We start from the raw sequence: 57671 nt of genomic DNA, 5'->3' as shown, positions 1-57671 counted from the left end.
CCCCGGAAACGTCTCAACTGAGCGTTAACTAGATAACCTTTTTGATGTAATGCGATATTAACTCATTTCAGACTTTTGGAAAACACGCATTTAATAACTCGTGCCGGCTCATGATCTAGGAGAGCTCAATTTGCCTATTCCTTGAAAACTCCGAGAGCTCCAGTTCCTTTTTCTTGTTAATAGGGAAAAACAAAAGCGGGATGATGCCCAGAAGCACGAATGCGAACGGCAGTACGCCCGCGCCGATTCTGATTCCAAGCAAAACATTGGCGCTCTGCGAATCGGAGCCTGCCTGGAAACCGAAATAGCTGATGATGCCCATGAAGAGCGAAGCCTGAATGCCGGACATAGGGATCGTCAAAAGCGCGTTCAACCCGGTGTACATGCCCGCTTTTCGCAGACCGGTGCGCTGTTCGTCCTCGTCAATAATAGCACCGAGCATGGGACTATTCGCAATGCTAACGGCTTGGGTAAACACATACATGATAATATAGGCCGCAATGGCCTGGTAGTAATTATGAACAAAAACCAAAAGCAAAAAACCGCACGCGCTTGGAACCAACGCCAAGAGCATGGCATTTTTCATACCCCGTTTTTTAATAAACTTGCCCAAAAACGGTGCCGCCGCAAACAAGGAAAGTCCCATAAGCACATCCATAAGGGTCGCCTGTATGCCCTGCAGCTTTAAAACGTAATCCGACATATACAGAAAGGGCGTAAAGTAGAAGGCGCTTGGACCGCCGACCAGGATCTGTACTAAAACGAAGGTCACGAATGCTCTTGATTTAGCAGCCTCTCTTACATTGTCAAAAACGTCTCCGAAGATGCCCTTTCTTTCCGAAATCTGGACGTTTTCCTTTAAATACATTTCCTCCGTGTCTTTCAAAGGCTTGAGCGCAACAAAATATAGGATGGAATTCAGTGTCAGAACGGCGCAGAACAGAATGGTCGTTAAGGTTTTATCGCTATCGCCTACCAAAAGCAATGTCGGTATCACCGTACCCAAAAAGCCTCCGATGTTTGCGATATAGCTGGTGAATACGGACACATCCACTCGCTCCTCGCTGGTCTTGGCAGCAAGCAGCTTGTAGTTCGCGTGCGCGATATTGAAGGTGGTCATTGTCGTATCGTAAAAGAAAAGCAAGATAAGCATAAAGGCAAAGATAATCCATTGGCTCCAGGAGGGCTGAGCGAAGATCATCGAAAAGGACGCAACTAGCGTAACAGGCGCGCTTAGCCGCATCACATAAACGTATTTGCCCCTTTTTTTATTGTACTTAAATCTGTCTAGCCACACTCCAATGGCCGGGTCATTGATTGCGTTCCAGATCCCGAAAATCGCATACAGGATACCGATATACTTCGGGTTCAGACCGACAATGTCCGTATAGTACTTCAAAAACGCGTTGTGAATCAGTACCGTGCTCAAATTGCCGGGCATCGTAGGGAAGGAAATCAGAAATTTCTGCCATCCCGTCAATCCGTGTGAGATCTTGTTTTCGATTGCACCCATAGAATGCCTCCTATACTTGCTTTCCATCTCGCACAAGCTTTGATAGACATTATTATATATTTTACGATATGTCATTGAAAGCGTTTTCTTATGGGTGTTATAATAAACTACCAATCCTGTTTAGAAAAGCGGTGCGCGTATGTTTACTCAATTTAAAAAGGACTTTATATTCGGAACATCCACGGCTGCTTATCAGATTGAAGGAGGCTGGAACGAGGACGGCAAAGGACTGTCTATATGGGATGTATTTTCCCATGCCAAAGGGAAGATTCGCGACGGCAGCAATGGAGATGTGACCTGCGATACGTATCACGATTTTCAGACCGATATCGACTTGATGAGCAGCCTGAAGATGGATGCGTACAGGTTTTCCGTCAGCTGGTCGCGAGTTCTGCCGGAAGGAAAGGGATCGGTCAACCAAAAGGGATTGGATTATTACGATCGCTTAGTGGACGCCCTGCTTGAAAAGGGCATCCGGCCCTTTGTCACGCTCTTCCATTGGGACACGCCCTATGCGCTATTTCAACAATACAAAGGGTTCGCCAGCAGGGAGACCGCGAAGTATTTTGCGGAATATTCAAGGCTTGTCGTCGAAAATCTCGGAGACCGCGTTAAAGACTGGATCACGCTGAACGAGCCCTGGGAGCACGCGATGTTCGGGCACTTCCTAGGCGAGCACGCACCGGGCATCAAAAATCCGTGGACTTACTTCAAGGTGGCGCATCACCAACTTCTGGGTCATGGCCTAGCGGTGCAGGCGATGCGGAGCGAACGAAGCGATTTGAATATCGGCATCACGCTAAGTCAATTTCCAGTCTACCCGGCGAGCTTTAATCCGAATGAAAAGGAAATGGATTCGGTCGAAATGGCGGATATGTTCGTGAATCGGTTCTATCTGCACGGCGTGTACAAAGGAAACTACCCCGAGAAACTGTTTTCGCGACTGTGGCCGATCGTACCGAAGATTGAGCCGGGAGATATGCAAACCATCCGTCAGCCCATTGATTTTCTCGGCGTCAATTATTATAGTCGATTGTTCGCGACAAGAAAGTGGTATATCCCCTTCTTAAAAACCTGGGTCGACCGGAATCCATCCGACGAGCGGTATATTCATCCCGTACTCGGTGCGCAGGGGTATCCTGACGGGTTTAAAGAGCTGGCAAGGCGTTACCGGGAAGAATACGGAAACCCCGTGATCTACATCACCGAGAACGGCACGACCGAACCAGGCAATAGCTTGGAGGAAACGAGTCGAACCGACGACGAATACCGCATCAAATATATGTCCTATTATTTAAAAGCACTGAAAGAAGCGATTGACGAGGGTTCAGATATCCGGGGCTATTTCCATTGGGCCACGATAGACAACTTTGAGTGGAGTTCCGGCTTATCCTGCCCCATGGGAATCATAAAGGTCGACCACAGGACACAGCAACGGACGGTCCGCGATAGCGGTTATTGGTATCGGGATCTGATCGCGCATCAGGAGAGCAGGAGTTAATGTATAGGTAAATAAACTAAAAACCTCCTCTTACGAGGAGGTTAATTTCCAGGGGATCCCCTTTACTTTTGTTCTAGTTCTTTTCCCATTACGATCGAGAAGTAAGGTGGGCGTATATCTTTAAGTCTATGTCCCCTGCTCATTTTAATGTTGATTTCCCCCAATTTCCTTATAATCTCATCGCGATGATTGTCTTCTTTTATCTTAGAACACTCCTTATTTCATTGTGTTCTCAGCATTAACATATAAGCTTTGCCGTATTCAAATATGAGAAAACCTCTATGGAGGCCTTTCGAAATAGTAAAAGAGGGGCCACATGGCCCCCCTCCCATAAATACAAATTATACGATAACTTCGTCTCGTCTGTTACCAACAACAGAAAAGTACTCCGTTTCAGCATTTGGCGCTTTACGACCGATTTCAGCTTTAATCCCCAGCTTACTGAGGCGCTCAATGATATTTTTTTGCTGCTGTTGGAATTGTATTTGCTGGTTCTGCGTATTGATCTTAGGCATCACCACTACCTCCTTAAAATCTGTCGGTCTCACCATTATATAGTAATCCACGTAATCTTTCCATAAACAATTCGTCTATTCTTCGAATATCTGGGTAATAGTCACCATCGACTAAAATGTCTGGGTGTAGGGTAATCAGATACACGATATTTCCTCCCCATAGATTTAGGTGCCTGGCCGAATAAACTCGCCCTTGTTTAAATCCAATAGCAAGATGTTTGAAAATGAAAAAATCGTCCTTTAATAGAATAGTTCTTAAAACCCCAGTCCGTTTATGCTCTTCTAGAGCAACTGTTTGATCCTCGGTTAAGTAATTTTCATGAAGCCTTAAATCGTACCGAGTTTCAATGAGTCCAAGGGCAAGCTCTACAAAAGCAAAAGTAAGGACATCATCATCCGTAGGATTTGTTACTGAACGTAAACGCTCACCATGCTCTTGAACAAAATCCACAATTGGATTAAAATCCCCTTCATTCAATTGGTCATACGCGCTCTGAAAGCGTGTAAACATCCTTTTATCCAGTAAATAATAGGCCTGATCCATGGCATTCAAGTCTATGCCTTCTTCGATGAATCCATTCTGATACTTAATTTTCACCCTGGTTTTACTACCAATATGATTAATCTCGTAATTATAAACCTGAATGGCTTGAATGTATGGTTGATCATTAACAAATGATTTAATGGTATGTAAAAGCAATTCACTTCTTCTGTAGGCAGAGTACTTTTTATTAAGCTTGATAGCAATACTCAATTCATCTTTCATTTCTTCGTCTTTGTGAGCTAACTCCGCATCCTTCCTGTTCGCTATGCCCTTGCTATAGTCATAAAATGCAACACAAAGATAGTACAAAATCAGAAAAGAGAAGATAACTGGTACTTTAAAATCCAATAATGGTGCGATGAACTTTTCCCCAGCAGTCTTTGCCTGTTCGGAGTAATTACTCCAAAGCCCTATAGAAAAAAGCAACAATGCCAAGGATGCAGGTGGAACAATATATTTGAGAAGTATCCACCAAAATTTCAATTCAATTTACCTCCTAAATTGCAAAAAATAACACTGGATAAAAAGGAAAATAATAACTATAACTATGTTATTATATTTTGAAATCATGAACCAGTCAAAGAAATCTTTGAAAACGAAACACCATCAATTTTCACGAACATTACCTCATTGACAACGCCAAACGTTCGTATTATGATAGTCAAGGCAATAACAATCAGCCATATGACAATGAATCGTTCGTATATCCTTGAGGATTGGCTTGAGGGTCTCTAGAGGAAGCCATAACTTCCTAGCTACGACGGGTGCTCTTTTTCGCATACCCGTGTGGCTAGGTTTTTTTGCGTCCAAATATAACTGTTCCAGAGGAGATTGCTGTTATGAAGGCTTATGATTTTATCGTTGTTGGTGCAGGACCTGCCGGTATTTTTGCTTGCTATGAGATGACATTGCTTCACCCTAACGCGAACATTTTACTCGTTGACAAAGGCCACGATATCTATAAACGCAGTTGTCCGATTCTTGAAAATAAAATCAAACTCTGCCCACCTCCAGCTGGTAAAAAGGACTTCTCCGGTTGTCTTCCTGCTTGTTCCATTACTTCCGGTTTTGGCGGAGCAGGCGCTTATAGCGATGGTAAATTCAATATCACAACCGAATTTGGCGGCTGGATGACGGATTATTTAGCGCCTAGCAAAGTCATGGAGCTCATCCGCTATGTGGATAGCATTAATCTGCAGCATGGGGCTACAGAAAACATAACGGATCCTACTACCGAAGCCGTAAAAGGCATTGAGCAACGCTCCTACGCAGCGGGCTTAAAGCTGCTTCGCGCTCAAGTTCGTCATTTGGGCACGGAGCAAAATCTAATGATCCTCAAATCGATCTATGAATATTTGAAAACACGCATCGATATGCAGTTCAAAACTGAAGTTGATGATATCATCACAACCAAAAAAGAAGATAAAAACGTCGTTCAAGGAATCCGGTTGAAGGATGGCACAGAGCTTCTAAGCAACTATGTCATGCTTGCTCCAGGAAGAGACGGTTCCGCTTGGTTAACACAGGTTCTCAAGAAACGCCGCCTCAAAATGTCCAATAATCAAGTTGATGTAGGCGTCCGCGTCGAAACCTCCGATGTCGTGATGCGTGAAATCAACGAACATTTGTATGAAGGTAAATTCGTCTATAACACCTCTGTCGGTACGCGCGTAAGAACTTTTTGCAGTAACCCATCTGGGCATGTTGTGGTGGAGAATCACAGCGGCATCATGGCAGCCAATGGACATTCCTACAAAGATCCTGCGCTGGGTTCAAACAACACGAATTTCGCCCTCCTTGTCTCTCATAAATTTACCGAACCGTTTGATAAACCGAATGAATATGCGAGAGAAATTTGTAAGCACGCGAACGACTTATCGAGCGGTGGCGTCATTGTTCAGAAGTTCGGAGATATTATGCGTGGGCGGAGATCAACGGCTGAACGGATTCGAGAAGGCTTCTTGGAACCCACCTTATCTGAAGCTGTTCCGGGTGACCTAGGACTTGTTCTCCCATATAATACGATGAAAAGCTTGATCGAAATGATCCATGCACTCGAAAAAGTAACACCAGGTATTGCTTCCGAACATACCCTCTTCTATGGCGTTGAAGCGAAGTTTTATTCCGCTCGACCTAAGCTGAGTGAGAGCTTTGAAACGGAAATTAAAGGCCTATTTTGTGGTGGCGACGGGGCTGGTATTACTCGAGGTTTAGCTCAAGCAGGTGCCGCTGGCGTTTGGGTTGCGCGCAACATCCCTCTATAAATTATTTCCGAGGAAATAAGTGCTCGTTCGTCAAAAAGGGCAGAAAACCAACGTGTTCTTCCATTTCGGAAGAATTATGTTGGTTTTTTTCAATGAGAAAAGCCTTCCCATGCCTCACATATTATGGTAAGATAAAACCGTCTAAATAAATGTAAGCGTTATCATTTTAAAAAGGGGGCAGATAAAATGAATGTAGCGCTCGAAGTAAAGAACACGTATGAGGATTTTATTTTAGAAAAGGATATCATGTATTTCCGCGTCGGTGAACATGGCCTAGTCTCCTTTCATGGGAAGAACTACCATATCAAGAAACGCCTAAATACAGAACAAATCCAGAATATGACCTCAGACAGCTGCTTTTTCAAAGTGAACACAGATTGCTATGTGAATACTCGTAAAATCCAACATATTCAGGATGGCAAAGTATTTTTCGAAGTCAGAGGCTCCGAATCCAAATACACGTCGATCACGAAGCTTCGCCAACATCGATTGAAAGAGCTTGTACAGCAACAAAAAGCTGGAGATTAGGCATTGTCCATATTGAGATCAAAGAAAAGGAGCCAGCGAATCAATCGCCAGCTCCTTTTCTTGCATAACCATTATGAAATTTTCGCGAGTGATTCTTGTTGATGCTCACGGATCAGAAAGCGTATGTAATCGACGGTTGTATCTTTTACCTTTTTGGCTTCTTCCAACGTAGCGAAGCTGTATTCAGCACAGTCTGTGCTTTCATACTTGTTCAACTCTTCATTGTTCATGCCAAGTGTGGAGAAGTTATGAACGAGCTCATAGGATGTTTTCGAATCCACATTTTTCACAAAAATATCTTTCGAAAAGAAAGATCCCTGTTTCTCCACTTTAAAAATGACGCGAAACGGCTTCTCCTTCTCCGAAACAAAACATTTAATGACAACGTCGATTTCCATCGTTTTATAATCCACAGTGTGCTTCGGCTCCTGCATTGGTTTCTGCATTGATTTCTGCATCCATTTCTTCAATATCCCCAGCACAAGATTCCTCCTCACACTTGAACTTACCCTCATATTGTAGCGAATCCCTAGTTAATTGACAACCCGAATAAAGGAATCTTTATAATCTAAAGATGTCTTTTATCTCATTCAAGCCATTTCCTGCTCTTTAAGAGATTTCGCAGTGAGGGAAGACTTATATTTCCACGTAATGAACAAACAGAGAAGTCCAGTTAAAACCCCGCAGGTAACGAATGCGCCATTCGCCCCAAATCGATCCGCAATGAATCCAGAGAACAAGCTTCCAATTGGTGTAGAGCCAGCAAACACAAGGGCATACACGCTCATAACACGTGCTCGATACTCATCCTTGGCAAACATTTGGAGGGCAGAGTTACTATTCGTAGCGAACATAATATTGAAGAAACCCGTGCACGCCAGCAGCGTCCCACACACCCAAACCGAGCCGCTCAGCCCATTCAGAATCAAGCAAATAGCGACCATACAGCTCGCCACCATACTCACTTTCAGCTTCGGTCCCTTCTTACTGCGAAATGACATCGTAAGTGCCCCCGCTAGTGAACCCACACCTAAACAAGACATCAATGTCCCATAGGTCGTTTCTCCCATATGCAGGACATTTTTGGTGAATACAGGTATCAGAATATTAAAGTTAAAAGCAAGCGTTCCAATAACCGTTACAAGAAGCACAGTCGGCGACAGGATCGGATCCTTCGCAATGTAGACAATACCATCCTTAATTTCTTTGAAAATGCCTTCCTTCGACCTTATCTTGCGTACATAAGGTGCTGCTTCAATATGAATCAAGCCATATAGAACAGCCAGAAAGCTGAAGCCATTTAGCAAAAAGCACCAGCCAGCCCCTAACCACGCCATCATCACAGCACCAATCGAAGGACCAACAATTCTTGCCATATTAAACGTTGTCGAATTGAGCGCGATCGCATTCATTAAATCCTCTTTACCGACGATTTCCACATTAAACGACTGCCTAGTAGGCATATCCAGCGTATTATTCAATCCTAAAAGCAGCGCTAGAACTAGGATATATTCGTATCTAACCGTATCTGTAAGCACCAATGCCGCCAAGGCAAAGGCGAGAATCATCGAAACCGTTTGCGTCACAATAAGGATTTTTTTCTTAGGAAATTTATCTACAACAATACCGGCAAACAACGAAAACAAGAGAATCGGAAGGAATTGACACGCTGCCACGATCCCAAGTTTAAGAGACGATCCTGTAAGTGTCAGGACAAGCCAGGACTGCCCGATATTTTGCATCCACGTACCAATAAGCGACACACATTGCCCAAACCACATATAGCGATAATTCTTGTGGGTCAGGGCATGGAAATGACGATCAATGAACACTGATCCCGCAGCCCTCATATTCATAGGTCTACCTCTTCCTCTGCAAAGTGAGCCGCATTATGACCCATTTTTTCTAAAATAATAAGGGCCATCTGCTTCTCCTCATCCGACAAGCCGAACGTCAACCGCTCACGCCAATCGGTGAGTACTTTGCGCACATCTTCCTTAATACCACGCGCTTTGTCCGTTAGAAAAACCTCGTTGCACCTCTTATCCTTTTCACTGACGGTGCGTGTTATGTAGCCTTGATTTTCTAGCTTTTTCAAAGCTTTCGCTGTCGTTCCTTTATCAATTTTCAAATAGTCAGACAGCTCTTCCTGCGTCAAGCCATCCTCCTTATACAGCGCATTAAGGAAAATATGCTGACCTCTGCCGATATCAAATTGTTTCAAGTGGTCACCGATGTACATCTGTCCGTACCGGTAAATCAACGAGACCCACCTTGGTATCGAATTTCGCGTTTCAATCATCGCAACCCCTCCTCGTACCAAATAAATGGAAAATGAAATGAATTAATTCGTGTAGAAGCCCAGTTTTCATACTTATGAAATAAAACAAAATCCGAATCGTTGCACTTGCCACTAATTTAGTTTACGCCGAATACGTTGCATCTGCAACTAATTTTCAGCGGAAATTTGTGCATGCTAGAAGCGTCGCTGTAAGCGTGTTTTTCACCGTTACAGCACAGGATGGCAGGCGATTCTGGCCTCTTTCGCTGCTGTAAGCGTGTTTTTCACCGTTACAGCGTGAAACATACCTAAAAAAAAGAAGGAGCAAGTAGATACTTGCCCCTTCCTTTCCAGAAAATGCGCCTGACCGTTACACGTTCAGCGCCTATTTAAAGAAATCTCACGCAAACCGGTCGCGATACTGCTGCTGTTTGCCCTGTTTCTTGCAGCATCCCTGTCTCCGCATCCCTGCGGAAGACAACGACGCTGTTCGAATCCTGATTCGCCGCGAGCAGGAACTCGCCCTGCGGCGAAAGCGCGAAGTTCCGCGGCGTCCGCCCCCGCGTCGACTGCCAACCCACGACCGACAGCGTGCCGCTGTCTCGGTCAACCCCATAAACCGCGATACTATCGTGTCCGCGGTTTGAGCCGTACAAGAAGCGGTCATCCTCGGAGAGGTGGATGTCCGCGCAATAACTGACGCCGCTGAAGTCCTCCGGCAGCGTCGACAAGGTCTGCACCGCGGTCATGCTTCCCGCGGCCGCCTCATAAGACAGCACAGTCACGGTGCTGTCCAGCTCATTGATCGCGTACACATACGTGCTGTCCGCGTTAAACACCAAATGCCGCGGGCCCGCGCCCGGCTTCAAAGCCGCTGTGCCGTGAAGCAGCAGGTCGGCGCTCTCTGCGTCAATTCGGCTAATGATCAGCCGATCAAGGCCAAGATCGGCCGATACAGCAAAGCGATTGTCCGGAGACGGAACAATCGAGTGCGCGTGCGGCGCTTCTTGGCGATCCGCTTGCGGTCCAAGCTCGCCCTCGTGCTTAACCAGCTGCGTATGTACGCCCAGTCCGCCACTCGGCTCGACAGGATAAACAGTCACGTCGCCGCTTAAATAATTCGCCACATACACCTTGCGGTTTGTGGCATCCAAGCTAATGTAGCAAGGTGCAGATCCGTCTGCTGGCCGTTGGTTGATTTTACTTAATCTGCCTGTGCCCGCTTCTATCGCATAAGCCGCAGCGGAGCCGCCGAAACCTCCCTCGTACGTTACCGTTTCGCTCACTGCATACAAAACAGTTTTATCGTTATTTAACGCTAGAAACGAGGCATTCGGCAAATCGCTGTAGGTCTCAACCAGGGTCATTTCACCATTTTGCCCATTGAAACTATATAAAGAAATGCCCACCGGATGCTGTTCATCCGTATATGAACCGATATACACATAAGAAACACCGTTTTTCACATTTGCATCTGCTCTTGCATTCACACGCTCATTCGCCATTTACACCATTGCCTCCCCATCCATCCTATGATTTGTTACCCACTTTCCATCGTCTCCCCAATGCCGTCACACACATCGCAATAATAGCCCCATATAGTGCAAGCTCCATATCATGCTGTGCATCCCAAGGATCTCCCTGCGCACCGACAAATAAAGTACCAATCTCAGGGGCTACGATCTTCGCTACCCACATTTCGATGAGCTCATAGAAAGCACCCATAGCCAAAACGATAACACACGTCATCACATAAATCCATCTTCTCCCAAGTGTTGTCCAAGCCCGTAAACCTTCATATATAGGATAGGCGCACAGTAATCCGAAACTCAGATGAACAAGCCGATCGAAATGATCGCGTTCAGCCCCAAATAAGCGATGCAGCCAAGGATCGAACCATGTTCCATTGTAAGAAAAGTGAGCTCCTACACAATGCAGCAACAGAAAGCTCGCAAGTAAGCCATAGGACATATTTGAAAAAGTAAAGACACGAAAGGTCGCAATGAGCCCAATTAATGCTGCCCAAATCAATAAATTTTCTAGCACCCAATCCCCTCGGCTATGCGGCCCAATCGCTAACCATCCCCAGATACCAAGCCATATCACCATCATCACATGCAAAATCCAATTTGTTCTGAAAGGTTTTTTATTCGCTTTACTTTGCATCTGCTCAGCCCCCTAATCGTCTCTACAGACTAAGAGTACCGTGGCATCATGCCTTCCAAAAGTACTAACTTTTTCTAGTACCGCGCCTGGGGCTTGCTCATTAGTTAAATAAGCCTTTCATATACAAGCTGCGGAACTCACTCGGTGTCATGCCTTCATGCTCATGAAATCGCTGATTGAAATAGCTCGCAGAGGTATAGCCCGCTTCACCTGCGATGTCCTTGATCGGCCAATTTTCTTTCTCAATTAAGCGCTGCTTAGCGAATTGAATACGGCAAAGTGTAATGAACGACAGCGGCGTCATCGATGTGGCTTTACGGAATATTTTGCAAAAATAGTACGTACTCACGCCCGTGAGCTCCGCCCATTCCTCGAGATTAAAGGGCTCGCATGCTCTGCTCTGCATCTCTGGAAGCAAGGCAAGAATACGATCCACCGATTCCGTCCCTCGATTGACCGTTAATGGGGTAGCATAACTCATGAATTCGCACAAAATCATATAATTCAACGTGCTCAACTGCGTCGGACGTAGAATTTGATAGGCTTCCGCTTCTAACAGCAATTCATTGAATGCTTTCTCAAGCTCTGCGCTTCTTTTTAACGTCCACAGATTGCGTAGAAATCCTTTTTCCAATAGAAATTCCTTGATTTGATCCCCATAAAAATGAACCCAACGGATATCCCATGGATCATCTTTGGAACTGTAATAACGCTGCTCTTGATACGGCGGAAATAAGAAGGCATCTCCCTTTTGTAACGTATACAGCTGTCCTTCGATCTCCACATAACCCTTACCCGAGATGACAAAATGCAGACTATACGTCGACCACAATCCTTCTGGCCGCTCTACTTCATGCGTAGACTCCTCTTGATACCAGCCTACGGATTCAGGGAATATGAAATAAGGATATTGCTGTAAGGTAGGTAACATAACTTGCCGGCGCATAAAATAAGACCTCATCTCTAATGACAATATTACGATAGTCGATTCAATATATTGTTATATTCATTTTAAATAACTCATTTTATAATAGCAATATAACGTTAAACATTCCGCTTGAAAAAGGAGAAATGCTGTCATGACCAAACTTCGTTGGGGAATTCTAGGCTGCGCAAATATTGCAATCCGGGCCTGTATCCCAGGGATCCAGCAATCCCAAACAGGTGTTGTAAGCGCAATCGCAAGCCGTAGCTTGGAAAAGTCACAAGAGGTTGCCGCTCGTCTTGATATCCCAAAGGCCTATGGAAGCTATGAAGAATTAATTGCGGATCCCGCTATTGATGCAATCTACATTCCACTTCCAAACCATCTACATAAAGAATGGACGATTCGAGCCGCTCAAGCTGGTAAACATGTGCTATGTGAAAAGCCTGCTGCTCTGACGACTGCTGAAGTTCAAGAAATGGTTACAGCTACTGAAGAAGCAGGCGTGCTGTTTGCAGAGGCTTTCATGTACCGCCATCACCCTCGCTACGAGCGTGTGAAGGCAATTATGCAATCCGGCGAAATTGGAGATATTCGCGGAATTCACGGTACATTTACGTTCAGTAACCCGAATGATCACAAAAATGTTCGTTACGTCCGCGAGTGGGGCGGCGGCTCGGTCTATGATGTAGGCTGCTATCCGCTGAGCGCAGCTAGATTTCTACTAGAACGTGAGCCTGAAGCTGTCACCACGCATGCATTCTTTTCACCCGAACATGATAACGTCGATATGATGATGTCAGGACTTGTTGAATTCAGCGGCAATGTAGCCCTCACTTTCGATTGCGGTATGTGGGCTTCATTCCGAAACACGCTTGAGATTCTTGGCTCCAAGGGGCGCATTGTGATTCCTTCCGCTTTTATTACACCAACAGAAGAATCCGGGCATTTCCAGGTCTATGTTGGCAACGAGCAGCGCGAAGAAAAAGTTCCTTTCCTGAACCAATACGCCTTGCAAGTCGACGATTTGGCGTATGCAGCATGGGGTGAGAGAACTCAACGCTTCGCTGCACAAGATGCCATTCTCAATATGCAAGTGATTGATGCCTGCTTACTATCGGCAACAGAGCGTTCACGCGTTCAGCTCTAACACTTCTAAACGAGAGGCTGGGGAACACATATGAAGCATATTCAGATTAAAGGATTAGATAAACCGGTATCTAAGCTGGTCATGGGATCTGATTTTTTTAGATTGGACAACAGTCAAGAGGTTAGTGAAATCCTTCATCATTATCTGGCTATTGGCGGGAATACGATTGATTCAGCTCACATCTATTGTGGGGGGCAAAGCGAGCAAGCCATAGGCATTTGGTTGGAAGAAACGGGTAAAAGAGAAGAAATGGTGCTATTCACCAAAGGCGCACATCATGATAAAAACGGCCCTCGCGTGAATCCCGAAGCGATCCGACATGATTTGATGACAAGTCTGGAGCGATTGCGTACAGACTACATCGATTTGTATGGTCTGCATCGTGACGACCCAGCAACACCTGTAGGTGTCATTGTCGAGGCACTCAATGAGCATCTGGAAGCAGGACGCATTCGCGCTATTGGAGGGTCTAACTGGACCCATCAGCGCCTGCAAGAAGCGAATGATTACGCCGCTAAGCATGGCCTTGTCGGCTTTAGCTTCAGCTCGCCTAACCTCAGTCTCGCTAAGCCTAACGAGCCTTTCTGGGCTGGCTGCGTGTCAGCTGACGAAGAGTCCTTGCGCTGGTACGAAGAGCAGCAGTTTCCACTGCTGTCTTGGTCTTCGCAGGCGCGCGGTTTCTTCACGGGCCGGTTCTCGCCGGAGATCCGCGATAACGATGATCTCGTTCGCGTATTCTACAGCGACGAGAACTGGACGCGGCTGCAGCGAGCGCAGCAGCTCGCACAGGAGAAAGGCGTCAGCGCGATCCAGATTGCGCTCGCTTACGTGCTGAGCCAGCCGTTCCCGGCATGCGCGCTCATCGGTCCACGCACCGAGGCCGAGATGGTCTCCTGCCGCGATGGCGCAGAGCTTGTGCTGTCGGCGCAGGAGCTGGCCTGGCTTGATTTGACCGGAGCTGCGGTGTAGCTCTGGCAGGTTCCTCCAGTGCGGTTCACGCACGCACATCGTTTTACAGCCCAGCAAAGCCCTATGTAGTTAGGGCTTTGCTGGGCTTTTGTGGTGTAGTTTCCTCGACGATCCAGAAACTAGTTACTAACCCATTAGCTACTCTAACTTCCCTCTACCAAGCTACTTTCCAGCACCCCCAAACTAGATTCTTCCTATCAAACACTCATCGCTCCCTCAAACTAGATTCTTCCTATCAAACACTCGTCGCTCCCCCAAACTAGATTCCCCCTATCCAACACTCGTCGCTCCCTCAAACTAGATTCCCCCTATCCAACACTCGTTGCTCTCTCCAACAACTTCCCCCTCCCCACACTCCACACTTCACACTCTACACTCCCCCCCCAACATTCGCGCAACTAACTGTATAACCTACAGCTAATTCCTCCCTTTTCCCGCTTCAAACCAATCTAAATGGAAAACCTACAGCTAATTTCCTGCCCAACAGGCTAAATGTCCTAAATCAAGAAATTTAACTACAGGAAATCCATCTAATCACGATTTTCAGTCCAAAACTCGCTAATTAACTGTAGGTAATCCATTTACTCAGCCTTACCGGTCCTTCCCCCTATTTTGGGACACATTCAGCAAAGAGAAAACCTAATTCTCTTTTCCTCCGTTACCTTAAGTAGAATATACAATAAGGAGTTGGATTGCTTTGAACAAATGGATACATATAAGCATTTGTGGAATGATCCTACTCGCTGCCACGGGGTGCAGCGAGAAAGCAGCCGTACCAGCGGCCAGCTCGCCAGCCGCTGTAACCACCGCGCCGACACCCGTCACGACGACGGCGGTCGCATCCGCAACGCCGACTCCACAGGTGTCGGCCCCAGCAGTGGCTGCGGCGACGCCAACCCCGGCGCCTGCAGCCAGCACTTCGCCGCTACCGCAAGCTGCGGCGACACCTTCACCTTCGCCTACGCCTGCGACGGCGAAGCCAACCCCAACGCCGGCGCCTGCAAGCGCGACGCCATCGCCTTCCCCATCACCTACCGTCAAGCCGGAGGCGACGGTAAGCACTACGCCTAGCACCAGCGCGAAGGCCGAGCTGCTGTACAAGGACAACTGCCTAGTCTGCCATGGCGCTGGCCTAACGGGTGATTACGGTCCGAACCTGACGAAAGTCGGTTCGCGCAAAACGAAAGATCAAATTGCTGCGCAAATCATGAACGGCAAGGTCGAAATGCCGCCTTTCAAAGACACGTTGAAAGCAGAAGATATCGAAGCATTAGCGAATTGGCTCGCAGCCAAAAAATGAGCAAAAGCACTTAGAACCCAAGCAGGCATACCTTCTCAATAAGGATGCCTGTTTTTCTATTTTCTTCACCCTGTTCAGCTCATTTATCTATGCTCCCATGACCAGCTTTTCAAGAAATGCACACTTCAAGCAAAAATGAAGCTATTAACGGCTGATACAAGCATGATCTGATGGACGACCTCATCTCGCCATGATAAGATATAAAGAAGCGTTATTTTTAGCAAAATAAGCATGTTTTATATAGAATCGTTACTTAGCTTCCCAGACGGAAGCTGATAGGGGGTACACCATGGGAAAGACCGATGTTCGCCGAGATGCCATCATGCATGCGATCAAAGATAAAGGCTCCATTGCTTTGACGGATATTGTGAAGCAGTTCAATGTCTCTGAAGCAACAGCACGACGAGATCTGGAAATTCTCGAGCAAGAGAAACGCTGCATCCGCACCTTTGGCGGGGCTGTACTTGAAAGCTTGAAAGTCGAAGTCCCCTTCTTTAATAAAATGGACCTCTATACCGAGGAAAAGAAAGAAATCGCTGACAAAGCCCTTCGTTACATCGAAGATGGCGATATTATCGGGCTAACCGGCGGAACAACCACGACCTTTATTGCGAAAAAGCTGAACCAATTCAAAAATTTGACCGTCATTACGAATGCCGTGAACATTGCCTATGAGCTTATTGGCACACCTGGGCTGCAGCTGATCTTGACCGGTGGTGTGATTCGCACACAAACCTTTGAGCTGTCAGGTCCGCTTGCGAATGCCACACTCGAGAATCTCAGCATCCGCAAAACGTTCATGGGCTGCGATGGCATTTCCCTCTCACGCGGAATGATGATCTACAATGAGCTTGAAGCTGAGACGAATCGCCGCATGATGAAGCAATCCATGGAAACGTATCTCGTGGCTGATCATTCCAAATTCAGCCGAAGCTCTCTCTTCGTCATCGGTGAAGTGCAAGAAGCCGTCGGCATCATTAGCGATTCAAGCATTACCCCAGAGATGAAGCTTGCTTTCAAAGAATCTGGCACACCGTTCCTGTAGTTTGTTTGGGATCCCAGCCTTGCGTTGCGGAACGTAGTTCCCTTATTTACTCGAAAACTGCCTTTTCTCAAACGTTACGGAACGTCAGGGCGCTATTTCGTCCATACCTAGGTCAATTTGCATGTTTTTCATAGAAATAGCGGAACCTCGTTCCTCAACTTCTCCAAGATGCCGATTTCTCCACAAATAACGTCCTCTCGTTCCGTATCTCCTTCGGATGTCGGTTGCATTTAGGAGATGCCTAGATAGGTAAAAATGAAGATTACAAAAAACGCGATATCATTAGCCATCAAGGCCTAGCGATATCGCGTTTTGCATTTCTACTATTTCAGTTCACTGCTCGGCTGAGGGATTTGTTCTGACTTCAATTTCAAAGACGGTACCATAATACCTACGCCGATAACAAACAATAATGCCGATGTTAGGTAGATCGTTTCAAGTGAGAACGACGCTTTGATCGTCCCAGCCAAACTCATCATGATTACCATGGCCCCCATAAAGAGCGGCGTTAAAATCCCATTTACACGGCCGACGAAAGATTCTTCCGTATTCCCTAGGATCAACGTATTAATCCCAATTTGAATAGCCGGCATAACAAGACCTGAAATGAACTGCATGGCAAGCGCAAACCAGAATAAGTGTGTCATCCCTATCAAAGCAAAGGTAACGGCACTAACAGCCATACCAATGGTAAGCATCGCCTGCGGAGATATTTTTTTGGAGAACGCCATTGTTACGCCTCCGCCTACAATCATCGCGACCCCATTGGCCACCATAAACCACTGCAGATTCTCCTTAGCCAAGCCCAGTTGCTCCGTAACAAGAAAAATACCAAGCGGGCTAATTAAACCAATGGCCAGACCCGCAACAGCAAAACATCCGCCAAGGATAACTAGCATTTTGTTTCTTATCACATAACGAAAGCCTTGACCCATTTCGGCAAATATATGCGTCGTACGCGGCTCTGAAGACTTCTCTTCTTTGCGATCTGCAGGCAGAAGTGTGAGAACCAAAGCTGATAATAAGAAGCATGCTCCCATAATCGCAACGGCCGTTTCAATTCCAAAATGGTAGTAAACGAAGGTTCCTAGAATCGGTCCCAAGATCATAAAAATCGCCATCATGGACTGAAACATCGACATCCCCATTTGCATTTGGGATTCATGAACGTGCACTTTGAACAGCTTCATCCCGGAAGGTTGCGAGAATTGGGATAGGATGGATGACACCAAGGTGGCAAAAAAGATCGCTTTCCAAGATCCCATATACAACGTTATCAAAATAATGAACACGGAGGCTGCGCTCAAAATGTCGCACCAAACCATCGTCAACTTCGGCCTCCAGCGATCCGCGAAGGCTCCGCCGATGAAGGAGAAAAGGAAAATCGGTGCAAACTCTGCAACGGAAATTAAGGATACCGAGTATGGATCGTTATTCGTCATATCCGTCACATAAAGAAGTATCGCAAAGTTACGAATCCATATCCCGACTTGGAGCAAAAGGCCAGAAAGCATAATCGTTTGCACGAATCGACTGGCAAAAAATGATTTCATCGTTGGCTCAGCTTGAGCATTTGATTGACTCATAAGTAAAGAAAACACCCCTTTATAAATAGATCGCTTATGAAATGCGTGAAATATGTGCATTGTTCCTACGTAATAGGAAACAAAAAGTTTCACAAGCCTATCTGATTTTACATAGAGATGCTCCAAGATGCTAGTGAAAATTTCGATATACCAATTCTTTCCTAATCCTGTCTCCAGCCAACTGGATATTGCTCCGATAATGTCACAGGTAACCGCCCTACTGCTGCTTCACGACCCAGCAACACATTAGCTAAGGAAACCATCGCCAGCGGTCGATTCTCGTAGCAGGCATAGTACGTCTTCACTTCAGGGAATTCAAGCAAGTCATATGGGTTACGTCCTGCAGCTACGATAAGGTGCAAGTCTTCCTTCTGTGCCAACGCTTTAACCAGCTCCGTTTGTCCTGGGGAGAAGGTTGCATTGTAGGTAACGATCACTACTTGTTCAAATGCTTCACAGCGCTTCACCGTTTCCGCAATTTCCTCATCCGTTGGAAATAATCCCAAGTACCTCTCTTGCACGTGCTCACCCGTTAACTCGGACAACACGCTGCCAAGGGTTCCCTCACGATCGACAACCTCGTCGATCTCGGTTCCCGATTGAACTTCTGTCCAAATCACGCACGTTTTATCGTTGATTTGAAGCACCTTGCCAACTTCATCTTTGACCTTGGTGATGCTTTTGCGACTCAATTCTTTAGCTAGAAGCTGGTGCTCAGACGTCGAGATCGGCCCCTCTGGAATCGGAGTAAGCGTATCAAAGCGAATATCTCGCTTATATTTGTAAGTCATTACTCGCAGAACGGATTCATCAATGCGTGATTCTGGAATGCGACCACTTTCTACAGCTGTAATAACAGCTTCAATGGCTGCAATCTGACGTTCCAATTCATGGCTAACCAGCAAAATATCCGCTCCCGCTTCTAATGCACGAACAGCACCTTCAGCTACGCCGACACCTTCGGAAATTGCTTTCATCTCTAAGCAATCCGTCACGATCAGCCCTTTGAAGCCAAGCTTGCCGCGAAGTAATTCTGTCAGTATCTTATACGATAACGTCGAAGGCACGCTGCTGTCTTCCAAGGCTTGGAACACCACATGAGCAGACATAATAGCATCTACACCACCCTCAATCGCCTTGATGAACGGCGCCAGCTCCAGTTCCATCAATCGCTCCATGCTATGTGGAACAACGGGCAGATCATGATGGGAATCCGCTGTCGTATCCCCGTGACCAGGGAAATGCTTCACTGTTGCGATAACGCCCATGTCCTGCAAGCCCTTTACCGCATGCGTGCCCATATCACTTACAATCGCCGCCGTTTCACCATAGGAACGAACACCAATGACAGGGTTCAATCGATTATTATTGATATCTAAACAAGGAGCTAAATTCATATTCACGCCCATTTGGCGAAGCTCCTTGCCCATCACCTTGCTACTAGCATAGACGCCAGCTGGCGCAAAAGCAGCACCCAATGCCATATTCCCCGGCAGCAAGGTTGCTCCTTTTTCAATCCGGGACACCATTCCGCCTTCTTGATCGACTGTGATAAATAGCGGCTGACCTCCGCTCTTCAGGCTTATCGCCTGCAAGTCAGCGGACAACTGAGCAAGCTGATGTGCGTCCTTCACATTGCGACGGAAATAGATGACGCCACCAATGCCATATTTTTCAATTAAATGCGTAATATGCGGATTAGGCTCCATAGCATCAAAACCGCAAGCAAAAAGTTGACCTACCTTTTGACGTAGAGTTAGTGGCTTATTGTTCGTAATTCCTACTGATGACACATGGAACACGCTCCTTAATCAAGTGGTTATGCTTTTATATTATCCATGATGCCTTTTTGCAGGATAAGATACATCACTACAACGGGAATCATACTGATCATGATCGCCGCGCATAGGGAACCATAGTTCATATTCAACTGGTCGTAGAAGGCTACCATGCTCACAGGGAGCGTTCGCAGCTTCTCTTTGGTTAAAAATAAATTCGCCATAATAAATTCATTCCAGCTCGTCAGAAAGTTCAGCATAAATACGGTGAACAGAGACGGAATGGAAATCGGGACGATCACACGCCACAACAGCCCATAAATGGAGAGCCCATCCATGATTCCCGCTTCTTCCAGCTCATTCGGAATCGACGTAAAGAAGCTGCTAACCATGAATACCGTCCACGGCAACCCCAAGGTTACATAGGGAAGGATTAACGCTAGGGATGTGTTGTACAGATGCAAGCTCCTAAGAAGCATATACAAGGGGACTAGTAAGGACGCGGCAGGTACTAGCAGAGCAAGGAGTAGTATCCTTTTCAGAACCAAGCTTAGCTTTGGATAAGACATTCTAGTTAACGCATAAGCGGTTGCCGTACCTAAAGCCAGAGAGACGCTAGCTGAAACCGTCGAATTGACCACACTATTCATAAAATAGTGACCTACATGCGCACCAGTCCACGCATTCCAGTAATTCGATAATGAAAGCTCTGAAGGAAACGACCATGGCGCAGTAATGATTTCTTTATTTGTTTTGAAAGACGAATTTAGCGTCCAGCCTAGCGGGAATAAAATCAATCCAATGTAGATGAATAGTACCGCATGTGGGAAAACACGACGTAAGAGGCTCCATCTCATAATCGCACCTCATCCGCTTTTCTTGTAACCCAGCCAAACAAGGATGTTAGCATGGCGGTAAAGAGTAGGATTAACACAGCAATGCCGTTCGCGTAGCCATACTCACCAATACGATAAGCTTTTTTTATCATATAGGATGCCATAACTTCCGTAATTCCATAAGGATTTCCACCAGTCATGACAACAACGATGTCCATGGCTTTCATGCCGCCAGTAATGGATAAGAGGATCATCACGAAAATGACGGGCCTCAATAGCGGAAGGATAATGGACCAGGCCTGTCTGATGCTGCCTGCACCATCAATTTGAGCGGCTTCCACCAGATGTTTTGGAATTTGATAGATCGCAGATACGACAAGTACCACATAGAACCCCATCCATTGCCAAGCATTTGTGATCAAAATGGCGAGCATCGCCGTCGCGCCATCAGCCAGCCAAGCATGCTGCCAACTGGATAAGCCGACAGCTTCTAAAACTTGGTTAAGCAGCCCCGCCTGCGGATGGTAAATAAACTCCCAAAGCACACCAACGACCGCAGTGGAGAGAATCGTGGGAAGGAAAATCAGGGTTTTATAAAACCCGATCCAACGCTTTATTTTACTCACCAGCAGCGCTATCGCCAGAATAATAGGGATCTGGATACCGATTGAGAAACCGATGAAATACATATTATTTCGCACAGCTATCCAAAAATAAGGATCTTGAAAGGCTGTTATGAAATTGTCCAGCCCATTGAATCTTGCTGGGTTGATGCCGTCCCACTCCGTGAATCCATAGCGAAGCGACATCAACATCGGGTAGATAAAAAATACCGCGAATATAAGCAGCGTCGGCAAGGTAAATAGCGTATACGCCCATGCATGTCTTCCCATTTTGTTCATATGTCATCCTACTACTATTTGGTATGGGTTTCTTCTTTATTCGAAGCCTCCTGCTGCTTCTGTAAATCAGTCATAAGTGAGGCTGGGTCTGTCCTTCCGCCAAGAAGCTCCTGCATACCTCGCTCAAGCTTCTCCCGAACTTTCGTTTGAATACGTGAATCGAACGCAGGGAAGGTTCCTTTGCTACCCGCAAACACATTCAATATTTCCGTGATCAAGGGATTTACTTGACTTGTATCATGAAGCTTCATCGCCGGAGGCATGCCTTCTTCAACAAGCTGCCTTTTTTGCATCGATTCATTGTACATTTGTTTAATAAATTCCTTGATCGCTAACAACTGCTCTGGCGTGACTTTTTGAGAAAAGCCATAGGCATTTGACCAGCCGCCATTGATATAGCCATCTCCAGGTCCACCCATGGACGGGAAGTTCATGAAACCGACATCACGGGCAATCATGGATTTCTCCGGATCGAGAAGCGGTGTATTGGCCCAGCTGCCATCAAACATGAAGGCTGCGACTCCGCTGCTGAATGTATTTTGCTGCTCCGCATAAGCAAGCGCTAGACTGCCATCTTGGAAATAGTCCTTCTGAATGAGCGATTGATACTGTTCAAAAGCTTTCAATACCTCTGGGTCTGTCCAATGCTTGCTCCCATTCAAAAATCCTTCGATCGAATCAGCACCTGCTGTGCGTACCCACATCGTATTTATCATCATATTAATAACCCAGGAATCCTTGGCCGCCATCGCAAAAGGAGTAATTTTGGCAGCTTTCAGTTTCTCCGCAGCGGCTACAAGCTCTTCCCAGGTTTGGGGCAGCTTGATCCCCTGCTCAGCCAAAATCTTTTTATTATAGTACAGGCCTTCCACGTAGCCAGCCATGGGAATCCCATAGATTTTGCCATTAACAGTGAACTCTTCAAAACTATAAAACTTATCCGTTAATCCAAGCTCTTGCAGAATGGGTGTGAGGTCCAGCAGCCTGTTCGCCTTCACATAATCTTTCGTATCCGTGCCTCCGAACAGATCAAATATTTCTGGCGGGTTTCCCGCTGCCATTTCTGCACGCAGCTTTTCGAAACGATTTACCTTATCCTCAACACCATCTAACGTAATCGTCAAACCAGGCACCTTTGCTTCGGTTGCTTTTACAACGTCTTGCAGCATCGCTAACCGTTTCTTCTGTGTATCCTTAACCTGTGTATGACGAATTGTCAGCAGGATGGGACCATTCTGTGCCCCTTTTCCGCTGGCCGCATCACTCTGTGCATCGGATTTGTCCGACAATATACTACATCCCGATAGCATGACGGTGACAGCTAAGCTACACGCCCCACTCATCAGTGTTCGTTTTCTCATCCAATTGGTTCTCCTTTAAGCTTACCATTTAAGTATAATTAAACCCTTGTACCTACTAAAGACAGATAAATTCCTTATCTAGGGGCAAATTCCTCTAGTTCCCTTCCTTTCGCTTATCACGATACTCGGAAGGTATTTCGCCGGTAAACTTCTGAAATACTTTTGTAAAATAGCGTCGTTCCATGTAGCCCACGCATCTTCCAATGTCGGTAATGCTTTTGTCACTGTGAAGCAACAGGGATTTCGCCTGCTCCATCCGATGCTTCGTCACGTGTTCCACAAAGGTTTCCCCAAAATGCTGTTTAAACAACAAACTGAAGTAACTAGCGCTAATCCCTAGGCTGCTTGCAATATCCTCAATGCCAAAATCAGTCGAATAATTCAAACGGATATACTCCTTGGCTGCGGCCATAAGTAACTCACTATTCTTCTTCTTATTCGTAGCCTCCAGCCCAATCGATACAAGTTGTACCATGACCTGCAGCAAATGCGGGATGCTCTCGCTTTTATCCAGCTCACGCCATATCTGTTCCTCTTCCTGACTATCGAGGGCATTCATCTCACGAAGCTCACGGAGTACATGAAGGATCAAATAATGCATCATCTGATAGGCTCTGGCAAAGGAGCTCTCCGACAGACCCTCCAGCAATAATTTCAGACGATCAAGCGCATCCTCGGTTTTGAGACGGTTCAGCTGCTTAAGACCCGTTACAATTTCTTCCACCAAGAACCACAGCGAGCTATTCGCGTCTGCAGACTCTTTGCTTTCTTTATAGGGAAACACGGATTGCTGCTTGTCTAGATTCAACTGCATGAATCGCTGAAGCTTCCTGTAGGTATCCGCCAGCCGTTGCAAGCCTATCGCCTCAGGGAAGTAGCCTATACTGATACCAAGCTTCACAGACTGCAGCACATTCTGTTGCAGCTTTGCAGCTAAGTCACTCCATGTCGATTCTACAGAATCGTGTACTGACTCCTCCCACGTGATGAGCAGAGCCCATTCCCCTTCACGCATCTGAAGAACGGTGAACTGCGACTTCTCTTCCGCCAAAGAATCTTGCAAGACATTACGCACAGCGAAGTTCCATAGCTTACGTTCCTGCTCCGACCACGGCAGTGATTTCTGGGAGTAATTATCCACGTCAATAATGGCAAATACATAACGCAGCGTCTCCAAATCCCCTTGATCAATGGGAAGCTGCGTATTCGCAGTGATATCTGTATAGTCCATCATAATATCCTGCAAAATCTTCTCGTAAGCCAAGCTTCTGATTTTACCCCACTTCAGAAGCTCCTCCTGCTGCATCTGTTTTTTGGCTCGAATTTCAACGGCTAGTTTACGGATCGAGTTTTCAAGCTCTTCGTAATTGATCGGTTTTAGGATATAATCGCTAACTCCCACTCTCAGAAGTGAACGCACATATTCAAAATCCTGATACCCCGTCACCATCAGCACAGTGCAATCCTCATTCATTTCCCGAAGCTTATGGATAAACGTAATTCCGTCCATTTGCGGCATCCGAATATCACTCATCACGATGTCTGGGATATGCTGAACACAGAGCTCCAAGGCTTCAAGTCCATTTTTAGCTGTGCCTACAATATCGATTTCAAGTTCTCCCCACGGAATGACCGCCTGCAGATTGCGTAAAATATTAGGCTCATCATCCGCCAATATGGCCTTCAATCTCATTGGTTAACCTTCTTCCTCTTCGGGATTACAACCTTCATCGTCGTTCCTTGGCCTTCTTGCGAACAAATGAACATGCCATAATGCTCCCCATATTGAATCCGGACACGATCGGCAACATTACTTACGCCAAGCCCTCTCCGCTCTTCATTTGATTCCAAAATTTCATGAAAAGGCGTCTCTAACTCTGTTTTATAATGAAACTTCGCTAGCTTCTCATTACTAATCCCAACACCGTTATCTGTCACATACAGCCCAATGCGGTCACCTTCATCCACAACCCTAACTGAAATCAAGCCCATATAATCAATCGGTTCAAAGCCATGCTGCAAGCTGTTCTCGACTAGAGGCTGAAGCGTCAACTTCAAAATCTCCTCATGCAGCAGCTCCTGCGGCGCTTCGATCGTGTATTGGAACTGATCCTCAAAACGAAACTCCTGGATTTCCAAATAGCTGCGAAGATGCTCAAGCTCTTGCTTCAGTGTAATCTCTTCCCGATTCTCCATCCCGATCCGCAGCAAATTCCCTAGACGAATAACCATCTGACTGACTTTCTTACCTTGGTTTTGGATGGCTAGCACATTGATCGACTCGAGTGTATTAAAAAGAAAATGAGGCTTAATCTGCGCTTGCAGCAGCATGAGTTCTGCTTTGTTTTTGCGGTCTTGCTGAAGCTTCACCTCTTCGAGAAGATCCTCGACCCGCACAATTAAGCTGTTGAAACCTCTCGCTAATGCTGTGGTTTCATCCTTCCCGCTCTCTTCCATGCGTGTAGTCAGATCGCCCCGCTCCACTTTTTTCATAGAATTCAGCATGCGAAGAATCAATTGAATAATACGTCTTACGAAGACGAGGTTATACACGAGTGCAAAGAACAAACAAATAAACGTAATTCCCGCTACGAGCTTCATAATGGTCTCAATTTCCCCCGCGACATACTTCCAAGAGGTTACGGATACGACACTCCAATCCTGAACTCCCATCTGATTAATGTTTAAATGGTACAGGGAAATGAGGCTTTTTTCGTTTTGAAAATTGGCCTGGAAGCTGTAATTATTGAGCCCTAAATCCAACTTCCCCTGTATCAGCTGCAGGACGTTCGCACCTTCAAAATTGTGCTTATTATCGTAGAAAATGAGACCATTTTTGTTCACAAGCAAATAGCGTTTAGAGCTTTGCTCGTTCGTGTTGAAGGATTTGAAAATCTGATCCAGCTCATTAAACTTAAATTTCAACAGCATGTAGCCGAGATTATCCATCGTCCAGAAATCCTTGACCATGCGCGCTTGATAAAACTCCCCGCTTCGGCCAGATCCGAACTCATTGAACTCGGAGGGTCCAATCCAAAGTGGGCTGCCGTTCAGCTCCTGAATATGTTTGAAGGCCATGCTTTGTTGAATCGTCGACCATGGAATCGCACTTCCGCTCGTTCGCCCTGCGCTGAAGGATTTGCCTCCATTGTTGTAAATGACAACTGACTGTACAGGTGAGTACGTGAGGATTGAGCCGCGAAGCAGCGTATCGAACGTATTCAAATCATACGAGGAGAGCGTGTCCGTGTTCGGCTTCACCGTTTCCATCGTACGATAGATGCCTTGAATGCTATCTTTCACCATCCAGAAATCGGAGAAATAGTTCGCTTCCTTGAACATGTAATAAATATTACGTGAGATCGCTTGCAGCGTTACTTCTGTTAAATCACCATATTTTTTCTCAATAAGCTGTTGGGAGACCGTGTATACCGCTGACCCTAGAACGAATAAAGGAATGATAATGAATAGTAAAAAACCGATAAACACTTTTTTGTTCAGATTCATCGCTGCGCTGCTCTCCTTCAAGATAGACTCAGACATTCACATTACATTCCGACTAGCCAACGACTACGCTTCCATGATGCGAATCTCTGGCTCAACGCTAATCGTTACATTGCCTCGCAATGCTTTGCTTATCATACAGGTTTGTTCGGCGCGGAATGCGGCTTTGCTTATTTTATCAATTTGCGCTTCCGTCGTTTGAGGCGGCACAGCAATAAGCGGACGGTGAATAATCGCATTTACTTTCATCGTTGGTCGATTCTGTACGTAGATGTGGGAGTTGAGCTCAAGGGATACGATACCTGTTCGCTGGAGCAACGTGCCTAACGTGATGATATAGCAGGTTGCCGCGGCACCTAGCAGCATTTCTTCTGGATTCGATCCAACGCCTGGCCCGTCAAATTCACTAGGCACGGAAATTGGCGTTGAGAGTCTCCCCGCCTGAATATGTCCAGTTCCATCCAGACCGCCTGTCCATGTTGCCTTGAGCACAAAGCTCTGTTCTGCCATCGGTTCTACGCCTCTTTCTTTATGTAGTAGCTCGGTCATTACCCCTGGTATCGTGAAAAAAAATACAAGCTATCATTTTAACAAAGACCCAAGCTATCATTAACAAACCTTTGGTTGATTTGATTTTATTGTAAAGGAACAGAGCAAGATTCACCAGCAATTTGACGCTTTCTCTCAGAAAACTGCAATCCAAAAGAATATCCACATGTAAATGATCATCCATGAACAACATAAAAAATCGTTCCCGCACCTCATCAGCACGAAAACGATTTATCTAACATCAATTGATCTCTATGAAATTGCGTAATTCATGTGTTGGAATCAAAACAATGAAAGCCCTACCTCTCTTTCATCCTTGCGGCTCCAATGACCGCGCCAGTGCGAATTGCGTTACAAACACTTACTGCCGAAACACTTACGTTGCCTCGGGTTTACCATAAATGAGCTGATGGATTGCGCATTGGGAGAAAAACAAACAAGGAGAGGGGGTTACTTTCTTCTCGCTAATCGTTCGTGTGGGGTAAATGAGGCTAAATATGAAGTGTTTATATGTTTTCATTTCAATCAACTTTAATATTATATAATAATTGTACATGCGTGTCAATACGGTGGTGATATACGGCGGGTGTGCGAGGAATGATACGGAAAGAACAATCATTGGTATTATGTCGTGAATTCACTTTATCTTCCAAATATTCAATTTTTCCGCTATAATCTTGAGAGTATATGTTTCACCTAAATTTGGTCGTGAAGCACACGCCGCTTTTCAAGTTCAGCCTTGGCTGATCGTGAAAAGCGGCTTATTTATTTCATGGAGGCGGTTATATGGAACGATCTTTTGAACTAGCGCATCTTGGATTTATCAATTATCACTCATCTAATCGGAAAGGAGAGCCACTTCGAAGGCTTTTAGATGGCCATGGTCATGCTGAAAAATTATTTCTCGAGCAGGTTTGGTGGCCTGCCTTTAAAAGTTTTGTCGATCTTCATCCAGAATATGAAATTAAAGACTTTCGGGATGGCAAGCGATTCATTGACTTCGCTTTTCTTAAACACACCCTCAAACTTGCCATCGAAATTGATGGTTTCGTGACTCACGCCTCGCAAATTAGCCGCTCCCAATTCTCGGATCAGTTGATTCGCCAGAACCACCTCATCATCGATGGCTGGAGAATACTTCGTTTCTCCTACGACGATGTCAAAGAGCGCCCCCGCATGTGTCAACAAGTCCTACAACAATTCATGGGGCGCTATCTTGGCATGACAAACCTTTCACCCATCCCCATTAATTATTTGGAGAAGGAAATTTTACGTTGTGCTCTAAACATAGAGACATCCCTAACCATTCAAGATGTGTGTCAGGTATTGTCCATTAAAGAGCAGAAAGCTCGACAGCTACTCAAGGTCATGCATGAGAAAAAGATCCTTGAAAGCGTCGGGAAAGGAACTCAACGGATAAAATACTACCGTCCTCAACTGAAGTGTTACAACAGTTGATGGGATAACCTGTTGAGTGACAGCTAAAGCTATCTAGACGGCGGATTTCCTGACGTTCTCACGCTTTTCAGCGTGTTTTTCACCGCTACAGCTATCTTGACGGCGGATTTCTCGACGTCCTCACGCTTTAAGCGTGTTTTTCACCGCTACAGCTATCTTGACGGCGGATTTCTCGACGTCCTCACGCTTTAAGCGTGTTTTTCACCGTTACAGCTATCTCGACAGCGGACTTCTCGACGTTCTCACGCTGTAAGCGTGTTTTTCACCGTTACAGCTATCTTGACGGCGGACTTCCTGACGTTCTCACGCTGTAAGCGTGTTTTTCACGCTACAGCTATTTTGACGGCGGATTTCTCGACGTCCTCACGCTGTAAGCGTGTTTTTCACCGCTACAGCTATCTCGACGGCGAACTTCTGACGTTCTCACGCTGTAAGCATGTTTTTCACCGCTACAGCAACTATTCAAAAAAAAACCGCAGGCACAATGCCCGCGGGTTCTCTCTACACCTTAAATTTCTGCAACGAAATTTGCAACTCCTCCGCCAGTCCAGCCAAGGACTTCGCGGAATTCTCGATTTCCTCCGTGGTGGACATTTGCTGCTGACTCGCAGCGGATGTCTCCTGGCTGACGGAAATACCCGTCTCCGAAACGGAGCTCACAATGCGCATCACCTGCTCGATGCGCAAGTTCGCATCCACGAGTTGGTGAATGTTCCGATTCACATCTTCCACTTTCGTATTTACCTTCTCGACAGAAGTCTCGATATGTACGAACGATTCCTGCGCTTCCTCGGAAATTATCAATCCCTCTTTTACTTTTCCTGCACCTGTATGCATGGAACTTACCGCTTGATTGATCTGTCTTTGGATCGTCGATACTAGATCCGTAATGTTTCGTGCCGATGTAGATGACTGCTCCGCAAGCTTACGTACTTCCCCAGCAACAACTGCGAAGCCACGTCCAGCTTCCCCAGCGCGCGCTGCCTCAATCGCAGCGTTCAACGAAAGCAGGTTCGTTTGTGTTGAAATCTCGTTAATAACATTAACGATTTCACCGATTTTGTGTGCATTTTTCCCCAAAGCTTCAATGACCACGTTAACGTCACGAACCGCTTCAGATATCTCAGACATTTGACCAGCGATAGAAACTACGGATTGTTTCCCATTCTGAGCTGCTCGCGTCGCTTGATTCACGAGAGTGGCCACCACTTGCGCAGACTCATCAATTTGCTTCGTACTTGTCAGCATAAGACCAACTGCCTCGTTGGCTTGCGTCACACCAGCAAATTGCTTATCGAAATCCTCCGACAGCTGTTGGCTTGAAGTAGCAACCTGTTTCGCTGCCAAAGAGCTTTGCTCCGAGCTTGCAAGAAGCTCTTCTGAACTTGCCGAAAGGGTTAGCGCGTTATCGGAGATTTGCATAACTAAGCTGCGCAAGCTCTCCGTCATGACATTGAAGGAATTGGTTAATTTACCAACCTCATCGTCATAAGGGTAATCCCCTTTAACAGCTAGATTACCACCGGCTGCTTTTTCCATGTTTTCTTGGAGTCTGCGAATCGGCGTGGAGATGATCATGTTTAGAGCCAATGCGCCCAAAGTCATCACAACAATTGCGATAATGATCGTTAAAATAATGACCCAATGTGAAATCGCGGAATCAGTCGTACTCGATTTCTGGAATTGCTCCGCCGCGGATTCCTTGAGCCCAACTAGCTTATCTAATGCTTCTACCGTTTTATCACCTTGAGGAGATACTTCATTGTTGTAGACCTGATAAGCAACTTGATTATTCTGCGTCGCTTGATCGATGGTTTTTACAACGACCTCACGATATTTCAGATTCAGTTCCTCGAAGCTTTTGAAGGCTCCAGCTTCTTCCTCATTCAGTGCAATCCCTGCTATTTTTGTAACTAAATCTTTATTGGTACCCGAGTTCTCATCTAACTTAGCTTTGAGCTTGGCCTTATATTTCACATCGGTGGACAACATCATTTCTAGCAAATTTGATTCGGTTTCATTGAAATTTGTTTTTAATTGATTAATCCATTTGACAGATAGCAGACTTTCCTCGTACATTCTAGTAGAGTTACTAGACATCTTGTCCATATAATGATAACCAGTAATACCTACAATTAATAAGAATAAGATCGCTATCGCATTCATCAACAGCAATTTAAAACGTAGTTTAAGATTACGAAGGATAGACAGGTTGACGTTCGGCTTTGCCGTACTACTCATGCTGCTCAATATCGTTTTGGATTTCAAAGTTACCCATTCTCCCCCCGAGTGTAAATCACAAAGCTGATAGTCTTATGTAACAAAACCTAACACAAAATTATTTAATTTACCTATGGTTTATTTTACAAAACAGTACCCCTTATGTAAAGACAAAATTCGTCAACAACCTTTATACAGCAATCATTTCATTTCATTTACAAAATACTTCTTCCACTTCATCAAAACGATTAGGGGCAAATATCCATGGAATCAATCGGAATCATCGTGAACCCGCTTTCAGGAAATGGCAGAGGTGCTAAAATTTGGGCAGGAATTCGAGATCACCTCCAAGCGCATCAAATCTCTTATCTAGCAAAACTAACGACCCAAGCAGGTGAAGCGACGCAGCACGCCATATCCCTAATTCAAGAGCATCACGTTCAGCGTATTATCATTATTGGTGGCGATGGTACCATTCATGAGGTGGCAGGTGGTGTTTGGCAGCTTCAAAAGAAAGGCGTAACTTGCCCCATCGCGGTTATTCCAGCGGGTACAGGCAATGATTTTGCCAAAGCCTATGGCATACCAAATCATCCGCTGGAAGCCCTTCAAATCGCCTTAACTGCCCCGAGTATAGTACAAATTGATCTGCTGCATGCCAAACACAACCGAGTGGCTGTAAATAGCATTGGCGCAGGATTTGACGGGATGGTCGCTAAAATTACGAACGAAGCCAGCTACAAAAAGCTCTTAAACCGCCTAGGACTAGGTAAACTATCCTATTTCATTTCAATACTCCGGGTGTTCGCAACCTATCAACCTTCCACAGCTTGGTTAGAAGTAGACGGCAGAGTTAACCAGCTGCCTGATATGTGGTTGACAGCCGTTGCGAATATCCCTTTTTACGGAGGTTCGATTCAAATTTGTCCGACAGCAAGTCCAACAGACGGCGTGGCAGATGTGGTTGTCATTCAAAGTAAAGGCCGGTTCCGTCTCCTGCCTGTTCTTTTCACGGTGTATCAAGGTAAGCATACGGAACATCCTGCTGTATCTTTTTATAAAGGGAAATCGATATCCATTCGCACTGAGAAATCCTTGCTTGTCCAAGCGGACGGGGAGTTCGCTGGCTCCACTCCGCTACAAATCGAACTTATTCCTGCGGCTATTTCCGTCATTCGATCAACACCCACAGCTTAAGCTGTGGGTGTTTCTCCATCTCCATCTCCATTTCCAACCCCATAACCTTTCAGCAGCGCCCACTGTTTCAGTGTCACATAGTCAATCTTCCCACTCCCGAGTAACGGCAGCTTCTCGATATACCGAAACTCAGATGGCATGTAAATTGCGGGTTGCCCCTCAAGTCTCATCGAATCGCGAAGCACTTCGAGAGGGCTCACTTTACTCGTATGATACACAATAATTCGCTCGCCCTTTCGTCGATCCGGCACATGTACCGCAGCGCATACCGCAGGTGCCGCCAAGCTCCTTGATACGAGCTCTTCGACCATGAGAAGCGATACCTTTTCCCCGCCTATTTTGGCAAAAGACTGCAAACGTGCTTGAATGAACAAGTACCCTTGATCATCCAAAGTAACAATATCTCCAGTGCTATACCACTCGGCGGCTGGTACAAAGCCCTTACTATGAATCAAGTACCCCTTCATAACATTCGGACCTCTGACACGTAAATGTCCCCCCGTCGCAATCCCTTCCACCTCTTCAACAATGGCTTCAATTCCAGGGAGCAATTTGCCGACTGAGCCTTTCTTCCCATGCATCGGCGTGTTCAGAGAAATAACAGGCGTCGTCTCCGTCGTACCATAGCCCTCCAAAATTCGAATCCCGAATTTATCTTGCCAAGCTTGGCGAACTTCTTCCTTCAACCGCTCAGCACCCGCAACAACATATCGCAACGAATGGGCAAAATCATAAGGATGAGCGGTCCTTGCATATGCCCCTAGAAACGTTGATGTACCGAATAGAATCGTAATATTCCGATCATACACGAGCTCTGGAATGACCTTGTAATGCAAGGGATTGGGATATAACACCAACTTCACTCCCGTAAGAATCGGGAGCATCGTCCCCGCCGTCAAACCAAACGAATGAAACATAGGCATACTACCCAGGACAATATCCGAACTATTAAAAGCGATTACAAGCCTCGCCTGCTGAATATTCGCGTATATATTACGGTGCGTCAGAACGACACCCTTGGGTTTACTTTCACTACCTGAGGTGTAGAGAACAACCTCATTCCGACCAGGAGCCACTGGCCCTTTCTTCCGCAGCAAAAAGTGAAACACACCAGCCAACTTCTCTTGCAAGTTTAGCTCTTCCTTTACGTCCTCGAGATAAATAATGGAGAAGGAACCGCTAGCTCCGAGGATAAACTCGGAAAGACCTGCCTTCTCGATAAACACCCTAGACGTCAGAACAGTTTTTACTTCTGCAGTTTCACAAGCGTCCAGCATAGCCTGCCGTCCGGCTGAGTAATTCAGTATCGCTGGCGTGATGCCTAATCGGTACAGCGCAAATAATGTCACTACATGCCCCGCGGCATTTGGTAATAGAAGGGCTACTCGCTTTTGCCCTGCCAGCAGCTTTCCCAACCTGACTGCCAGTGTATAGCTAGACAATTGCAGCTTCCGATACGTCAAAGCGGAATTACTCACGACATCTTCAACGATGACCGTGGCTTGACCGTGCCTTCGAGCTGCCGACAGCAACTCGTTGAATAAGTTGATCTCAGGCTGGAGCCGGCTTTCGAGCAAGTGAATCAACAGTTTATTGCGAATAGCTTCCGTCGCCTGCTCCTTTTGAACTTTTTTCGTAAAGCGCTCATCTCCTGCTGGTACATGAAAAGCTTCGCCAAACGCAATGTGCACGGGAGGAAACCACCGTTGCTTAATTTTCCCTCGCAAATAGGATAACTTCGAATACTCTAGACCTTGGATGGCGATCGGCACGATTCGAGCCTGAGCTCGTAGCGCAATGTATCCGATGCCTCCGTATATTTTCATCATTCCGCCTGTCGTCGTGATACGCCCTTCAGGGAAAATGACAAGCGGTGTTCCACTTTGTATCGTTTTCAACATTTTGCGAACGGCATATGGATTCGCTGTATCAACCGTGATATGCGCCCTGAATAGGAGCACCCATGCAAATCGCTTTGCTATATTCGTATTCACAACAAATGCCGCATCTTTTGGCAAAATCAAAGCAAGCAGCACCGCATCCAACAACGATACGTGATTCGGGATTAGTACCGTTTTTCCCGTCAATACGAGATTCTCCATGCCTGTCACTTTCACCTTAAAAGCGAACAACACAAACAGACGCAAGCACGGAAGTAACAGCTTTACTAGCGTAACGAACATCCATTTGAACATGGGAACTCCCCCTATTGGTATCTCTTTCGCGTCTATCAATAGTTCATTGTATGCAGGAAAAAGAAATAAGACCTCAGCACATATAGGCCAAGGTCTATTAATTATGAACTAAGTATTCAAATAGGCTTTCAGCCTGCCAGGGTAATTCGTAATAATGCCGGATACGCCAGCTTCAACCATCATTTTGTAATCGGATAACGCATTAACGGTATAGGGGTAAACAGCAAGGCCAGCGGCCTTTGCCAAAGCAACATCCTCTTTTGCAATGTGGCGAAAATACGGATGCAAGGAGTAGACATCTACGCCCACTTGCTTCGCATACGCTGCATGATTGGATAAGTTCGCTTCATACAGCAAGCCTACTTTCAGTTTAGGTTCTGCCCTTTTTAACCGCTGAATGACTTTATGGTCAAAAGAAGAAACAACCACATCCTCGTATCGCTTGGCAGCACGCATAAACGCAAGTAACTCTTTCTCTATCCGTCCCTCATAGGCATCCTTCACTTCCACATTAATGAGCGTTCCACGCGGCATGATATCGAATACCTCACTAAGCAGCGGAATGCGTTCCCCTTTGAACTTCTCCGAAAACCAAGCTCCGGCGTCTAGCATTTTAATATCTTTCCAATTGTGCTGGCAAATGCGTCCTGAACCATTCGATGTCCGATCTAACGTTCCGTCGTGGCATACGACGATTATATCATCCTTCGTGATATGAATATCCAGCTCAATCGCCTGTGCGCCTTGTTTTAAAGCTAATGCAAAAGAAGCCAACGTATTCTCTGGCGCTTCACCCATTGCGCCGCGATGGCCGATGATGATCGGTTTCGAGGTATTCATGTTCAACGCTCCCAACGTTATGGCGTGCATGACTTGCTCTCCAAATTATATAAGCAGCCGATTAGGAGCGTCAATTAAAAGAGTCCCGTAGAGTGGCTTTGCAGCCGAACTCTCGGGACTTTTATCTAAAGGCATGGAATACCGTTAATAACTAATAATTATTTGCCAAGCTGGTGAATCGGGTGTCCAAGCGCACCTTCAGCAGCGTCCATGATCATTTCAGTCAATGTTGGATGTGCATGAATCGTAAGTGCGATGTCCTCCAGATTAGCGCCCATCTCAACCGCAAGCGCAAGCTCACCGATCAAGTTTGAAGCTTCTGGACCTACGATTTGACCACCGAGCAATTGGCCCGTTTCTTTGTCGCCGACAAGCTTCACAAAGCCTTGATTGGCGTTCAAAGAGTTCGCGCGTCCGTTAGCCGCGTAAGGGAATTTACCAATCGTAACATTGATACCTTGCGCTTTGGCTTCGGTTTCGCTTAGACCTACGCCTGCGATTTCCGGATCGGAGAATACAACAGCAGGCATCGCTTTGTAATCAACGATACTTGCATGACCAGCAATCGCTTCAGCCGCCACTTTTGCCTCATAGGAAGCTTTGTGAGCCAAGGAAAGACCTGGAACAACATCACCAATTGCGAAAATGTGAGGAATACTTGTTCTACCTTGGTTATCGACTTCAATTAGACCGCGATCTGTCATTTTCAAGTTAATTAGGTCTAGACCAAGCTCGCCGTCTGTGTTCGGACGACGACCTACAGTTACAAGAACGTAATCTGCAGTGACTTGCTTTTCTTCACCTTTAACTGTGAAAGTAACCGTAACATCGTTGTCTGTTTTTGTGCAGGATTGTGCTAACGCTTCGGTATGAACTTCTACGCCAACTTTCTCTAGGTTCTTAGCAACAAGCTTCGTCAATTCTTTCTCGAAGCCTGGAAGCACATGATCAGAGCCTTCCAACACGGTAACTTTTGTACCGAATTTCGCATACGTTTGACCAAGCTCGATCCCGATATAGCCACCGCCGATAACGATCATGCTTTTCGGAATCTCAGGCAAGTTCAAAGCTTCTGTTGAAGAGATGATTCTTCCACCGTAAGGGAAAGCTTTCAACTCGATCGGACGGGAGCCCGTTGCGATAATACAGTTTTTGAAGCGGTAACGCGGTGCTTCTGCATCATTGAACACACGTGCTTCGTGCTCGTTGATAAACATCGCTTCACCTTGGAACGTTTGAATCTTGTTGCCTTTCAGCAATGCGCTTACGCCGCCTGTTTGTTTGGCAACAATGCTGTTTTTCCAAGCTTGTACCTTCGTAAAGTCCACTTTCACGTTCTCTACGGAGATCCCTATGCTGTCCGCATGCTGAGCGTGCTCATACGTATGCGCTGCAGAAATCAGAGCTTTGGAAGGGATACAGCCGCGGTTCAAACACACGCCGCCCCATGCGTCTTTATCAACAATAAGTACGCTTTGGCCAAGTTGAGCAGCCCGAATGGCGGCTACGTAACCGCCAGGGCCTGCACCGATGACCAATAAATCTATATCTAAAGAAGCATCTCCTACTACCATGCTGTTACACCTCCAAGACGAGAAGCTCTGGATCAGCCAGAAGCTGTTTGATGTAGTTCAAGAAGCTTTGTGCTGTCGCTCCGTCTACGATACGGTGATCGAAACTTAAGGAAAGCGCCATAACGTGTGCGGCAACGATTTGTCCATTTTTCACAACTGGTTTCTCGGTGATACGGCCTGCACCTAGGATCGCAACTTCAGGGAAGTTGATAACCGGTGTGAAGAACATACCGCCAACTGAGCCAATGTTCGTGATGGAGATTGTGCTGCCTTTCAACTCATTCGCCGCCAATTTGCCATCGCGTCCGCGAGTAGCCAAATCTTTGATCGAAGAAGCGATTGACCATACGTTTTTACGGTCAGCATCATGGATAACAGGAACCAGCAAGCCGTTTTCTGTATCTGTTGCGATTCCGATATTGTAGTACTTTTTGTAGACGATTTCTTGCTTCTCTTCGTCGATCATAGCGTTCATGATCGGGAATTGACGGCAAGCTGCAACCAACGCCTTCACGATGAACGGAAGGTATGTCAATTTCACGCCTTTTTTCTCTGCGAGCGGCTTCGTACGCTCGCGTAAAGCGACGAGTGCCGATACGTCGATCTCATCCATCAATGTCACGTGCGGAGCCGTGTACACGGATTTAACCATCGCGTTCGCGATGAGTTTACGGATGCCTTTGAACGGAATCCGTTCTTCGACGCGATCGCCAGTTCCAACTACCTGCGTGCTTGCGGCAGGTGCGTCATCAGTGCCAGCTGCTACTGGAGCAGCTGCTTCAACCGCTGCTGGAGCGGCTGTGCCAGCTCCACCAAAGCCTAGCACGTCCTCGCGTGTTACGCGGCCGTGCTTCCCTGTAGGCGTCACCTCTGCGAGTGTGATGCCTTTCTCTCTTGCCAGCTTGCGCACGCTAGGCGTCGCAAGCACTTCGCGGCCCGCGCCAGTGCTTGGCGCGGCCGGTGCTGGTACAGCTGCTGCTGGAGCAGCTGGTGTTGCAACTGCTACCGCTGCTGCTGGAGCTGCAGGCGGTGTTGCTACAGCCACGGCTGGTGCCGCGTGGCTGGATCCGTGATGCATGGAAGCAGCAGGCATCTCGCCTGTGACTTCAATCGTCATCACGAGTTCACCGATCGTGCAGACTTGTCCATCTTTGACGGCAACGCTGACGATCTTGCCTTCAACAGGACAAGGAACCTCAACGACAGCTTTATCATTTTGTACTTCCATAAGAATCGTTTCGTCAGTTACGGTATCACCCGCTTTAACTAACATTTTCACGATCTCGCCTTCATGTATGCCTTCACCAAGCTCTGGGAACTTGTATTCAAACAATGCCACGTGTACGACCTCCTGTTACCTTCGACTGGGTGAATTAAAATTCAAGTACTTTCTTAATTCCAGCAATAACGCTTGCTGGACTTGGCAACCAAGCATCTTCGATTTGTGCGAATGGATAAACGGTATCTGGTGGTGCAATACGCAGAACCGGAGCTTCCAGATGTAGAATCGCTTTTTCGTTAATTTGAGCAATAACCTCTGCAGCTACACCAGATGTTTTTTGCGCTTCTTGAACGATAATCGCGCGATTCGTTTTCTTAATGGAAGTTACAATTGTATCGATATCAAGTGGAAGAAGTGTACGAAGGTCGATAACTTCGACTTTCACGCCTTCTGTTTTTTCGATTTCTTCAGCGGCTTTCATGGATGTGTGAACCATTGCGCCGTAAGTAATGATCGTTACGTCTGATCCTTCTTTAACAACATTTGCTTTGCCCAGTTCTACGGTGTATTCGCCTTCTGGTACTTCACCGCGGAATGCACGGTATAAGTTCAAATGCTCCATGAAGAATACAGGGTCATTATCGCGAATAGCAGCAATTAGAAGCCCTTTCGCATCGTAAGGGTTGGAAGGAACAACAACTTTAATTCCTGGTGTTTGAACTAACAAGCCTTCAAGTGCATCTGTGTGAAGCTCAGCTGCTTTAACGCCGCCGCCAAATGGTGTACGGAACACGATTGGGGAGTTATAACGACCGCCGGAACGGTAACGCATACGAGCTGCTTGCACGCAAATTTGGTCAAGTGCTTCGTAAATGAAACCTACGAATTGGATTTCAGCAATTGGACGGAAGCCTTGTACACCAAGACCTACAGCAAGTCCACCGATTGCGGACTCAGCTAGAGGCGTATCGAATACACGCTCTTCGCCGAATTCTTTTTGCAAACCTTCTGTCGCACGGAACACGCCACCAACATTACCAACGTCTTCGCCGAACAAAATAACATTAGGATCTCTTTCTAATTCTACGCGCATCGCGTCTTTTATCGCTTGAATCATTGTCATTTGTGCCATGACTACTCTGTGCCTCCTAAAGTTAAAACTTGTATCGAACGTTCACTCTCTATTTATACGATTCTTTTTGTTCTTCCAAATGTGAAGGTGTTACTTCGAACATGGAGTCGATCAAACCAGCGACTGTCATTTTCTCTGTTTCTTCTGCTTTTTTGATGTGCTCAGCAACAGTAGCTTTCGCTTCTTCCTTCACTTGAGCTTCTTCTTCTTCGCTCCAAAGGCCTTTTTTGGTCAAGAACAAACGCATACGTGTAAGCGGATCTCTTGGCTCCCAATCAGACTCTTCGTCTTTCGTACGGTATTTCGTTGTATCATCCGCCAAGGAATGCGGACGGAAACGGTATGTCAATGCTTCGATCAACGTAGCGCCTTCGCCTCTGCGTCCTCTTTCAGCCGCTTCAGTAACCGCTTGAACAACAGCTAGAACGTCCATGCCGTCTACTTGCACGCCTTTGATACCAGCAGCAACAGATTTATGTGCAACAGAAAGTGCTCCTGTTTGCTTCGAGTAAGGAGTTGTAATTGCATAACCATTGTTTTGAACAAAATAAATGACAGGCAGCTTAAATGCTCCTGCAAAGTTCATGCCTTCGTAGAAATCGCCCTCGGAGCTTCCACCGTCACCTGTGTACGTAATCGCTACACGCGGTTGGTTGCGCTTTTTGAAAGCCATTGCTACGCCTGTTGCGTGAAGAATTTGTGCGCCGATAATAATTTGCGGCATAAGTACGTGAACATCTTGCGGAATTTGTCCGCCATGTTGATGACCACGGGAATACAAGAAAGCTTGATATAGCGGAAGGCCGTGCCATACCAATTGCGGCATATCGCGGTAACCTGGGCAAATGAAATCGTCTTTATTCAGAGCGAATTCGCTGCCAATCATGGATGCTTCTTGACCAGAAACTGGTGCATAGAAACCAAGACGGCCTTGACGACCTAGATTAACTGCTCTTTCATCCCATACGCGTGTGAATACCATTCTTCTCATTAATTCTTTTAATTGCGCATCGCTAAGCTTAGGCATTTTATCGGGATTTACGACTGTGCCGTCTGGAGCAAGAACCTGCAATGGCTCAACCTTTTCTGTGGTCACTTCATAATTTGCTTGGCTGACAAGTGGCTTACTCATACCATTTCACCTCTTATATGATTTTGGTGCCTACTATCTGGACTTCTGTTATAGTATTATTATAATCCTGTTTTGGTGAATTGTACACCAGCAACGACGGGGTATCTCACCTTTTTTACTGTCTGTGAATAGTACAGTTTAACAAAATATATAATACAGTTTAAAGGGAAACAATAACTGCTATAATACACCTACCCCATTTGTGAAGGAGATCCACAATGTCAGATGACTCCCGTTTATACAAGCGTACTATTGTAAAAGATGAAATAACCTCGAGCCTGCTCGGAGAAATTCGTCCCCTGCGGATCTATCTCCCCCCTGGCTATAACGAACTGCTATCCTATCCAGTAATTTACTGTCAAGATGGTGAACAGTTCTTTAATTTCGGTCGAATTGCTACAACCCTTACAAGGTTAATCCTAGATGAGGATCTGGAGCCTGCCATCGTTGTAGGCGTCGACGTGAATATCACGAATCGAACCTCCGAATATGCGCCTGAAGGGGAGCGTCACGATACCTACTGTCAATTCTTCGCAGATGAGCTGCTCCCTTATGTAGAAAGCCGTTATCCAGTCCGCACGGAGCGAACTGAACGCATTCTTGCAGGTGATTCGCTTGGAGGCACAGTTTCCTTGCATCTCGCCTTAGATTATCCTAGCCTTTTTTGCCGAGTTATATCCTTGTCAGGCGCATTTTTCGACATCACTCGCGAAAGAATTAAGCAAGAAGACGACTTATCGTGGCTAGAGCTTTATATGTTGATTGGAACAGATGAAACAGACGTGACAACGGAGCGCGGCACCTTCGACTTCGTCCGAGAAAACAGACTAACACACACTTTTTTACAAGACAAAAATGCCACGCTTCACTATATAGAGAAACCTGGCAAGCATATATGGGGTTTTTGGCAAGTTGAACTGCCAGCCGCGCTTCATTATTTTTTAGGATGAGATGGCATAGCGTTCCTTCATCAAAGCGATCATGTCATGCACCTGGGATTCAGTGGGATATCCAGCGATTTCTGAAGCTTGGCTGAACTGAATCCCTGATTTGCCCAATACCTGTCGCAACTGCTCCACAAATTGCCCCGCTGTTATCGGTACGTGCAAGCATTCTGCTAAGCTCGACATACTTTCTTGCGAGACAATTGGATAGTCATGCTTGGTTGCTGACAATGCGGCTCTCTCGTAAAATCCTCTGGCTAAAGCACCCTTCTCCTCGCCGCGACCTTCTACGATCAAGAAAGCTTGTACTGAAATGGCCAGCTGTTGTCTGCGCTGTGCGATTCCGCAAAATTTACGGCCGCCAATACTCAGATCGAATTCTCCTGGGCAAAAGGAGCCGATGATCTCACCTTGATCAATACGATCCGTGATAGAAGCCATCACATGTCTGATCAAGTCCACCATGAGATCGAAATCCTTGCGATGCTCCATGTCTCCGGCTTCCTTCGGAAGGAGCAAGGACATATTCACGACTCCCGCATCTAAAGGCACAGCTGCTCCTCCAGAATTACGCACAGCTGTATCATAGCCTTGACTTCGCAGCCATTCATCTGCTTGCGCTGCGTTAGGGAGCCTGCTATCTCTTAACCCCATAACGAACGCACGCGGGTGCCGCCAAATATGTAGGATTGCAGGAGCTGTCTTCCCGATCGCTCGGCATAAGAGCTCCTCTAAGGCAAATGCATATAAAATAGGTTTAGGTTCTGTTTCATTTGAACGATCTAGAATTCGTAAGGATGAAGGCAGTTGGGTCGCCATATGTTAAGTCTCCTGAGTTTAGTATGTGTCAACAGTACGGGCAGCCAATTAGGCTTATCCTCCATGATACCTTTTATTTGCTGTTTGACAACCCTTGGCTCGCCAAAATATCCATGATCCCTTTAAATAAAGGTATCGCTTTATTACTTTCCGTAGGATCCGTATTTTTAATGACAACGGAAACAGCATACTGTGGTGTTTCCACCGGGCCATAGCCAATGAACCATTGATTCACTTTCTCTTGATTCCCATTTTGAATTTGTGCTGTTCCTGATTTACCTGCCAGCTTCCACTTAGCGCTTTGCAAACCTTGGCCAGTCCCTACAGTGACAACCTCCCTCATCCAATTTAGGAGTGTCCGACTTGTGGCAGCCGATATTTTGCCATCCTTAGAAGCTAAGGCTTTAACGGGAAATGACTCCATCTCACGACCGGTTTGATAACGGATTTCTTGAACAACTCGAGGCGTGAAGCCCTTCCCATCATGCAGCAAGGTCACAATCATGTTCGACGCCTGCAAAGGGGTCATTCTGACATCCCTTTGTCCAATGGCCGTTTGCATCAGAACACCCTCATCATTCTCAGGTGTATGCGCAGCAAATAATTGGCCTGTCTCCTCAGAATCAAATTGTTCAAACACATCCCTCGTATCGGTTTTCCCTGTCCAGCCTACTTCGTTTAGCACACCTAGCTTATTCGCATATTTCTCTAATTGAGCGGCCGTTAGACGCTGCATGACGTTCGCAAACACAATATTACACGATTGCGCAAAGCCCTCTTCTAACGTTAATGGCCCGTGCCCATCTTTCCTCCAGCATGTAAAACCATATTTGCCAAGCGCCCCTTCACAATCAAAGGTTTCCGTGAGATTGACGACCTTCTCATCCAACGCAGCTGCTGCCACAATCGTTTTGAAAATCGAACCCGGCGCCGTTGCTTTGAGTGCATAATTACTCCAATTATTACTAGCCAGATCCACTTGCAACGGATTATAGTTTGGTCTGCTGGCCATCGCAATCACATCGCCATTTGCTGCTTCCTGCACAACGGCTGCTCCCTCGCGAATACTCAGCTTATCCATTAAGGCTTCTATTTGCTGCTGCACGCGGCTATCCAAGGTCGTGATTAACTTCACAGGATAGTATGAGTTATCCGGTGCAATCATTCGAGCATCTAAACCCGCTAGCGGTCTCTTCCCTGCATCTGTAAAGTAGGAAATCGAGGTTTCACCTACACCGCGAAGCCAAGTGTCGAATGACTTCTCCAAGCCGGCTCCCCCAATTTTCGACGTTAGCGCAACTCTACCTTTTTCCAAGTCCGAGCTGTATATTTGCATCACACGATCCGGATTCTGTCCGATAAAACCGACCAGCTGCCGCGCCGTCATCCCAGTTGGGTAGCGGTCCTCCATTTCCACAACCTTCACATTCGGTAAGCTTAAGCCATCAATTCCATGCACTTGTTGCTCGCTCAGAGAGATTGCCTTCCCCCCATCTTGTGTCCCCCATACTTGAGGCTCTTTCAAATTACGTAGGAAAGAAACCCAGCTCTCTTTATTTGTCTGCAAAATACGTGCTAATTGACTCACTTCCTGCTGATTCATCACAAATTCACTGTTGATCGGAAAGGCGACTAACGCTTTCACAATCTTGCCAGTCAATGGCTGGAGATTGCGATCTAGAATCTCGCCTCTACCGCTTTCTAATACAAGTGCGCGTTGACGCTGTATCACGGAATTTTTCACCAGATTGATGCCTCGAGAGGAGTAGCTTTCCGTTGCGGCGATTTGGATCCAGAATAACTTGCCAAAAATACCTAGAAATAAGAGCAGTATCAAAAAAAGCATCAGAAAAATACGCCTTTTTTCATTCGAGGATAATTGATTATCATTCATAATACGAACCCCTTTTTAAATTCCAACATAACCCTCTTTGCTTTCAGTATCGGCATTCTTGCATCACGTCAAACCGCTGCAGCTACGCGAAAACACAAAAAAATCCACCCTCCTAATGGAGAGTGGATGCATCTTGGAAATTATACTTCGAATTTGGATAATGTATCGGTTAGAGATTTGGACAGTAGATCCAGCTTGTCCGACAATTTCACCAAACCATCACTAATACTCAACTGCTCGGAGCTCAAGGAAGCAACTTCCTCGGAAGTGGCCAGTGATTCCTCAGCAACTGCGCTAACATTCGTCATGGCATCAGACAGCACCACTTGTGATTGTTCAAGCGTAGAAATGGAATCACTAACGGTGCTCAACTGAACAATAAAGCCACCCATATGATTCGTTACTTGCTTGAAAATCGTATCTGCTTCTTTAACAGCCAAAATTTGCTCTTGGAAGATTGGGGTTGCCGTCGAAAGCACCTTAACCGTTTCATCGATTTCTCGTTGAATCGTTTCCGTAATTTGACCAACTACGTCAATGGATTGCTTCGATTGATCAGCCAGCTTACGAATCTCATCCGCTACAACCATGAAGCCTTTGCCGGCTGCGCCTGCACGTGCTGCTTCAATCGTCGCATTCAAGGAGAGAATGTTCGTTTGCTTCGTCATGTTATTCAACACGTCCAAAATTTTACGGATCGAACGTGTACTCTCTTTCAATCTATCTACCTTATCAACCATGGAACGGATCATTTCTTCCGTCAGGTTCGTTTTGGAAATAAGCTCTGACATATACTTCGTTCCAAGCTCACTGGAGGTTTGTACATCCGCTGCCGCAGTCCCCATCTCCAGATTGGCTTCAATAACTTGCTTCATTTGAATGCCGATATGGTGAGTTAGCTCGTTGCCCTTCTCGGACTCTGTCGCCAAACCGCCTGCACCATTGGAAATTTCGTCCGTTGCAACAGCGATTTCTCTTGCTGCAGTTGCTGTCACTTTGGAGGAATTCGTCAATTCTTGCGCAGTTTCAAATACCGCTTGGGCAGACGTGCTCGTTTGCTGCACCAGTGTCGTAATCTGTTGCATCATCACGTCGAAGCTGGCTCCCAGCTGCCCAATCTCATCTTGAGACTTGTAATTGGCACGAACGGTTAGCTTCCCTTTGGCGCCTTGCTGCATCAGGTTGCGCAGATTAATGAGCGGACTTCCGATCATTCTAGCTACAACAATACCAATTATGATGGCTGCAATAGCTGCAAACAATGCGATTAGCAGTGTGTAATTGAAAATCTTCTTCGCGTCTTTAACAAGCGCACTGACTGGAATATCACCAACTAGATTCCATCCAGATACATTTGACTTATAAAAAGCAACCAAGTGATCGTCCTTCGTGATAAAGGAACCATGTTCTTCTTCAAGCTGTTCCTTTGTAAGTTGAACGGATGATTCCTTTCCAATCTGGTTCATATCTTTTACCGCAATGTTCTTATTACCGGCATTCGTAATGACGACATCGCTGCCATCCCCTAATGACATACCGCTTAACTCTTTACCCAAAATGTCCGTACTAAGTTCTAGTACTAGAACGGCTGATGACGTGTTCGTTAACGTATTACGCATCAGACGGCTAATCGCAAACGTATTCGTGGAGTTGGTTGAGTAGCCTTTGGCCTGACTATCTAACCAAGTCACTTTCCCTGCATTATCAACAGTACGTTTAAACCATTCATTCGAATTTATGTTCTCAGATAATGAAGAACCACCAGAACCTGTAATGACGATCAGCTTGCCATCAGGTCGATACAAATGAAGCGTTTTAATTGCTTTGTTCGAGAAAGTAACCACGTTCAATTTCTCCGTCAATTGACGCGTATTATCTAGTGCTTCATAAGAAGAAGCATCTAATTTCGGAACCTTATCAAGCAGATCTTGTAACTCTTTATTCAGCATAATTTGTAGCGAGACATCATCAAAGGTTTGATAAAGGAAATCCAATTTCTGACCTGCTTGTGTCACCGTTTGTAAACTGGATTCGGATACCTTGTTCTTAATAACACTTTTGGAAACCGAATACGAAATCATCCCTACCGTAAGTACGAAAAACAGAATGCTGATAAAAAACATTAAAAATAACTTCATTCCAACCGATTTCACTGGATTTTCGAGCTTAATGTTGCTCGGACCTTTGAATGCATATGTACCGTTTGGTGAGGCTGACCCACCTGCTGTGTCAACATTTCGACCCCTTCGAACTTGACCAGCTGTTTGAACTACTTTGTTTAAAATGGAACGGATACCTTGAGGTCTTTTTGTCATTTCGTTCACCACCATTAGTTTCTAATTAACCCTTACTAACTTTCGAGCAAAATGAAAAGGTTTACATGCTTTGTCATTGATGAATTTCGACATTCATTTCCAATATCCTCTATAATACGATCAAAAGAACAAAAAAAATGAAGCTTTATCCAATATAACCCACACTGGAGAAAGCTTCCATGGTACTATTTGCCTGTTTTCTTGCGCATCATATCCCATTTTTTTACAGGATACTCTGTTTTTAGTTGAATCAGTTGCAACGGATGTCTAGCCGCGGTTAATTCTTGGCCCGCTTCATCTTGAATTACGCCAACCGTTTGCTTAAAATGCGTACCCTCCGGACCAAAAAATTCAATCTCCTGACCAGGTTTGAAATGATTCCTTTGCTGAATTAGAGCAACTCCTGTTTCTTCGTTGTATCCCATAACCAAGCCAACAAAGTCGAAGCCTACAACTTTATCCTCTGGCTCGAATATGTGATCCTCATGACCTGGCGCTTCATAAAAGAATCCATCGTTCAAAGGTCGATTCGCCGCTTTATGAATCTCATCCTGCCAAACAGGATTGAGCTCAAAATGCTCAGGATCCTCGAAATAAGCATCTATCGCCTGACGATAGGCATTCACGACCGTTGCCACATAATGAATGCTCTTCATTCTACCTTCGATTTTGAAGCTATCTACACCCGATTCAATCATATCTGCTATGTGATCAATCATGCTTAAATCCTTGGACCCCATGGTAAAGGCATCGTCATCCTCTGCGAACATAGGGAAATCCGTCGCCAATGGCGCATCAAGCGGCTGATCCTTGGTGAAGAGGTCATATTTCCATCGACACGATTGTGAGCAACCGCCGCGGTTCGAATCGCGATCCGTGAAATGATTAGACAAGACGCATCGTCCGGAATAAGAACTACACATTGCACCATGAATGAAAGCTTCAATTTCGACATCCACATGCGCCTTGATTTCATCAATTTCCTGCATACTCACCTCACGTGCCAATACAACACGCTCGATCCCCTGGTCTTTCCAGAACTGAACGGTTTGCCAGTTCATCACCGACTGCTGTGTACTTACATGGACTTCAAGCTCAGGAGCAACACGTCTGCACGTTTCCATGATAATTGGATCTGCAGCAATGATCGCTGAGATGCCAACCTCCTGAAGCCCTCGCAAATACTCATCTAAGCCTTCAATATCTTCGTTATGCGCGTAAATATTCGTTGCTACGAATACCTTGGCGCCATATTGCTTCGCAAATTCGACGCCTTCACGCATTTCTTCTTTGGAGAAATTGTCCGCATTCGAACGTAACCCATATTTCTGTCCACCAATATATACAGCATCTGCGCCATAATGGATCGCGAATTTCAGCTTTTCTAAATTACCCGCTGGAGCTAACAGCTCCGGCTTATCAAGTCTTACACGCTTACCCCTGGCTCGTGCTTCTACGGCTGTAGTCATCTAGGAGAGCACCTTCTTTCTTCAATCAATATACCTGTTCTTTATAGAAAAATCCGTAACTCAGCTCACGCTCAGGATCCTGCAGCGCGATTATTGCATCCAACCATGCCTGCTGGAACTCATAGCCTTCAGGATTAGCAACATAAGCATCAATTGCTGCACGATAGCTTCTTACGACCGTTTCATTATACGGAGTGGATTTGAGCAAGCCTTCAATTTTTAAGCTGTCAATATGCCCATCAATAAGCTCTGGCAAATTTTCCAGCATACAGAAGTCTTCCGAACTCATAATGTGCGTACCATTGCGATCCTCATAGACGGGATATCGTTGGTCGCGACGCTCGTGCTCAATAAGGAATAGTCCCCTCTCCTTCGAACGATCCTCTTCCACCTTATTCCCCTGATGCGCCATATAATTTTTGACCAGCTCACGTTTGGAATGATAAATATTCGTAATCCCATGAACTTGTACTTCTACAGCAATCTCTGACTTCGCTTTAAAATCAAGCACCTGCTCCATGTTCAGCTCTCTCGCTAGTACTACTCGTACTGCACCTTGCCTCCCCCAATAATTCGCAGTTGCATAATTCGTCGAGGTCATCTCAGCATTCCAATGCATCGGCAATAGATCAGGCAACTGACGCACCGTCATGACGACAGCAGGATCTCCAAAAATAATCGCATCTACCCCGTAAGACTGTAAGGCAGCTAAGTACTCTTTTAAACCTTCAAGTGTTTGATTATCCAATATATTGTTGACCGCTACGTATACTTTCGCATTTCGTTCGTGGGCCCAAGTGACCGCTTCCCCGATCTCGCTTAGCTTCACTTCACCAGGCAAACGAAGCCCATAGCGATCTTCCCCTATAATAACTGCGTCCGCACCTGCAAGTATCATTTGTTTCAACTCAGCAATCGAACCACAGCTGATGACTAATTCTGGTTTATTCACGACATGCTTACCTACCTTCTGTCAGCTTAACGTACGCCCGCTTAATTCGTAGCCTTCTTACTATTGGCAATATTCTTCTTGTGCTCTTCAAAGGTCTCCGCAAACAGATGACCCATGGTTCCATCCTTCTTCGTGACATAGAAGACATATTTCGTTTCTTCTGGATAGATCGCCGCTTTAATGGAGGCCAGACTTGGACTTGCAATCGGACCTGGAGGCAATCCTGTATTCAAATACGTATTATACGGACTTTGAATTTGAAGATCCTTTTCCAATAACCGTTCCTTCGACTTATCAAATAAATACTGTACCGTCGCATCGATCTGAAGAGGCATGTTCATTTTCAAACGATTCACAATCACACCTGAAACGAGTGCTCTTTCGCTATCAACAACTACCTCCCGTTCGATCAACGAGGCAATCGTCAGCATTTGATGAATGCTTAGATTACGTGCTTTTAACTTGTCCTTCCAATCCGACGGAAGCGTTGCAAGCTTTTTGTCTAGCTGCTCTAAAGAACGCTCAACGAATTCCTTCTCCGTAGAACCTTTTTTAAATTCATAGGTTTCAGGGAAGATATACCCTTCTAATCGGTGTCTTAAATTCTTGCTGTCCGGAATCGACGCGGTCGTATCAACTTTAAATCCGGATGGGTCATCGACAAGTTGCAGAAATGCCTCTTTCTTCCAAGTGCTCATCTCGCTCATCTTGGCAGCGATTTGGTCGATTGTATAGCCTTCAGGAATCGTGATACGAACCATTTCTTCCTTCAGGACATCTCCCTTGTTGAGCTTATCAATCATTTCTACAAATGTCATGCCTGGCTTCATCGCATATTCGCCAGCTTGAAATTTAGAGCCCTGCTTTTTCCATTTTAAATAATACGTGAAAATAGATGAATTCTTAATGAGTCCCTTGGTTTTCAGTTCCTCTGCGATCTGTATCGAGCTCGAGCCTTGCGGAATGGATACGCGGACCTCCTGATCAGAAGCTTCCACGGGTTGCAGTGCACTTGCAATAAACAAGCCTACTCCGCCTGCCGTACCCAAAACTAGCAGCACAAGGATACTTAAGATAAGCAATACCCATTTCAGTTTACTACGCTTAGGCTTCTGTGATTCTTCATGTTCATAGTCCATATTCACAACGCGTCATTTCCCCCTAAGAATGTCAATCGTCAAGCCTTTGGCACTAGCTTACCTTACTAGCATTAACCATATGCACAACAAAACCGAGCGGATTATCTCCGCTCGGTTATCTTCTTCTTACAAGTCGTCCTGCTCAGGAAAAACCATCTCGTCGTATAGCTCCGAAACCGTTTCCCACTCATCGTCATCGTCAATGGTAACTAGTTCGTATTCACCGTCATCATTCGAGACGACACGAAAAAGGGCAACTTCCTCTTCCTTCTTCAGTGCATCGGATTGCATAACTGCATACGTTTGGTTCTCATAGACGAATTCTTTCAGAAGATGATACACCGTCGACTCACTTTGGTCGTCAGACAACAGGATATCATCCCCGTAAGTATTGCGCAATACATCAGAAGGTGTTGTCAAACTCATGCTTCTTCTTCCTCATCGAACTCCGCCATTAAGGTGTTGAACGTTTCTTCAACAATGTTCCATTCTTCTTCGTCATCGATAGTAAAGAGCTTCAAATCTTCGCCATCGTCATCTTCTTCGTAACGGAAGGCATAGACTTCATCGGACTCTTCGTCTCCGCCATCTGTCGGCACAACCATCATATATTTCTTATCTGAACCGTCCACTTCGAATTTCATGATAACCTCGAACTCTTCTTCGTTGCCTTCATCGTCCGGGATGTAAATGATTTCTGGTTCTTCTTCACGCAATTCTTCTTTGGACATGTTCATTCACCTCTTCATATTGGCATCCATGTACCCTTGTAGGATTAATTGAGCTGCCATCTTATCAATGACTAGCTTCCGTTTCTTCCGGCTTACATCTGCTTCAAGAAGCGTCCGTGTGGCGGCTACGGTAGTTAAGCGCTCATCCCATAGGTGTACTGGTACACTGATCTTTTGTTTTAATTCTTCTGAAAAAGCAATCGCAATCTCGCCGCGGGGGCCAATCGTATTGTTCATATTCTTGGGCAACCCGACAACAACTTGCGATACGCCATATTCATTAACAATCTGTATAAGCCGTTCAATGTCTTCTCCCGGCTTATTACGGCGAATCACTTCAAGCCCTTGAGCTGTCCATCCAAGCTCATCGCTTAATGCGACACCGATGGTTTTATCCCCATAATCCAAGCCCATCCATCTCATGCTGGTTCTCTTTTCTACTATTTGTGTTGACCCAGATAAGCACGAACTAATTCTTCAATCAGTTCATCCCGTTCCCGTTTACGAATGAGGCTTCTCGCATTATTGTGTCGCGGAATGTAGGCAGGATCTCCCGAAAGTAAGTAACCAACAATCTGGTTAATCGGATTATACCCTTTTTCCTGAAGAGCATCATACACCGCCAGCAACACATCCTTCGGCGAAGTTTCGATCTCTTCCGCCTTCACATTGAACTTCATCGTTTTGTCCATGGAACTCATCAGGAGCACCCCACTTCCTTGTGACCTTTGTAAAATAATTGAAAAAACTTACGTTATACATGTGATATATTCTCTATGGTTTTAAAAATTCCTGTCCATTAGAAAAATAATTATACAAATTGGGAAAGTAGCCCCTCGACACTTGCAAGTGCTGTTTGCAGTTTAGATGCATCCTTACCGCCAGCTTGTGCCATATCTGGACGACCGCCGCCGCTTCCGCCAACTGCCTGTGCGACTTCTTTAATAATTTTACCCGCATGGAAGCCTTTAGCAACTAGATCAGGAGTTACCGCAGCAACCAGATTGACTTTATCTTCCGTGGCAGCGCCAAGGACGATAACAGCCGAACCCAACTTCCCTTTCATCTCATCAACGATGTTACGAAGAGAATCCATATCCGCAGCATTGACTTGTGCAGCTAGTACGGAAACACCCGCAGCTTGCTTCACTTGATCTGTCAGCGAACCTGCCTCAATACGACCAAGCTTACCACGAAGTGACTCATTCTCGCGCGCCAGTTCTTTCAATTGCTGCAAGGTAGCATCAACACGTTTAGGAACATCCGTGATGTTCGACTTCAGCAAGCCAGCAGCTTCCTTCAGCAGTTGCAATTGCCCATCTAAATATTCGTAAGCACTGCGTCCTGAAACAGCTTCAATTCGACGCACACCGGAGCCAATCCCCGATTCACTTACAATTTTGAACAAACCAATTTGTCCTGTATTTTGAACGTGACAGCCGCCACAAAGCTCTAGGGAATAGTCGCCTACTTGTACAACGCGTACGATATCGCCGTACTTCTCGCCGAACAACGCCATAGCGCCCATTGCTTTCGCATCTGCGATCGCTTTGAGGGAAATATCAACGTTCGTGCTATTCCAAATTTGTTGATTCACACGCTGTTCTACATCTTGCAGCTCTTCACTCGTGATGCTGCCGAAATGGGAGAAGTCAAACCGCAGTCGATCCGGCTCTACAAGGGAACCCGCTTGATTAACATGCGAGCCTAATACTTCTTTAAGCGCTTTGTGCAGCAAGTGAGTTGCCGTATGGTTCTTAATGATATCTGTCCGAGGAGCAGAAGCAACAACAGCTTCTACAGCGTCACCTTTACGAAGGACGCCAGACTCCACAATCACCTTGTGTACGTGCTGGCCATGCGGTGCTTTCATCACATCAACAACCTGCAGCGTCACTTGATCATTACGGATCGTGCCGTGATCGCTAACTTGACCACCGCTCTCTGCGTAGAAAGGCGTACGATCTAGAACGACTTGACACGTCTCACCAACACCTACAAGCTCCACGAGCTCATTCTCATGAACAATCGCTTCGATATTAGCAGTAACTACCAATTCATTATATCCAACAAATTCGCTTTTAATCGTCAATTCGGACAACGGCCCGCCTTGAACCTTCATCCCGCCTTCTTTGTTGCTAGCCGCACGAGCGCGATCACGCTGCTCCTGCATGGAAGCATCAAAACCTGCACGATCAACGGTTAGCCCCTTCTCCGATGCAAAATCCTCCGTCAAATCAAATGGGAAGCCATACGTGTCATAAAGTTTGAATGCATCCGGTCCGCTAATTTGGTTCGTTCCCGCTTGCTGCGTTTTCTGAACCATCTCGGCAAGAATGATCAAACCATCGCTCAACGTCTCATGGAAACGCTCTTCTTCGGTACGGATTACCTTCTCGATGAACTCACGCTTATCAACAACCTCCGGATAATAAACACCCATGATGTCGCCAACCGTAGGCACTAACTTGAATAAGAACGGTTTATCCAAGCCAAGCACTTTCCCATAGCGAACTGCCCGACGCAGTAAACGGCGAATGATATAGCCGCGACCTTCATTGGAAGGAAGTACACCATCACCTACAGAGAAAGCTACTGTACGGATATGGTCAGCAATGACTTTCAGAGCCACATCATGATCATCGTTAACGTGGTAAGCGACGCCAGTCAGTTCACACGTTTTCTCAATAATAGGTTTGAACAGATCTGTATCGAAGTTGGAGTCCACATCTTGAAGAATTGAAGCAAAGCGCTCCAAGCCTGCGCCTGTATCAATGTTCTTATTCGGAAGCGGTGTGTAACTGCCATCGGAATTGTGGTTGAACTGCGTGAATACCAAGTTCCACACTTCTAGGAAGCGCTCATTCTCGCCGCCAGGCCAGCACTCTGGATCCGACAAGTCACCATATTTATCGCCGCGATCATAGAAAATTTCTGTACACGGTCCGCATGGGCCTTCACCAATATCCCAGAAGTTATCTTCTTTCAGCTTATAGATACGTTCTTCAGGAATGCCGATTTGTTTATTCCAAATCTCAAAAGCTTCTTCATCATCTTCGTGAACCGTAACCGAGATCCGATTCGGATCAAAGCCGATCCATTGCGGATCCGTTAGGAACTCCCATGCCCAAGGGATAACTTCTTTCTTGAAATAATCACCGATGGAGAAGTTGCCTAGCATTTCAAAGAATGTATGGTGACGACGCGTTTTACCTACGTTTTCAATATCATTGGTACGGATACATTTCTGAGCATTCGTAATACGAGGATTCTCAGGAATTTCACGACCATCTAGATAAGGCTTCAACGGTGCAATCCCTGCATTAATCCACAATAAAGATGGATCGTTGTGAGGTACTAATGAAGAGCTCGGCTCTACCTTATGCCCTTTACTGGCGAAAAATTGCAACCATTTCGAACGAATTTCACTTGCTTTCATCTCTGTGAGCCTCCATATTTAGAATAAGTTTACAAACAAACAAAAAACGCCCCTGCAGCTAACAGGGACGAATCATCGCGGTACCACCCTGGTTATTGTATTCGTGCTCTCTTAGCCTGCGGCGTAGAGCGAATCCAATCTCCTTGTGCGGATTTGTAACGGGTCCAACCGGTGGAGTTCATCCACGCTCCGAAACGAGCTTTGGGCCATCCTAGCACCGAAAGGTTCTTCCAGCCGATCTTCGCAGCAATCACTGCCAAGCGGAACCTTCTCTCTGACGATGGGTTATGGCTTACTAAGTTTCATCAACGCTTTAATTCACATATAGATAAGGCAAATTATAACTTTATGGGGGTTGCCTGTCAATATGAGGGCAATATACAGTAGAATATAGCATATGGAGGTGCTTCAAATGGACATATCAACACTTACCTTGCTCGGTCTCATCTTCCCCATCTTCGTTTTAATCATTTATATTATGGCGAAAACACTTATTAAAAAAGAAATACCCGATAGCCGCTACAATCCCTTTGACTACATAACAGGCCAATCCCACGTGGAATTTCAAGAACAAAAAGAACAAAAAGAAGAGGATAATAGCCAAGGGGACGATAAAAATAAACATCTAAAAAAATTGAAAACTCACCGTTGACAATGATTCTCAATAGAAGTATACTATGTTTATTGATAATGATTTTCATTATCGGATTTACAACTTACAGCTTGTTATTTACTCACTTATTCCGTAGTCCATTTTATGGTTTACGTATGGGCCACAACCTTTCAACAACTCCTCAACCCTCGTGCAAAACCCCTTGAACCATGATCCCGCAAGTCATGGCTCAAGGGGTTTTGTGCGTCTTCTTCATGTTTACAACACCATCCACCTAGGTTGTTGGCTTATGAACGAAATGAATGAATACATGCTGAACGATGACTTTCATCACAGCAAAGAACGGAACTGCCAAGATTAATCCTACAACCCCTGCCACTTCTCCCCCCACAAGCAAGGCAAAGATGATAAACAATGGATGCATGTGCAGGGTTTTACCAACCACTTGGGGTGAAATCACATTTCCCTCCAGAATTTGCACGGTCAAATTAACGAGCGCGACGAACAGTACCATTTTTAACGAGACGGTTGAAGCCATAATAATGGCAGGCGCCGCACCAAAAAAAGGTCCCATATACGGGATGATATTAAAAATCGCGACCACGCTGGCAAGCAGCAACGGGTACGGCATGCCAATCAGCCAATAGCCTAAATAAGCAAGCACCCCAATAATGAAGCACACGAGTAGCTGTCCACGAATATAGTTGCCAAGCGCCGTATCAATGTCCATTAGCAGGGAGATCGTTTTTTTGCGATGCTTCATCGGTACAATGGCAAGCGCTGTTTTCTCAATAATTTGGAAATCCTTTAAGATGTAGAAGGCGAGGAATGGCACGATAAAGGCAACAAACAACATATTGATCGTCGTACCAATCTGATTCATATAATTAGCTACCGCCATGGAAATCTTTGACTCCAGCTTGCCAATGGAATGATTAAAGCCATTTCGAACACTGTCTGGCAATAATTGATTTTGATTAAAGCCGTCAACCAGGGATTGTGCGCGCATAGCCATTTGCGGCATATGCTCATTTAATTCAGCAGCTTGCTCTATAAACATCGGCGTCATGTTCATGATAATGACCGTCACTGATGTGATAAACACACTATATATCAACAGTACGGCAATGGTTCTCGGCACTTTGCGTTTATTCAATATCGTGACAACTGGATTTAAGATATACGAAATGATGACCGCAATGAAGAACGGCATGACGATGGCTTTAACGAATGTAAAAATGTGAAATAAAATTGGCTTTATGAGCAAAAGCAAATATAAACCGACTAAGATTAATAAGGCATAAATCAGTCCTTTAAACCATTTATTACTCGAAAAGCTTTCCATGCTGCCTCCACCTCTGTCATTTGAATTCAACCTTGCGCTCATACAGTATGTGTACAACCTGCCCAAATTAACCCTTAATTGTCACCGAAAGACAAAAAAACGCTATTCTCCAAGCGAATCATCGCTCGAAAAATAACGTTTAATAAAGTTAACTTTAATTCACGTGCTCGTGGATATGAGAAACTTCTTCCTCAAAAAACAAATCATCCAGAGAACTTAACGTACCATCTTCCTCTACTTGATAAACGGACATTTTATCTCCGTTTACGCTGAGTTCAATAAAACAACCCCAGCAGTAAAATTGATGAGAACCGATCTTTCCAATATCTTTGGAATTACAGTTTGGACAACGCATCATGCTCACCCTATTCTTCTTTGGATACGAAGAGTTCTTCTACTTCCTGAGCGCAATGTCCAGGCACGATGATCGCATCTTCCCCTATGGTTGCCTTATCTGGCATGGGAAGCCACTTTCGCCCTTCTTTTAAATCAGAAATAAACCCTTCGGACAATTCATAACCTACTATTTGTTTTCCCCAATTCTGGTTTAAATAAACATCTTCTACCACGCCTAATTCGTGCCCTCCCACTGTGATCACCGGGAGTCCCTTTATCTTGTCGCTTCCCTCAAGAAAAGCATGGCACTCATTCTTCTGCCCAAATTCGCAAATGACACTGTCGTTCGGTATGGTTATAGCATCCTCTCCGGCTGCGACGATTCCCTCCCATGATATGTATCGTAAGGACGAGAACCACGTCTTCGCTTCGAGCACGATGCCGCTTATGTTCCACGTTGGGTCAATCAGTAAATCCTTTACTTCTCCAACTTGCTTACCCGACTCAACGGTTAACACGGGAAGTCCTATTAATTCATGCGCTCTGCGCAAGCGTAACGCCTCCTAGAACCACCCAGTACTACTTATTACGCAACCGCTGGATAATGGTTGCAACTTTATGGGCAGCCGTTTCGATTTGTTCTTTAGAGTTCCCCATTCCAAAGCTAAATCGCACCGCGGAGAGTGTCACATTTTCTGGAAGTTTCATGGCCTGTAAGACATGAGAAACTTCAAGCGAGCCAGAAGTGCATGCGGAGCCGCTTGCTGCAGCTACCTGATCTAAATCAAGGTTCATCAAAAGCGTTTCTGTTGAAATACCAGGAAAGGAGATGTTCAAAATGTGGGGAACACACCGTTCCTTATGCCCGTTAATGATAATTCGATCACAGCCCAATTGCTGCTCTAAGATGGAAATCATGTGTTCGCGAAGCTCACTGGCCTGTGCGTAATTGCGTTCTCGAAGCGGAAGAATGGTTTCAACTGCTTTGGCAAAGCCTGCGATAGCTGCTACATTCTCCGTTCCTGCTCGGCGCTTGCGTTCCTGAGAACCACCGTAAACGTGGGGAAGCAATTTCGTATGTCTCGAAACATATAAAGCGCCAATACCTTTGGGTCCATAAATCTTGTGGGCTGACAGACTCATTAGATCGACAGGTAGCTCAGCTAGATTCAAAGGTAACTTTCCTAGAGCTTGCACCGCATCGACATGAAAAGGAATGCCGTGATGTCTAGCGAGCCGGCCAACTTGCTCAATCGGTTGAATCGTGCCCACTTCATTATTCACATACATCATAGAGATAAGAGCTGTATCGGGACGAATAGCCGCTTCCACATCTTCTATTTGAATAAGTCCATCCGGACCTACAGGCAGGTATGTGACTTCAAAACCAAGGCTCTCTAATCTTTCACAGGGATGCAGTACAGCATGATGCTCTATCGCTGTCGTCACGATATGCTTCTTGCCTGCTTGAACCCCATCCATGATCCC

51 protein-coding genes and 1 riboswitch (1 of these 52 cut by a window edge) are annotated in these 57671 nt (G+C 45.7%); of the genes, 11 read left to right on the top strand and 40 right to left on the bottom strand.

Features of this window, described 5'->3' with window-relative positions:
* Nucleotides 1–115: 115 nt before the first annotated feature.
* Complete coding sequence (locus tag AC58QC_RS05820; RefSeq protein ID WP_497414253.1) at nucleotides 116–1513, bottom strand: MFS transporter; 1398 nt, start codon at nucleotides 1511–1513, stop codon at nucleotides 116–118.
* Nucleotides 1514–1652: 139 nt separating this feature from the next.
* Here AC58QC_RS05820 and AC58QC_RS05815 point away from each other — a divergent pair, with 139 nt between their 5' ends.
* Nucleotides 1653–3014, top strand: coding sequence for a GH1 family beta-glucosidase (locus AC58QC_RS05815; RefSeq protein ID WP_497414252.1), 1362 nt, complete (start codon nucleotides 1653–1655; stop codon nucleotides 3012–3014).
* 341 nt (nucleotides 3015–3355) lie between these two features.
* Here AC58QC_RS05815 and AC58QC_RS05810 read toward each other — a convergent pair whose 3' ends face one another.
* Nucleotides 3356–3529, bottom strand: coding sequence for a hypothetical protein (locus tag AC58QC_RS05810; RefSeq protein WP_497414251.1), 174 nt, complete (start codon nucleotides 3527–3529; stop codon nucleotides 3356–3358).
* A 13-nt stretch (nucleotides 3530–3542) separates the two neighbouring features.
* Nucleotides 3543–4556, bottom strand: coding sequence for a hypothetical protein (locus AC58QC_RS05805; RefSeq protein ID WP_497414250.1), 1014 nt, complete (start codon nucleotides 4554–4556; stop codon nucleotides 3543–3545).
* Between the two features lie 196 nt (nucleotides 4557–4752).
* A riboswitch (purine riboswitch) is annotated at nucleotides 4753–4851 on the top strand.
* Nucleotides 4852–4912: 61 nt separating this feature from the next.
* Between AC58QC_RS05805 and AC58QC_RS05800 the strand changes: the two genes are divergently transcribed.
* Together AC58QC_RS05800 and AC58QC_RS05795 are read left to right on the top strand one after the other, a co-directional pair.
* On the top strand, nucleotides 4913–6337 hold the full coding sequence (locus AC58QC_RS05800) for an NAD(P)/FAD-dependent oxidoreductase (protein ID WP_497414249.1): 1425 nt from the start codon (nucleotides 4913–4915) through the stop codon (nucleotides 6335–6337).
* Between the two features lie 186 nt (nucleotides 6338–6523).
* A complete protein-coding gene (locus AC58QC_RS05795; protein ID WP_497414248.1) occupies nucleotides 6524–6865 on the top strand; it encodes a LytTR family transcriptional regulator DNA-binding domain-containing protein in 342 nt (113 codons plus the stop codon).
* Between the two features lie 71 nt (nucleotides 6866–6936).
* Here AC58QC_RS05795 and AC58QC_RS05790 read toward each other — a convergent pair whose 3' ends face one another.
* From AC58QC_RS05790 to AC58QC_RS05765, 6 genes are all read right to left on the bottom strand, one after another.
* A complete protein-coding gene (locus AC58QC_RS05790; protein WP_497414247.1) occupies nucleotides 6937–7347 on the bottom strand; it encodes a hypothetical protein in 411 nt (136 codons plus the stop codon).
* 108 nt (nucleotides 7348–7455) lie between these two features.
* Nucleotides 7456–8721 (bottom strand): MFS transporter, encoded by a 1266-nt coding sequence (locus tag AC58QC_RS05785; protein WP_497414246.1) that lies wholly within the window; start codon nucleotides 8719–8721, stop codon nucleotides 7456–7458.
* Entirely contained in the window at nucleotides 8718–9167 is a 450-nt protein-coding gene (locus AC58QC_RS05780) for a MarR family winged helix-turn-helix transcriptional regulator (protein WP_497414245.1), read from the bottom strand. Before AC58QC_RS05780 ends, AC58QC_RS05785 begins: the two co-directional genes overlap by 4 nt.
* Nucleotides 9168–9535: 368 nt before the next feature.
* Nucleotides 9536–10651 carry a lactonase family protein gene (locus tag AC58QC_RS05775; RefSeq protein WP_497414244.1) on the bottom strand — a complete coding sequence of 372 codons (1116 nt, stop codon included), beginning with the start codon at nucleotides 10649–10651 and terminating at the stop codon, nucleotides 9536–9538.
* A gap of 25 nt (nucleotides 10652–10676) precedes the next feature.
* Nucleotides 10677–11312, bottom strand: coding sequence for a DUF2238 domain-containing protein (locus AC58QC_RS05770; protein WP_497414243.1), 636 nt, complete (start codon nucleotides 11310–11312; stop codon nucleotides 10677–10679).
* A 100-nt stretch (nucleotides 11313–11412) separates the two neighbouring features.
* Entirely contained in the window at nucleotides 11413–12258 is an 846-nt protein-coding gene (locus AC58QC_RS05765) for a helix-turn-helix transcriptional regulator (protein ID WP_497414242.1), read from the bottom strand.
* A gap of 133 nt (nucleotides 12259–12391) precedes the next feature.
* Here AC58QC_RS05765 and AC58QC_RS05760 point away from each other — a divergent pair, with 133 nt between their 5' ends.
* From AC58QC_RS05760 to AC58QC_RS05745, 4 genes are all read left to right on the top strand, one after another.
* Nucleotides 12392–13387, top strand: a complete 996-nt coding sequence (locus AC58QC_RS05760; RefSeq protein ID WP_497414241.1) for a Gfo/Idh/MocA family protein — start codon at nucleotides 12392–12394, stop codon at nucleotides 13385–13387.
* Between the two features lie 30 nt (nucleotides 13388–13417).
* Entirely contained in the window at nucleotides 13418–14356 is a 939-nt protein-coding gene (locus AC58QC_RS05755; protein ID WP_497414240.1) for an aldo/keto reductase, read from the top strand.
* A 697-nt stretch (nucleotides 14357–15053) separates the two neighbouring features.
* The gene (locus tag AC58QC_RS05750) at nucleotides 15054–15656 is read left to right on the top strand and encodes a c-type cytochrome (protein ID WP_497414239.1); all 603 of its coding nucleotides are present in this window, start codon (nucleotides 15054–15056) and stop codon (nucleotides 15654–15656) included.
* 289 nt (nucleotides 15657–15945) lie between these two features.
* Complete coding sequence (locus AC58QC_RS05745) at nucleotides 15946–16701, top strand: DeoR/GlpR family DNA-binding transcription regulator (protein ID WP_497414238.1); 756 nt, start codon at nucleotides 15946–15948, stop codon at nucleotides 16699–16701.
* A gap of 323 nt (nucleotides 16702–17024) precedes the next feature.
* Here the strand turns inward: AC58QC_RS05745 and AC58QC_RS05740 are convergent, their stop codons facing one another.
* The 8 genes from AC58QC_RS05740 to AC58QC_RS05705 all read right to left on the bottom strand — a co-directional run bounded on the left by AC58QC_RS05740 (nucleotide 17025) and on the right by AC58QC_RS05705 (nucleotide 27217).
* Complete coding sequence (locus AC58QC_RS05740; protein ID WP_497414237.1) at nucleotides 17025–18287, bottom strand: MFS transporter; 1263 nt, start codon at nucleotides 18285–18287, stop codon at nucleotides 17025–17027.
* Between the two features lie 161 nt (nucleotides 18288–18448).
* Nucleotides 18449–20080, bottom strand: coding sequence for a beta-N-acetylhexosaminidase (gene nagZ, locus AC58QC_RS05735; RefSeq protein ID WP_497414236.1), 1632 nt, complete (start codon nucleotides 20078–20080; stop codon nucleotides 18449–18451).
* Nucleotides 20081–20106: 26 nt separating this feature from the next.
* Nucleotides 20107–20922, bottom strand: a complete 816-nt coding sequence (locus AC58QC_RS05730) for a carbohydrate ABC transporter permease (protein WP_497414235.1) — start codon at nucleotides 20920–20922, stop codon at nucleotides 20107–20109.
* A complete protein-coding gene (locus AC58QC_RS05725; protein WP_497414234.1) occupies nucleotides 20919–21803 on the bottom strand; it encodes a carbohydrate ABC transporter permease in 885 nt (294 codons plus the stop codon). Before AC58QC_RS05725 ends, AC58QC_RS05730 begins: the two co-directional genes overlap by 4 nt.
* Before the next feature lie 14 nt (nucleotides 21804–21817).
* Nucleotides 21818–23164, bottom strand: coding sequence for an extracellular solute-binding protein (locus tag AC58QC_RS05720; protein ID WP_497414233.1), 1347 nt, complete (start codon nucleotides 23162–23164; stop codon nucleotides 21818–21820).
* A gap of 94 nt (nucleotides 23165–23258) precedes the next feature.
* Entirely contained in the window at nucleotides 23259–24857 is a 1599-nt protein-coding gene (locus AC58QC_RS05715; RefSeq protein WP_497414232.1) for a response regulator, read from the bottom strand.
* Nucleotides 24854–26671 carry a cache domain-containing sensor histidine kinase gene (locus AC58QC_RS05710; protein ID WP_497414231.1) on the bottom strand — a complete coding sequence of 606 codons (1818 nt, stop codon included), beginning with the start codon at nucleotides 26669–26671 and terminating at the stop codon, nucleotides 24854–24856. Before AC58QC_RS05710 ends, AC58QC_RS05715 begins: the two co-directional genes overlap by 4 nt.
* Nucleotides 26672–26734: 63 nt before the next feature.
* Nucleotides 26735–27217, bottom strand: coding sequence for an OsmC family protein (locus tag AC58QC_RS05705; protein ID WP_497414230.1), 483 nt, complete (start codon nucleotides 27215–27217; stop codon nucleotides 26735–26737).
* 786 nt (nucleotides 27218–28003) lie between these two features.
* On the opposite strand from AC58QC_RS05705, the gene AC58QC_RS05700 reads away from it, so the two are divergent.
* Nucleotides 28004–28675 carry an endonuclease domain-containing protein gene (locus AC58QC_RS05700; RefSeq protein ID WP_497414229.1) on the top strand — a complete coding sequence of 224 codons (672 nt, stop codon included), beginning with the start codon at nucleotides 28004–28006 and terminating at the stop codon, nucleotides 28673–28675.
* A 501-nt stretch (nucleotides 28676–29176) separates the two neighbouring features.
* On the opposite strand, the gene AC58QC_RS05695 is transcribed toward AC58QC_RS05700, so the two are convergent.
* Nucleotides 29177–30943, bottom strand: coding sequence for a methyl-accepting chemotaxis protein (locus AC58QC_RS05695; RefSeq protein WP_497414228.1), 1767 nt, complete (start codon nucleotides 30941–30943; stop codon nucleotides 29177–29179).
* 216 nt (nucleotides 30944–31159) lie between these two features.
* On the opposite strand from AC58QC_RS05695, the gene AC58QC_RS05690 reads away from it, so the two are divergent.
* The gene (locus AC58QC_RS05690) at nucleotides 31160–32092 is read left to right on the top strand and encodes a diacylglycerol/lipid kinase family protein (RefSeq protein WP_497414227.1); all 933 of its coding nucleotides are present in this window, start codon (nucleotides 31160–31162) and stop codon (nucleotides 32090–32092) included.
* Here the strand turns inward: AC58QC_RS05690 and AC58QC_RS05685 are convergent.
* From AC58QC_RS05685 to pdhA, 6 genes are all read right to left on the bottom strand, one after another.
* Complete coding sequence (locus AC58QC_RS05685) at nucleotides 32089–34287, bottom strand: AMP-binding protein (protein ID WP_497414226.1); 2199 nt, start codon at nucleotides 34285–34287, stop codon at nucleotides 32089–32091. The two genes, AC58QC_RS05690 and AC58QC_RS05685, sit on opposite strands and share 4 nt — an antisense overlap.
* Nucleotides 34288–34395: 108 nt before the next feature.
* Complete coding sequence (locus AC58QC_RS05680) at nucleotides 34396–35127, bottom strand: glycerophosphodiester phosphodiesterase (RefSeq protein WP_497414225.1); 732 nt, start codon at nucleotides 35125–35127, stop codon at nucleotides 34396–34398.
* Between the two features lie 158 nt (nucleotides 35128–35285).
* Entirely contained in the window at nucleotides 35286–36701 is a 1416-nt protein-coding gene (lpdA, locus tag AC58QC_RS05675) for a dihydrolipoyl dehydrogenase (protein WP_497414224.1), read from the bottom strand.
* Between the two features lie 4 nt (nucleotides 36702–36705).
* Nucleotides 36706–38040 carry a dihydrolipoamide acetyltransferase family protein gene (locus tag AC58QC_RS05670; protein WP_497414223.1) on the bottom strand — a complete coding sequence of 445 codons (1335 nt, stop codon included), beginning with the start codon at nucleotides 38038–38040 and terminating at the stop codon, nucleotides 36706–36708.
* A gap of 34 nt (nucleotides 38041–38074) precedes the next feature.
* Nucleotides 38075–39055, bottom strand: a complete 981-nt coding sequence (locus AC58QC_RS05665) for an alpha-ketoacid dehydrogenase subunit beta (RefSeq protein ID WP_477589338.1) — start codon at nucleotides 39053–39055, stop codon at nucleotides 38075–38077.
* A 49-nt stretch (nucleotides 39056–39104) separates the two neighbouring features.
* Complete coding sequence (pdhA, locus tag AC58QC_RS05660) at nucleotides 39105–40187, bottom strand: pyruvate dehydrogenase (acetyl-transferring) E1 component subunit alpha (RefSeq protein WP_497414222.1); 1083 nt, start codon at nucleotides 40185–40187, stop codon at nucleotides 39105–39107.
* 218 nt (nucleotides 40188–40405) lie between these two features.
* On the opposite strand from pdhA, the gene AC58QC_RS05655 reads away from it, so the two are divergent.
* Nucleotides 40406–41137, top strand: coding sequence for an alpha/beta hydrolase (locus AC58QC_RS05655; protein WP_497414221.1), 732 nt, complete (start codon nucleotides 40406–40408; stop codon nucleotides 41135–41137).
* Here the strand turns inward: AC58QC_RS05655 and AC58QC_RS05650 are convergent.
* From AC58QC_RS05650 to AC58QC_RS05595, 12 genes are all read right to left on the bottom strand, one after another.
* The gene (locus AC58QC_RS05650; RefSeq protein WP_497414220.1) at nucleotides 41129–41950 is read right to left on the bottom strand and encodes a lipoate--protein ligase family protein; all 822 of its coding nucleotides are present in this window, start codon (nucleotides 41948–41950) and stop codon (nucleotides 41129–41131) included. The two genes, AC58QC_RS05655 and AC58QC_RS05650, sit on opposite strands and share 9 nt — an antisense overlap.
* Nucleotides 41951–42023: 73 nt before the next feature.
* Nucleotides 42024–43844 (bottom strand): peptidoglycan D,D-transpeptidase FtsI family protein, encoded by a 1821-nt coding sequence (locus tag AC58QC_RS05645; RefSeq protein WP_497414219.1) that lies wholly within the window; start codon nucleotides 43842–43844, stop codon nucleotides 42024–42026.
* Nucleotides 43845–43984: 140 nt separating this feature from the next.
* Nucleotides 43985–46159, bottom strand: a complete 2175-nt coding sequence (locus tag AC58QC_RS05640) for a methyl-accepting chemotaxis protein (RefSeq protein ID WP_497414218.1) — start codon at nucleotides 46157–46159, stop codon at nucleotides 43985–43987.
* A gap of 185 nt (nucleotides 46160–46344) precedes the next feature.
* Complete coding sequence (locus tag AC58QC_RS05635; RefSeq protein ID WP_497414217.1) at nucleotides 46345–47628, bottom strand: peptidase U32 family protein; 1284 nt, start codon at nucleotides 47626–47628, stop codon at nucleotides 46345–46347.
* Nucleotides 47629–47653: 25 nt separating this feature from the next.
* Nucleotides 47654–48580 carry a peptidase U32 family protein gene (locus tag AC58QC_RS05630; RefSeq protein WP_497414216.1) on the bottom strand — a complete coding sequence of 309 codons (927 nt, stop codon included), beginning with the start codon at nucleotides 48578–48580 and terminating at the stop codon, nucleotides 47654–47656.
* A 41-nt stretch (nucleotides 48581–48621) separates the two neighbouring features.
* The gene (gene mltG / locus AC58QC_RS05625; RefSeq protein ID WP_497414675.1) at nucleotides 48622–49719 is read right to left on the bottom strand and encodes an endolytic transglycosylase MltG; all 1098 of its coding nucleotides are present in this window, start codon (nucleotides 49717–49719) and stop codon (nucleotides 48622–48624) included.
* A 126-nt stretch (nucleotides 49720–49845) separates the two neighbouring features.
* Nucleotides 49846–50145, bottom strand: coding sequence for a DUF1292 domain-containing protein (locus tag AC58QC_RS05620; RefSeq protein ID WP_497414215.1), 300 nt, complete (start codon nucleotides 50143–50145; stop codon nucleotides 49846–49848).
* Nucleotides 50142–50450 carry a DUF1292 domain-containing protein gene (locus AC58QC_RS05615; RefSeq protein WP_056610485.1) on the bottom strand — a complete coding sequence of 103 codons (309 nt, stop codon included), beginning with the start codon at nucleotides 50448–50450 and terminating at the stop codon, nucleotides 50142–50144. Before AC58QC_RS05615 ends, AC58QC_RS05620 begins: the two co-directional genes overlap by 4 nt.
* Before the next feature lie 6 nt (nucleotides 50451–50456).
* Complete coding sequence (gene ruvX / locus AC58QC_RS05610; protein ID WP_068665576.1) at nucleotides 50457–50873, bottom strand: Holliday junction resolvase RuvX; 417 nt, start codon at nucleotides 50871–50873, stop codon at nucleotides 50457–50459.
* Between the two features lie 17 nt (nucleotides 50874–50890).
* On the bottom strand, nucleotides 50891–51151 hold the full coding sequence (locus AC58QC_RS05605) for an IreB family regulatory phosphoprotein (RefSeq protein ID WP_028555746.1): 261 nt from the start codon (nucleotides 51149–51151) through the stop codon (nucleotides 50891–50893).
* Nucleotides 51152–51261: 110 nt separating this feature from the next.
* Nucleotides 51262–53889, bottom strand: coding sequence for an alanine--tRNA ligase (gene alaS / locus AC58QC_RS05600; protein WP_497414214.1), 2628 nt, complete (start codon nucleotides 53887–53889; stop codon nucleotides 51262–51264).
* Between the two features lie 92 nt (nucleotides 53890–53981).
* The gene (locus AC58QC_RS05595; protein WP_497414213.1) at nucleotides 53982–54149 is read right to left on the bottom strand and encodes a hypothetical protein; all 168 of its coding nucleotides are present in this window, start codon (nucleotides 54147–54149) and stop codon (nucleotides 53982–53984) included.
* 152 nt (nucleotides 54150–54301) lie between these two features.
* Between AC58QC_RS05595 and AC58QC_RS05590 the strand changes: the two genes are divergently transcribed.
* Nucleotides 54302–54541: a DUF3951 domain-containing protein gene (locus tag AC58QC_RS05590; protein ID WP_497414212.1), complete on the top strand. Its 240-nt coding sequence runs from the start codon at nucleotides 54302–54304 to the stop codon at nucleotides 54539–54541.
* Between the two features lie 235 nt (nucleotides 54542–54776).
* On the opposite strand, the gene AC58QC_RS05585 is transcribed toward AC58QC_RS05590, so the two are convergent.
* From AC58QC_RS05585 to AC58QC_RS05570, 4 genes are all read right to left on the bottom strand, one after another.
* The gene (locus AC58QC_RS05585; protein ID WP_497414211.1) at nucleotides 54777–55847 is read right to left on the bottom strand and encodes an AI-2E family transporter; all 1071 of its coding nucleotides are present in this window, start codon (nucleotides 55845–55847) and stop codon (nucleotides 54777–54779) included.
* Nucleotides 55848–56001: 154 nt separating this feature from the next.
* Nucleotides 56002–56205: a YrzR-like zinc ribbon domain gene (locus tag AC58QC_RS05580; protein WP_028555750.1), complete on the bottom strand. Its 204-nt coding sequence runs from the start codon at nucleotides 56203–56205 to the stop codon at nucleotides 56002–56004.
* A gap of 7 nt (nucleotides 56206–56212) precedes the next feature.
* Complete coding sequence (locus tag AC58QC_RS05575) at nucleotides 56213–56734, bottom strand: PRC-barrel domain-containing protein (RefSeq protein ID WP_497268919.1); 522 nt, start codon at nucleotides 56732–56734, stop codon at nucleotides 56213–56215.
* Between the two features lie 28 nt (nucleotides 56735–56762).
* A protein-coding gene (locus tag AC58QC_RS05570; protein ID WP_497414210.1) for a cysteine desulfurase family protein crosses the window boundary here: on the bottom strand, nucleotides 56763–57671 show its 3' portion. 240 nt of this gene lie beyond the right edge of the window; 909 of the gene's 1149 nt are visible here — the last part of the coding sequence; its start codon lies beyond the right edge, outside the window; it ends in the stop codon at nucleotides 56763–56765.

Source organism: Paenibacillus sp. J22P51 (assembly GCF_059692215.1).
This window is presented reverse-complemented; position numbering and strand designations above follow the sequence as displayed.

Bases quoted from the DNA above. Each gene is read 5' to 3' on its own strand.
- AC58QC_RS05635 (WP_497414217.1), bottom strand. From the start codon at position 47,628: ATGACTACAGCCGTAGAAGCACGAGCCAGGGGTAAGCGTGTAAGACTT.
- AC58QC_RS05700 (WP_497414229.1), top strand. From the start codon at position 28,004: ATGGAACGATCTTTTGAACTAGCGCATCTTGGATTTATCAATTATCAC.
- AC58QC_RS05800 (WP_497414249.1), top strand. From the start codon at position 4,913: ATGAAGGCTTATGATTTTATCGTTGTTGGTGCAGGACCTGCCGGTATT.
- AC58QC_RS05765 (WP_497414242.1), bottom strand. From the start codon at position 12,258: ATGCGCCGGCAAGTTATGTTACCTACCTTACAGCAATATCCTTATTTC.
- AC58QC_RS05820 (WP_497414253.1), bottom strand. From the start codon at position 1,513: ATGGGTGCAATCGAAAACAAGATCTCACACGGATTGACGGGATGGCAG.
- AC58QC_RS05775 (WP_497414244.1), bottom strand. From the start codon at position 10,651: ATGGCGAATGAGCGTGTGAATGCAAGAGCAGATGCAAATGTGAAAAAC.
- AC58QC_RS05720 (WP_497414233.1), bottom strand. From the start codon at position 23,164: ATGAGAAAACGAACACTGATGAGTGGGGCGTGTAGCTTAGCTGTCACC.
- AC58QC_RS05640 (WP_497414218.1), bottom strand. From the start codon at position 46,159: ATGACAAAAAGACCTCAAGGTATCCGTTCCATTTTAAACAAAGTAGTT.
- AC58QC_RS05650 (WP_497414220.1), bottom strand. From the start codon at position 41,950: ATGGCGACCCAACTGCCTTCATCCTTACGAATTCTAGATCGTTCAAAT.
- AC58QC_RS05785 (WP_497414246.1), bottom strand. From the start codon at position 8,721: ATGAATATGAGGGCTGCGGGATCAGTGTTCATTGATCGTCATTTCCAT.
- AC58QC_RS05645 (WP_497414219.1), bottom strand. From the start codon at position 43,844: ATGAATGATAATCAATTATCCTCGAATGAAAAAAGGCGTATTTTTCTG.
- AC58QC_RS05705 (WP_497414230.1), bottom strand. From the start codon at position 27,217: ATGACCGAGCTACTACATAAAGAAAGAGGCGTAGAACCGATGGCAGAA.
- AC58QC_RS05655 (WP_497414221.1), top strand. From the start codon at position 40,406: ATGTCAGATGACTCCCGTTTATACAAGCGTACTATTGTAAAAGATGAA.
- AC58QC_RS05605 (WP_028555746.1), bottom strand. From the start codon at position 51,151: ATGAGTTCCATGGACAAAACGATGAAGTTCAATGTGAAGGCGGAAGAG.
- ruvX (WP_068665576.1), bottom strand. From the start codon at position 50,873: ATGAGATGGATGGGCTTGGATTATGGGGATAAAACCATCGGTGTCGCA.
- AC58QC_RS05590 (WP_497414212.1), top strand. From the start codon at position 54,302: ATGGACATATCAACACTTACCTTGCTCGGTCTCATCTTCCCCATCTTC.
- alaS (WP_497414214.1), bottom strand. From the start codon at position 53,889: ATGAAAGCAAGTGAAATTCGTTCGAAATGGTTGCAATTTTTCGCCAGT.
- AC58QC_RS05810 (WP_497414251.1), bottom strand. From the start codon at position 3,529: ATGCCTAAGATCAATACGCAGAACCAGCAAATACAATTCCAACAGCAG.
- AC58QC_RS05770 (WP_497414243.1), bottom strand. From the start codon at position 11,312: ATGCAAAGTAAAGCGAATAAAAAACCTTTCAGAACAAATTGGATTTTG.
- AC58QC_RS05725 (WP_497414234.1), bottom strand. From the start codon at position 21,803: ATGAACAAAATGGGAAGACATGCATGGGCGTATACGCTATTTACCTTG.
- AC58QC_RS05780 (WP_497414245.1), bottom strand. From the start codon at position 9,167: ATGATTGAAACGCGAAATTCGATACCAAGGTGGGTCTCGTTGATTTAC.
- AC58QC_RS05755 (WP_497414240.1), top strand. From the start codon at position 13,418: ATGAAGCATATTCAGATTAAAGGATTAGATAAACCGGTATCTAAGCTG.
- AC58QC_RS05585 (WP_497414211.1), bottom strand. From the start codon at position 55,847: ATGGAAAGCTTTTCGAGTAATAAATGGTTTAAAGGACTGATTTATGCC.
- AC58QC_RS05795 (WP_497414248.1), top strand. From the start codon at position 6,524: ATGAATGTAGCGCTCGAAGTAAAGAACACGTATGAGGATTTTATTTTA.
- AC58QC_RS05760 (WP_497414241.1), top strand. From the start codon at position 12,392: ATGACCAAACTTCGTTGGGGAATTCTAGGCTGCGCAAATATTGCAATC.
- AC58QC_RS05620 (WP_497414215.1), bottom strand. From the start codon at position 50,145: ATGAGTTTGACAACACCTTCTGATGTATTGCGCAATACTTACGGGGAT.
- AC58QC_RS05690 (WP_497414227.1), top strand. From the start codon at position 31,160: ATGGAATCAATCGGAATCATCGTGAACCCGCTTTCAGGAAATGGCAGA.
- AC58QC_RS05665 (WP_477589338.1), bottom strand. From the start codon at position 39,055: ATGGCACAAATGACAATGATTCAAGCGATAAAAGACGCGATGCGCGTA.
- lpdA (WP_497414224.1), bottom strand. From the start codon at position 36,701: ATGGTAGTAGGAGATGCTTCTTTAGATATAGATTTATTGGTCATCGGT.
- AC58QC_RS05740 (WP_497414237.1), bottom strand. From the start codon at position 18,287: ATGAGTCAATCAAATGCTCAAGCTGAGCCAACGATGAAATCATTTTTT.
- AC58QC_RS05710 (WP_497414231.1), bottom strand. From the start codon at position 26,671: ATGAATCTGAACAAAAAAGTGTTTATCGGTTTTTTACTATTCATTATC.
- pdhA (WP_497414222.1), bottom strand. From the start codon at position 40,187: ATGAGTAAGCCACTTGTCAGCCAAGCAAATTATGAAGTGACCACAGAA.
- AC58QC_RS05715 (WP_497414232.1), bottom strand. From the start codon at position 24,857: ATGAGATTGAAGGCCATATTGGCGGATGATGAGCCTAATATTTTACGC.
- AC58QC_RS05580 (WP_028555750.1), bottom strand. From the start codon at position 56,205: ATGATGCGTTGTCCAAACTGTAATTCCAAAGATATTGGAAAGATCGGT.
- AC58QC_RS05745 (WP_497414238.1), top strand. From the start codon at position 15,946: ATGGGAAAGACCGATGTTCGCCGAGATGCCATCATGCATGCGATCAAA.
- AC58QC_RS05680 (WP_497414225.1), bottom strand. From the start codon at position 35,127: ATGAATACCTCGAAACCGATCATCATCGGCCATCGCGGCGCAATGGGT.
- AC58QC_RS05815 (WP_497414252.1), top strand. From the start codon at position 1,653: ATGTTTACTCAATTTAAAAAGGACTTTATATTCGGAACATCCACGGCT.
- AC58QC_RS05685 (WP_497414226.1), bottom strand. From the start codon at position 34,287: ATGTTCAAATGGATGTTCGTTACGCTAGTAAAGCTGTTACTTCCGTGC.
- mltG (WP_497414675.1), bottom strand. From the start codon at position 49,719: ATGGACTATGAACATGAAGAATCACAGAAGCCTAAGCGTAGTAAACTG.
- AC58QC_RS05730 (WP_497414235.1), bottom strand. From the start codon at position 20,922: ATGAGATGGAGCCTCTTACGTCGTGTTTTCCCACATGCGGTACTATTC.
- AC58QC_RS05615 (WP_056610485.1), bottom strand. From the start codon at position 50,450: ATGTCCAAAGAAGAATTGCGTGAAGAAGAACCAGAAATCATTTACATC.